The sequence below is a fragment of the Vibrio sp. RM-69-4 genome (assembly GCF_024743775.1).
Taxonomy (GTDB): domain Bacteria; phylum Pseudomonadota; class Gammaproteobacteria; order Enterobacterales; family Vibrionaceae; genus Vibrio; species Vibrio anguillarum.
Window position 1 is genome coordinate 1 of sequence record NZ_JAMQXI010000022.1, and the last position, 57,671, is coordinate 57,671.

Annotated in this window: 53 protein-coding genes (1 of these 53 running past the window's edge); 28 read left to right on the plus strand and 25 right to left on the minus strand. The window is 43.3% G+C overall.

What is annotated here, in order from left to right:
• Window positions 1-639 (minus strand): LysR family transcriptional regulator (locus tag NB504_RS02515; protein ID WP_258428197.1); only part of this gene is annotated, 639 nt, incomplete at its 3' end.
• A 90-nt stretch (window positions 640-729) separates the two neighbouring features.
• Here NB504_RS02515 and NB504_RS02520 point away from each other — a divergent pair.
• Window positions 730-1,656 (plus strand): DMT family transporter, encoded by a 927-nt coding sequence (locus tag NB504_RS02520; RefSeq protein WP_258428198.1) that lies wholly within the window; start codon window positions 730-732, stop codon window positions 1,654-1,656.
• An 11-nt stretch (window positions 1,657-1,667) separates the two neighbouring features.
• Here the strand turns inward: NB504_RS02520 and NB504_RS02525 are convergent, their stop codons facing one another.
• A complete protein-coding gene (locus NB504_RS02525; protein ID WP_094124469.1) occupies window positions 1,668-2,759 on the minus strand; it encodes a DUF3541 domain-containing protein in 1,092 nt (363 codons plus the stop codon).
• 328 nt (window positions 2,760-3,087) lie between these two features.
• Between NB504_RS02525 and NB504_RS02530 the strand changes: the two genes are divergently transcribed.
• The gene (locus NB504_RS02530; RefSeq protein WP_017045991.1) at window positions 3,088-4,464 is read left to right on the plus strand and encodes a diguanylate cyclase; all 1,377 of its coding nucleotides are present in this window, start codon (window positions 3,088-3,090) and stop codon (window positions 4,462-4,464) included.
• Between the two features lie 272 nt (window positions 4,465-4,736).
• Here the strand turns inward: NB504_RS02530 and NB504_RS02535 are convergent, their stop codons facing one another.
• Window positions 4,737-6,254: a DUF3612 domain-containing protein gene (locus tag NB504_RS02535; protein WP_017047432.1), complete on the minus strand. Its 1,518-nt coding sequence runs from the start codon at window positions 6,252-6,254 to the stop codon at window positions 4,737-4,739.
• A 161-nt stretch (window positions 6,255-6,415) separates the two neighbouring features.
• On the opposite strand from NB504_RS02535, the gene NB504_RS02540 reads away from it, so the two are divergent.
• Entirely contained in the window at window positions 6,416-6,994 is a 579-nt protein-coding gene (locus NB504_RS02540) for a malate synthase (protein ID WP_013868075.1), read from the plus strand.
• A 125-nt stretch (window positions 6,995-7,119) separates the two neighbouring features.
• On the opposite strand, the gene NB504_RS02545 is transcribed toward NB504_RS02540, so the two are convergent.
• Window positions 7,120-8,136, minus strand: coding sequence for a GGDEF domain-containing protein (locus NB504_RS02545; protein WP_017045993.1), 1,017 nt, complete (start codon window positions 8,134-8,136; stop codon window positions 7,120-7,122).
• A 232-nt stretch (window positions 8,137-8,368) separates the two neighbouring features.
• Here NB504_RS02545 and NB504_RS02550 point away from each other — a divergent pair, with 232 nt between their 5' ends.
• On the plus strand, window positions 8,369-8,746 hold the full coding sequence (locus tag NB504_RS02550) for an MmcQ/YjbR family DNA-binding protein (protein ID WP_017045994.1): 378 nt from the start codon (window positions 8,369-8,371) through the stop codon (window positions 8,744-8,746).
• Here NB504_RS02550 and NB504_RS02555 read toward each other — a convergent pair.
• Complete coding sequence (locus NB504_RS02555) at window positions 8,743-9,660, minus strand: chemotaxis protein (protein ID WP_019281245.1); 918 nt, start codon at window positions 9,658-9,660, stop codon at window positions 8,743-8,745. The two genes, NB504_RS02550 and NB504_RS02555, sit on opposite strands and share 4 nt — an antisense overlap.
• A gap of 185 nt (window positions 9,661-9,845) precedes the next feature.
• On the opposite strand from NB504_RS02555, the gene ppiC reads away from it, so the two are divergent.
• Together ppiC and NB504_RS02565 are read left to right on the plus strand one after the other, a co-directional pair.
• On the plus strand, window positions 9,846-10,124 hold the full coding sequence (gene ppiC / locus NB504_RS02560) for a peptidylprolyl isomerase PpiC (protein WP_064626450.1): 279 nt from the start codon (window positions 9,846-9,848) through the stop codon (window positions 10,122-10,124).
• A 375-nt stretch (window positions 10,125-10,499) separates the two neighbouring features.
• Complete coding sequence (locus NB504_RS02565) at window positions 10,500-11,171, plus strand: LuxR C-terminal-related transcriptional regulator (protein WP_013868071.1); 672 nt, start codon at window positions 10,500-10,502, stop codon at window positions 11,169-11,171.
• A gap of 70 nt (window positions 11,172-11,241) precedes the next feature.
• Here NB504_RS02565 and malK read toward each other — a convergent pair whose 3' ends face one another.
• On the minus strand, window positions 11,242-12,360 hold the full coding sequence (malK, locus tag NB504_RS02570; protein ID WP_017045996.1) for a maltose/maltodextrin ABC transporter ATP-binding protein MalK: 1,119 nt from the start codon (window positions 12,358-12,360) through the stop codon (window positions 11,242-11,244).
• Window positions 12,361-13,017: 657 nt separating this feature from the next.
• On the opposite strand from malK, the gene malE reads away from it, so the two are divergent.
• The 3 genes from malE to malG all read left to right on the plus strand — a co-directional run bounded on the left by malE (window position 13,018) and on the right by malG (window position 16,753).
• Entirely contained in the window at window positions 13,018-14,199 is a 1,182-nt protein-coding gene (malE, locus tag NB504_RS02575; RefSeq protein ID WP_026027705.1) for a maltose/maltodextrin ABC transporter substrate-binding protein MalE, read from the plus strand.
• A gap of 76 nt (window positions 14,200-14,275) precedes the next feature.
• Window positions 14,276-15,850 (plus strand): maltose ABC transporter permease MalF, encoded by a 1,575-nt coding sequence (gene malF, locus NB504_RS02580; RefSeq protein ID WP_258428199.1) that lies wholly within the window; start codon window positions 14,276-14,278, stop codon window positions 15,848-15,850.
• A gap of 12 nt (window positions 15,851-15,862) precedes the next feature.
• Window positions 15,863-16,753: a maltose ABC transporter permease MalG gene (gene malG / locus NB504_RS02585; protein WP_010317575.1), complete on the plus strand. Its 891-nt coding sequence runs from the start codon at window positions 15,863-15,865 to the stop codon at window positions 16,751-16,753.
• Window positions 16,754-17,072: 319 nt separating this feature from the next.
• On the opposite strand, the gene NB504_RS02590 is transcribed toward malG, so the two are convergent.
• Together NB504_RS02590 and NB504_RS02595 are read right to left on the minus strand one after the other, a co-directional pair.
• Complete coding sequence (locus NB504_RS02590) at window positions 17,073-17,318, minus strand: hypothetical protein (protein WP_017047197.1); 246 nt, start codon at window positions 17,316-17,318, stop codon at window positions 17,073-17,075.
• 93 nt (window positions 17,319-17,411) lie between these two features.
• Entirely contained in the window at window positions 17,412-17,897 is a 486-nt protein-coding gene (locus tag NB504_RS02595) for an acyl-CoA thioesterase (RefSeq protein WP_026027856.1), read from the minus strand.
• A 300-nt stretch (window positions 17,898-18,197) separates the two neighbouring features.
• On the opposite strand from NB504_RS02595, the gene NB504_RS02600 reads away from it, so the two are divergent.
• Complete coding sequence (locus tag NB504_RS02600; protein WP_013868065.1) at window positions 18,198-18,779, plus strand: acyl-homoserine-lactone synthase; 582 nt, start codon at window positions 18,198-18,200, stop codon at window positions 18,777-18,779.
• Between the two features lie 3 nt (window positions 18,780-18,782).
• Here the strand turns inward: NB504_RS02600 and NB504_RS02605 are convergent, their stop codons facing one another.
• From NB504_RS02605 to NB504_RS02620, 4 genes are all read right to left on the minus strand, one after another.
• Window positions 18,783-19,505 carry a LuxR family transcriptional regulator gene (locus NB504_RS02605; protein ID WP_258428200.1) on the minus strand — a complete coding sequence of 241 codons (723 nt, stop codon included), beginning with the start codon at window positions 19,503-19,505 and terminating at the stop codon, window positions 18,783-18,785.
• A 139-nt stretch (window positions 19,506-19,644) separates the two neighbouring features.
• On the minus strand, window positions 19,645-20,406 hold the full coding sequence (locus NB504_RS02610) for a DeoR/GlpR family transcriptional regulator (RefSeq protein ID WP_013868063.1): 762 nt from the start codon (window positions 20,404-20,406) through the stop codon (window positions 19,645-19,647).
• 196 nt (window positions 20,407-20,602) lie between these two features.
• Complete coding sequence (locus NB504_RS02615) at window positions 20,603-21,520, minus strand: GGDEF domain-containing protein (RefSeq protein ID WP_088729755.1); 918 nt, start codon at window positions 21,518-21,520, stop codon at window positions 20,603-20,605.
• Between the two features lie 129 nt (window positions 21,521-21,649).
• Entirely contained in the window at window positions 21,650-22,549 is a 900-nt protein-coding gene (locus NB504_RS02620; protein ID WP_088729754.1) for a DMT family transporter, read from the minus strand.
• A gap of 99 nt (window positions 22,550-22,648) precedes the next feature.
• Here NB504_RS02620 and NB504_RS02625 point away from each other — a divergent pair, with 99 nt between their 5' ends.
• Window positions 22,649-23,437, plus strand: a complete 789-nt coding sequence (locus tag NB504_RS02625; RefSeq protein ID WP_026028665.1) for a helix-turn-helix domain-containing protein — start codon at window positions 22,649-22,651, stop codon at window positions 23,435-23,437.
• 132 nt (window positions 23,438-23,569) lie between these two features.
• On the opposite strand, the gene NB504_RS02630 is transcribed toward NB504_RS02625, so the two are convergent.
• Complete coding sequence (locus NB504_RS02630) at window positions 23,570-24,481, minus strand: M14 family metallocarboxypeptidase (RefSeq protein ID WP_176429466.1); 912 nt, start codon at window positions 24,479-24,481, stop codon at window positions 23,570-23,572.
• Window positions 24,482-24,762: 281 nt separating this feature from the next.
• Here NB504_RS02630 and NB504_RS02635 point away from each other — a divergent pair, with 281 nt between their 5' ends.
• The 3 genes from NB504_RS02635 (at window position 24,763) to rlmC (ending at window position 28,382) form a co-directional block, all read left to right on the plus strand.
• Window positions 24,763-26,091 (plus strand): HD-GYP domain-containing protein, encoded by a 1,329-nt coding sequence (locus NB504_RS02635; RefSeq protein WP_094149319.1) that lies wholly within the window; start codon window positions 24,763-24,765, stop codon window positions 26,089-26,091.
• A gap of 142 nt (window positions 26,092-26,233) precedes the next feature.
• Window positions 26,234-27,145, plus strand: coding sequence for a DUF808 domain-containing protein (locus NB504_RS02640; protein WP_258428201.1), 912 nt, complete (start codon window positions 26,234-26,236; stop codon window positions 27,143-27,145).
• A gap of 88 nt (window positions 27,146-27,233) precedes the next feature.
• Complete coding sequence (gene rlmC, locus NB504_RS02645) at window positions 27,234-28,382, plus strand: 23S rRNA (uracil(747)-C(5))-methyltransferase RlmC (protein WP_170889381.1); 1,149 nt, start codon at window positions 27,234-27,236, stop codon at window positions 28,380-28,382.
• 73 nt (window positions 28,383-28,455) lie between these two features.
• On the opposite strand, the gene pyrC is transcribed toward rlmC, so the two are convergent.
• Window positions 28,456-29,484: a dihydroorotase gene (pyrC, locus tag NB504_RS02650; protein WP_170889382.1), complete on the minus strand. Its 1,029-nt coding sequence runs from the start codon at window positions 29,482-29,484 to the stop codon at window positions 28,456-28,458.
• A 208-nt stretch (window positions 29,485-29,692) separates the two neighbouring features.
• Here pyrC and NB504_RS02655 point away from each other — a divergent pair, with 208 nt between their 5' ends.
• The 4 genes from NB504_RS02655 (at window position 29,693) to NB504_RS02670 (ending at window position 35,826) form a co-directional block, all read left to right on the plus strand.
• Window positions 29,693-31,510, plus strand: a complete 1,818-nt coding sequence (locus NB504_RS02655) for a hybrid-cluster NAD(P)-dependent oxidoreductase (protein ID WP_258428202.1) — start codon at window positions 29,693-29,695, stop codon at window positions 31,508-31,510.
• A gap of 587 nt (window positions 31,511-32,097) precedes the next feature.
• A complete protein-coding gene (locus NB504_RS02660) occupies window positions 32,098-33,306 on the plus strand; it encodes a NupC/NupG family nucleoside CNT transporter (protein WP_013868046.1) in 1,209 nt (402 codons plus the stop codon).
• Between the two features lie 198 nt (window positions 33,307-33,504).
• A complete protein-coding gene (gene pepT / locus NB504_RS02665) occupies window positions 33,505-34,737 on the plus strand; it encodes a peptidase T (RefSeq protein WP_258428203.1) in 1,233 nt (410 codons plus the stop codon).
• A gap of 210 nt (window positions 34,738-34,947) precedes the next feature.
• On the plus strand, window positions 34,948-35,826 hold the full coding sequence (locus tag NB504_RS02670) for a mechanosensitive ion channel family protein (protein WP_170894879.1): 879 nt from the start codon (window positions 34,948-34,950) through the stop codon (window positions 35,824-35,826).
• A 93-nt stretch (window positions 35,827-35,919) separates the two neighbouring features.
• On the opposite strand, the gene norR is transcribed toward NB504_RS02670, so the two are convergent.
• The gene (norR, locus tag NB504_RS02675; protein WP_258428204.1) at window positions 35,920-37,506 is read right to left on the minus strand and encodes a nitric oxide reductase transcriptional regulator NorR; all 1,587 of its coding nucleotides are present in this window, start codon (window positions 37,504-37,506) and stop codon (window positions 35,920-35,922) included.
• A gap of 203 nt (window positions 37,507-37,709) precedes the next feature.
• Here norR and hmpA point away from each other — a divergent pair, with 203 nt between their 5' ends.
• Window positions 37,710-38,897, plus strand: coding sequence for an NO-inducible flavohemoprotein (gene hmpA / locus NB504_RS02680; protein WP_405054799.1), 1,188 nt, complete (start codon window positions 37,710-37,712; stop codon window positions 38,895-38,897).
• 191 nt (window positions 38,898-39,088) lie between these two features.
• Here hmpA and NB504_RS02685 read toward each other — a convergent pair whose 3' ends face one another.
• Together NB504_RS02685 and NB504_RS02690 are read right to left on the minus strand one after the other, a co-directional pair.
• Window positions 39,089-39,634: a YaeQ family protein gene (locus NB504_RS02685; protein WP_013868041.1), complete on the minus strand. Its 546-nt coding sequence runs from the start codon at window positions 39,632-39,634 to the stop codon at window positions 39,089-39,091.
• Between the two features lie 72 nt (window positions 39,635-39,706).
• The gene (locus NB504_RS02690; protein ID WP_010318975.1) at window positions 39,707-39,916 is read right to left on the minus strand and encodes a cold-shock protein; all 210 of its coding nucleotides are present in this window, start codon (window positions 39,914-39,916) and stop codon (window positions 39,707-39,709) included.
• 796 nt (window positions 39,917-40,712) lie between these two features.
• Between NB504_RS02690 and NB504_RS02695 the strand changes: the two genes are divergently transcribed.
• From NB504_RS02695 to NB504_RS02710, 4 genes are all read left to right on the plus strand, one after another.
• On the plus strand, window positions 40,713-41,075 hold the full coding sequence (locus NB504_RS02695; RefSeq protein ID WP_258428205.1) for an NADH:ubiquinone oxidoreductase: 363 nt from the start codon (window positions 40,713-40,715) through the stop codon (window positions 41,073-41,075).
• A gap of 209 nt (window positions 41,076-41,284) precedes the next feature.
• Entirely contained in the window at window positions 41,285-41,524 is a 240-nt protein-coding gene (locus NB504_RS02700; protein ID WP_017046015.1) for a hypothetical protein, read from the plus strand.
• 164 nt (window positions 41,525-41,688) lie between these two features.
• On the plus strand, window positions 41,689-42,693 hold the full coding sequence (locus NB504_RS02705; RefSeq protein WP_258428206.1) for a response regulator: 1,005 nt from the start codon (window positions 41,689-41,691) through the stop codon (window positions 42,691-42,693).
• A 2-nt stretch (window positions 42,694-42,695) separates the two neighbouring features.
• Entirely contained in the window at window positions 42,696-43,136 is a 441-nt protein-coding gene (locus NB504_RS02710; RefSeq protein WP_019281664.1) for a PAS domain-containing protein, read from the plus strand.
• A gap of 75 nt (window positions 43,137-43,211) precedes the next feature.
• Here the strand turns inward: NB504_RS02710 and NB504_RS02715 are convergent, their stop codons facing one another.
• The gene (locus NB504_RS02715) at window positions 43,212-44,213 is read right to left on the minus strand and encodes a 2-hydroxyacid dehydrogenase (protein WP_115340297.1); all 1,002 of its coding nucleotides are present in this window, start codon (window positions 44,211-44,213) and stop codon (window positions 43,212-43,214) included.
• A 566-nt stretch (window positions 44,214-44,779) separates the two neighbouring features.
• On the opposite strand from NB504_RS02715, the gene NB504_RS02720 reads away from it, so the two are divergent.
• The 4 genes from NB504_RS02720 to NB504_RS02735 all read left to right on the plus strand — a co-directional run bounded on the left by NB504_RS02720 (window position 44,780) and on the right by NB504_RS02735 (window position 49,466).
• Window positions 44,780-45,823 carry a GMP reductase gene (locus tag NB504_RS02720; protein ID WP_258428208.1) on the plus strand — a complete coding sequence of 348 codons (1,044 nt, stop codon included), beginning with the start codon at window positions 44,780-44,782 and terminating at the stop codon, window positions 45,821-45,823.
• Between the two features lie 148 nt (window positions 45,824-45,971).
• Window positions 45,972-46,661 carry a TnsA endonuclease N-terminal domain-containing protein gene (locus tag NB504_RS02725; RefSeq protein ID WP_258428209.1) on the plus strand — a complete coding sequence of 230 codons (690 nt, stop codon included), beginning with the start codon at window positions 45,972-45,974 and terminating at the stop codon, window positions 46,659-46,661.
• Window positions 46,654-48,465 (plus strand): DDE-type integrase/transposase/recombinase, encoded by a 1,812-nt coding sequence (locus tag NB504_RS02730; protein WP_258428210.1) that lies wholly within the window; start codon window positions 46,654-46,656, stop codon window positions 48,463-48,465. Before NB504_RS02725 ends, NB504_RS02730 begins: the two co-directional genes overlap by 8 nt.
• A gap of 11 nt (window positions 48,466-48,476) precedes the next feature.
• Complete coding sequence (locus NB504_RS02735; protein WP_258428211.1) at window positions 48,477-49,466, plus strand: TniB family NTP-binding protein; 990 nt, start codon at window positions 48,477-48,479, stop codon at window positions 49,464-49,466.
• 271 nt (window positions 49,467-49,737) lie between these two features.
• On the opposite strand, the gene tnpC is transcribed toward NB504_RS02735, so the two are convergent.
• From tnpC to NB504_RS02770, 7 genes are all read right to left on the minus strand, one after another.
• Window positions 49,738-51,267 (minus strand): IS66 family transposase, encoded by a 1,530-nt coding sequence (gene tnpC / locus NB504_RS02740; protein ID WP_258428212.1) that lies wholly within the window; start codon window positions 51,265-51,267, stop codon window positions 49,738-49,740.
• An 86-nt stretch (window positions 51,268-51,353) separates the two neighbouring features.
• The gene (tnpB, locus tag NB504_RS02745) at window positions 51,354-51,701 is read right to left on the minus strand and encodes an IS66 family insertion sequence element accessory protein TnpB (RefSeq protein ID WP_168524632.1); all 348 of its coding nucleotides are present in this window, start codon (window positions 51,699-51,701) and stop codon (window positions 51,354-51,356) included.
• The gene (tnpA, locus tag NB504_RS02750) at window positions 51,695-52,003 is read right to left on the minus strand and encodes an IS66 family insertion sequence element accessory protein TnpA (RefSeq protein ID WP_194575626.1); all 309 of its coding nucleotides are present in this window, start codon (window positions 52,001-52,003) and stop codon (window positions 51,695-51,697) included. The genes tnpB and tnpA overlap by 7 nt, the downstream gene beginning before the upstream one ends.
• A gap of 24 nt (window positions 52,004-52,027) precedes the next feature.
• Entirely contained in the window at window positions 52,028-52,663 is a 636-nt protein-coding gene (locus tag NB504_RS02755) for a type I-F CRISPR-associated protein Cas7f/Csy3 (RefSeq protein WP_258428213.1), read from the minus strand.
• On the minus strand, window positions 52,660-54,588 hold the full coding sequence (locus tag NB504_RS02760; RefSeq protein ID WP_258428214.1) for a type I-F CRISPR-associated protein Csy2: 1,929 nt from the start codon (window positions 54,586-54,588) through the stop codon (window positions 52,660-52,662). The genes NB504_RS02755 and NB504_RS02760 overlap by 4 nt, the downstream gene beginning before the upstream one ends.
• 4 nt (window positions 54,589-54,592) lie before the next feature.
• Window positions 54,593-55,786 (minus strand): TniQ family protein, encoded by a 1,194-nt coding sequence (locus NB504_RS02765; RefSeq protein ID WP_258428215.1) that lies wholly within the window; start codon window positions 55,784-55,786, stop codon window positions 54,593-54,595.
• A gap of 269 nt (window positions 55,787-56,055) precedes the next feature.
• Window positions 56,056-56,277, minus strand: a complete 222-nt coding sequence (locus NB504_RS02770; RefSeq protein ID WP_258428216.1) for a hypothetical protein — start codon at window positions 56,275-56,277, stop codon at window positions 56,056-56,058.
• 394 nt (window positions 56,278-56,671) lie between these two features.
• Here NB504_RS02770 and NB504_RS02775 point away from each other — a divergent pair, with 394 nt between their 5' ends.
• On the plus strand, window positions 56,672-57,671 hold the 5' portion of the coding sequence (locus tag NB504_RS02775) for a sigma-54-dependent Fis family transcriptional regulator (RefSeq protein WP_258428217.1). The gene runs 494 nt beyond the window's last position; only the first 1,000 of its 1,494 coding nucleotides appear in the window; it begins with the start codon at window positions 56,672-56,674; its stop codon lies beyond the right edge, outside the window.

The following is a 57,671-nucleotide window of genomic DNA, read 5'->3' on the forward strand; positions in this document are numbered from 1 at the left end:
ATCGCACCAAATTTGCCAGTCTTTTTTGCGGCGCTCGTTCACAGCGATAATCGCTGGGTGGCATTTAAGTATGGATGAAAGCGTCTGCTTATCACCTTGCTTTATGAGGTCAGATTTTATGAGTTCAGGGCTGCATACCAGCACCAATTCATCTTCGGCAAGTTTCTCACAATAGTAGTCTTGCCACTCATCTTGTTTACCATGAACAATCGCGATATCAACGTTCTCTGATGTTAGAGAAAAAGTGCCTGTTAAACTCGATATTCTCACGTCTATATGTGGCGCGTGCTCTTGAAAGCGGTTAACTCGTGGTATCCACCAGTGCAGCGCTAATGAGTTGACCATGTTGAGTGTCAGTCGGTTATGGCGCTCATCTCTCATAAGCACTTCAGTTGCTTCAACGATTTGCTCCAAAGCAGGCGCAATTCTCCGATAGTATTTTTGACCAGCATTATTGAGTACGACGTGACGCCCAACGCGATTGAATAGCGGCTGGTTTAGCTGGTTCTCTAATGCTTTTATTGATTGACTGATGGCTGAATGACTAACATTAAGGTGCTTTGCTGCATCTGTCATGCTGCCTGTTTCTGCTACGGCAATAAATGAGGAGAGTGACTTGAGCGGAGGTAGTTTTCGCATTGGTAAGTTTCTCTTACAGGTTTGGTTAATATTACTCGTTATTTTTCCTTTCGTCATTGTTCTATGATGGCTGTACTAGAGGAGAGTTGTATGAACCCACGAATTTTGGCTCCATTATTTATGTTGTCCTCCACATTTAGCTTGTCATTGACAGGGCTACTGTCTAAGTTTCTTGCACATGAGATACCGCTACAAAGTCTCAGTTTTCTCCGATTTTTACTCCCCGCGCTCATATTGTTGGGAGTAATGAGCTTAACTCATTTCCGTTTTCCTCCCAAAGGTATGAAACGGGCTCTGTGGGTTCGCTCAGTATGTATTGCAGGCTGTCAGCTCTGTTTTATTTACTCACTTCAGCATCTTTCTTTGGTGGAAAGTGTTGTATTGTTTAGCACTGGTCCACTGTTTATTCCTTTGTTAGAAAAATTAATATTTGGTGTAGTGATGAAAGCAGGCACGGTTGTGAGCTTGGCCATTACATTTATCGGGGTGTTACTGCTGGCTGGCGATGTTTCGGGCATCCATTTACGGATGGAGTTATTGGTCGGTTTACTTGCGGGAGCGCTGAATGCGGGATCGCAGTTAAGCTTATATCGAGCGACGAAAAGTAATATGCGATCTATTGATATCAATGCTTGGACGTTTGTGTGTGCATCAATCTTATTACTACCTTTGTTATTTCTTCCTACCTCGGACGCGAATGTACTTCAACAAACCTGGGGCAGCTTGCAGCAGTTAGCTGTGGTTATTGCCTTGAGCGGAGTCTCTATATTAGTCATCAACACTCAAATTTTTCGAGCCAAAGCCTACCGTCTGGCACACTCTGGCTCGCAGCTCGCTCCGTTAATTTTTACCAATTTGCTTTTTACCGCTTTATGGCAACAGTTGTTTTTTAATGTGCAGTACTTGCCAACACAAATGGTAGGATTGGGCTTGATTGTGATGGCAACTTTTACCGGAATTCTTATCCCGAAGCTATTTAAATCCTCAGTATCGTCAAACCAGCTTAAATCAGCTTAACCCGCTTATTGCTACTGTCTGATGAGCCCATAAGGCAGGCTAGAAAATACCTTAGGATTATTTTTCACTGTGGGCGCTTGGTTGGTTTTCTGCCAGTCAAGTAACATAATGGCAAGTACATTGCGGTGCTCTCCGTCGGCAAGGTCAAACACACCTGAGGTAGAGGGGATCATCCCTTTCTTTTTATCAATCGCTTGTTGAATTGCGAGACGAGTTTTTTCTACAACAGGATCTTTTTCTAAACCTGCGAGTAGAAAAGTGATCCCAACTTCAGCAACCACATCTTCCTTCGCTCTTAGCAAAATGGTATCGATATTATTGCGAAAGTAGTCGAAGATCCATTGATGCTGCTGCTCTTTAATGGGATTTTGATAGTATTCCGAATCGGCAAAAATAATGTGTGTCATGCCATACAGTTTATTGCCATATTGTTGCGCGGAGAGTGCTTTATCAGCAGAATCTGGGTATGTTTTCCTAAAGCTATCAATGAATGGTTGTACGACATCTTGTTCACCTAACTGGCGTAACCAATAGACTTGGTTAGCAAGTTGTGCGGCCCACGCTTTAATCATTTCTTCATCAGTGGCGTACTTAGTAAAATCATAACGGCGGATCACTTGGCGCAAAAGCTGATCTTCTTTATGTTTCAAACCATATTCGTTGGCACGGGCCATAGAGCCTAATAGGTCGACGCCTAAGTAGAGGTATTCTGGCATATGTTTAGTGGCGATATAGCGTAATTGGCTGCGTTCATCTTCGTCATCGAGGTATCCAGCCAAACGTTGCTCAGAGTAGAGAAAAACCTGTTCAGCAGTTGAAACTTCTGCGGAAAATTGATTAAGTCGGCTTGCTACGCGAGCAAGATCACTCCACACCGCTGCTGAATATTTAGGATCTAGAGTTTGGCGATACATCCGTAACCCATAGTGCCCCTCTTTGAATGCCGGCAATGTGAAAAGTTGCTCTTCATAGGTTTGACGAATAAGCTCCGCAGATTCAGAAAAAGTGTTATTCGTTGTTGACGCCGGCTCTGCATAGCCAGAGGCAGGCAACCACAATGTAATAGCTAATCCCAGAAATAGGCCACTCTTTTTTAATAACATGATGAAAACACACCTCTAAGCTAATATTCATAATAACATTAGCATTTAATGGATTTATTATTGTTGGTGATGTGTCAAGTGTGCGTAAAATGACCGCTTTGAGCCGTCGTTAGGATAATGCGTTTAGCTGATTGTGCTTTTTACGCTATGCAAATTGATGAATTAAAATATTGCTATGTTAGCAAAAAGCTACGAGTTCATTTGGTTATATCAACAAATTTGTAATTAATTTGGGTATTCCCCCATTAATTACGTTAATCTTAAGTAAGAAGCACTATTCTAAATAGAGCAAGTAAAACCATACACATGTAGTGATCGCTACAGGCTAGTGAGGGAGAGTTGCATGAGACATATCTCAGGCAAACAGTGGTCTGTCAATTTGCTTCTCGTTGCCTTCATCATTTTTTGTGGAGGGTTGATCGAAATTATCAATTTCAATCAACGAAGTTTTATCCGAGATAATCTTCAAACCAGAGCAAAGGAAGAGCTTTCGATTATTCGAGCTCAGTTAGAAGCTGCCATTTTGTCTGACATCTATGTAGCAAATGGGTTAACCAGTTTAATTGCGATTAACGCCCATTCTCAGTTCGAAGATTGGGAAAAGATTGCGGCTAATATTTTACATGAAGGTAGACATTTGCGCGTGATTGGGCTTGCGCCTGATGATGTGATTCGTTACACCTATCCATTGAGCGGAAATCACAAAACGATAGGCTTAGATTACCGTACCGTTCCCAAACAATGGGCCACGATCTTAAAAGCAAGGGAGATCCAAGAGATCTTCATTGCAGGCCCTGTGAACCTAGTTCAAGGTGGGCGAGGCCTTGTTGCTCGGATTCCTATATTTACTGACCCTCCTGATAACCAACAATATTGGGGAGTATGCAGTGTCGTGATCGATTTAGATTCGTTATTACTTTCCACTGGCGTTGAACGTTTTACTCACCGCTTTAATTTGGCGATACGTGGGGTAGACAGTACTGGTTCGGAAGGCGAGGTATTTTTTGGTGAACAAGAGGTGTTCACAAAAGCTTTTGCAAAACAAAGTGTTCATTTTCCCTATGGCGGCTGGGAAATTGCTGTTGCGCAGAAAAGCGATGTTTTAGGTCAAGTGCCTTGGTATCAGGTTCACATTGTACGGCTGTTAGGTTATCCGATCTTAATCTTGTTGGTTGCGGCGTTTATTACGATATATCGCTTGTACTCTATTGCTAATGAAAGAGCACTTCATGATGAATTAACTCAGCTTCCTAACCGTCGGTACTTCATGTATACGCTTGATCGATATTTTGAGCAGGCTATAAAAATGGACCAATCGGCTGGTTTTGTCATCCTCAACATTGATATTGATAAGTTCAAATCGATCAATGACACCTATGGGCATGCGGCGGGTGACAAGGTGTTGATTGCTTGTGCGGAGCGAGTGAAAAGCGTATTGCGTTCTTCGGATTTAGTTGCACGTATTGGCGGTGATGAGTTTCTGGTTTTGCTGTCTCGAGTATCGGACAACGATGATATTGAGCGGATCAGTCTCAAAATAAAAAGTGCGTTGTGTAATGCGCCAGTCATTTATGAGCAGCACTTAATTAACCTACATGTCAGTGTAGGCGCAGCCGCATTTAGCCCAGAATTTGATAATGTGGATGCGATGTTGAAACTGGCTGATGAGCGGATGTATCAAGAAAAGAGGCAGCAGTACTACTAAATTATTTATTCAGATTTGCATTTTGAAATTTAATTGCAAAATGCAAATTTATTATGCGACACGTTGTAATGAAACCGCTCATAAAGTAGACAGATAAGGTGTTTTTTGGCAGTTTTAAAGTTGGCATGCATCCTGCTATATAGTAAGTGACCCTTCTAAGCCGAGGGTCACCTAGCCAACTGACGTTGTTAGTGAACCTTATTTTTGTTCACACTTATTAATAGCCAATCATACTTTTTGTGATTGGCTTTTTTTATTTTTACGCTCTGCAACTAGCCAGCACATTTCTCATAGCAGCTTGGTTTTCTTGGACAGACAGCACCGCGTGAGCAGATTAAGCGCGCATTATTTTCAATTCCGCGTTCAATCCAATTAATATTAAGAATTTTAGCAATAGTCGTGAGATCTTTTTTAATATGTCTTGGAATAAGAGAGCTTCCGCCGTTGCTGACGCATAACGCTTTGAGCTCCTCAGCAATTGAGTGAGCATCCCCACCTTGTGCATTGATGGCTGGATTCAAATCTATTCCTGCGCATAGCACTCGATTATTGCCTGCTGGATCGATCATATTGACGGATTCACAGCAATATATTCTCGGCTCATCACCTACATTCAAAATCGAAATTTGCGCAGAGCTGCCACTTTGCGGCTCTGAAAGACGTCTAAACACGGCCCAATGCTGGCAAGGGTCATTCACTTTACGCATATTCCCCCACGGTAGAGGGATCCCATTGCCACGATAAACCGCTTTTAATTTGCCTTCACCATAAGCATCGAAATAGTGCCAATGCGGATAGGGTGACACGACCGTCATGCGCCTCATCGCAACAGAAGGAGAAACCCCTGCTTTCAAATGTACATCGATTTCGTAGCCGCTGCGATCAAGAAGTTGTCGATAAGGCACTTTGGGGCACAGCAGTGCGCCAGCAAAAAAACTCGATTCAAAATCTCGCCATGCCTGAAGGATATCTTGGGAATTTAATTCACAGGTGGCGGTGGCATCAGGCGTTTCTTCCCAACTGTTTGTGTGGCCAACCGTTAAGACACTTTTTAGTCCCTCTTTGCTGTGCAGAATATTGTGGCCAATATACACCGCGAGGTCGTACTTTAGGCGAGTTGGGTACTCACGTAGAATTTCATTGAGGTAGATCGTGCATGGTGGTTCAAAAAAAGAGGTAATAAGTTGTTTGGCGCTAACACCAAGCTCATCAACAACATCTTGCGGGGTTCTTGTGACCCAGCGGATAACCAAACCAAGGCTTTTGGCGATGTCGATAAGATCTTCAACAGCTAAGTTTAAGCGTTTTAAACCCACTTCTTCTGCTGCTCGCTCAAGATCTGGGAAGTGGTTTTGTAAACTCTCTTGGTGAGCACGGATCAATAGATGAGCAAACTGTTTGCCAGTGATCCCGGTTTGGGAAAGCATCTCTGGGATTGCGATTTGTAAAATATCATTTGAGAATAAAAAGCTAGGTTCAAGAGCCATACCGCTGATCCCACCTCTGTTACCCTTGTCAGGAGTAATATCCGTTTGACCTGGTTCATCATCTAAAAACCAAGCGGGATCTTTTTGGAAAACTTGGGCAATGACCTCCAACATATCAACACTAGGCACCCGTTTTCCACGCTCAATCATCGAAAGGTATGAAACGGAGGGGGCGTATTCTGGGTTGATACGAATACAGCGTGCCGATAAGTCTTCCATCGTTAGGTGATTACGCTTTCTTAAGTTTCTGACTTTTGTCCCTAAGAAATGTGACTGACGAACTAAGCTTTTTGATAAGGCCATTTTGTAAAATTCACACTGTAAAATTTTTGTTGTGAAATTGTAGTAAAAAATTGGTTAATCTACCAAGTAAGCAAGGTCACAAATTTGCACAAAGGTTAAACGCAAGTTTGGAATAATTGCTCTAGAACACAAAATGTTGAGTTACCTATAAGGAAAAGACGATGAATATGCTGACATTCGATAAAACAGAAATCCAAAAACTAGATAAACCCTTTATCGCTGAAGCCGTCTTCGCCGTCGAGACTATCAGTGCTAATCAACAAAATGAAAAGCAGAGTAGAGCGAAGCAACTACTCGATAGATTGTTCCCTTTGGCGACGGGCTCTCATCAAGATGTGACCAGTTATGTGATCGATTACCGCCATGTGTTGGCTTATTTCAAGGATGGGCGTCATAGTGGTTTGAAGCACCCCAAACATTTTGTTGCCTTCAATGGTGAAAAGGAGTCACCATGTTCGATCTTGTTCCGTGATGGAAGTGGTAGCCATGTTGAAGTGATGTTAGGCTGCACTAAAGGGACTGGGCGCGTTGAACTGATAGAGATTAATGATATTCAGTTAGAAACGTGTACCACATTTACCCAATCGGTGGAAGAAATGCCCAGCGCCGCAATGCGCCACTGGGTAAGCCTAGTCAAAGGTGATGAAAAGGGTAAGCCTCAAGCTTGTAGTGAAGATAAGGAGTACACCGCAAAAGATGGTGAAGACTATTACTTAAACTACAGTTTTAACCTTGCTTAGGTTATAGATGCGTATTGGGATTAAATGGGGCGTTGTGCCCCTTTTACTTTTCTATCCATAAATTGAGGTTTATGGAACTTGTGATTGCTTTTCAGCTACCCATAAGCCATAAGAGGTTGAAGCGATTAAAGCGGCATAACACGGTTGCGGCCTAATTGTTTTGCTTCATAGAGCAGTTTATCGGTTCTTTCTATCAAAGACTCGGACGTATCACCTAGTTGTAATTCTGTCACACCAAAAGAGGCGGTAATATTACCAACTTGGTTTCCTGAACGGCGATCCTTCACGCTCATTTTTTCTATCGAACGGCGCAGTGATTCTGCAAACTGTCTGGCAATGCGCAGTGTTTTATTTGGAACAATTAAAACGAACTCTTCACCGCCAAATCGGTAGGCGGTAATACCATCTCGACAGCTACTCTGAAGCTTTTTAGCGATGCCTTTGATGACGGTGTCACCAAATAGGTGGCCATAATTGTCATTAAAAGATTTGAAGTGATCGATATCTAATAAGATCAGGCTTATTGGTTGCTGCGCGCTTATTAGGGTAAAGAGATCATCATTGAACGAACGGCGGTTATATAAACCGGACAATCCATCGAATAAAGCCTCTTTTTGCACCTCGGCAAGCTGCTCTTTCAGTCGATGAATTTCTTTACTGGCACTATTAAGTTGACCATTTAGAAACTGAGTTGAATGGCGAATATCTCGCGATTCAGTGACCAATTGGCGAACCACTTTCATCACCTCTTCGATCGATAAATCATCGTTTTCGACTCGTTCTAATTCACTAAAACTTTTATCAATCACTCTGGCAAATTCGCTGGTATCGGTTAGGGTATCTGACATTGAACTTGCGACTTCATTGACTAACACTTCAATGTTGTTGCGTAGCGTGCTTAAACTGGTTTCAGAGCGCGATGCGACATAGCTGTTATAGAGTTGAGAGCTTGCCGCGGGAGGACAAAGGCCAAAGTTTTCCAATACAGAATCGAGTTCTCGATTGAGTTGAGGTATGGCGTTGTCAACATAGGTATACCAAAGTGCATAGTTAGCAGGTGTCGCCGCCACATGATTTTTCATCATCAACGGTACTGCTTTTTTTAAATTGGCTGTAGATCTCTTAAAGTCGTCGCTGGTCATTATCGTAAAATTAATAGACAGTCACAGATATTCATACCGCTAAGATTAGCGGATATCCCAAAGTTATGCGCTAAAAAAATGCAACTAAAGTTTGAAGTTGAATTTTTATTTACGGTGAACAATCGATTCTTGATGTAGATCAAACACAACAGACAGACATAGTAGGGGGTTTTTTATATATTGAATCGTTGAATGATTAAAATAAGTTGGTTACTGAATCAAGGAGTAATAGATGGAGATGTATGATATTGAATCGTTTTTGGATATTTTACCTCAGGTAGAAAGTAGCTATCCGTTTGGTCCTGACGCGTTGGTTTTCAAAATTCGCGGTAAAATGTTTGCCTATACTTCTCAGTCGAGAGAAGAGCCGTTTGTGACATTGAAGTGCACTCCAGAAGATGGTGAAGTTCTGACCAGTGCCTTTTCCGCTATTCGTCCTGGTTATCATATGAATAAAAGACACTGGATCTCCGTTAAGTTAAACGGAGATGTTGACCAGATGATGTTAGAGGAATTATGTGAACGCTCTTATCAGCTTGTAGTAAGTAAACTGAAAAAATCAGATAGAGAAGCGCTTCAGGCTCTGTTTGTGCAAGCAAAGCTTGATTAAGCGGTATCCTTACGTTGTTCCAGTTTTTTTGCGCCACGCAGCATCGCTTCTATCAATTCTGTCGCGTTAAATTTTTCCAAAGCTTCGTGGGCTCCGACTTGGTGAGCTCTATCCAAACAGATCTCACTGGAAAGCGAGGTGTGAAGAATACAATAAGCATGGCTCAGCATTGGATCATTTTGAACCTCAAAGGCCAGTTCATATCCATCAAGGCCCGGCATTTCAATATCACTGACCAGCAAATCGATCGCACGTTGATGTTGAGCGTCTTGACGCATCAGCTCAATGGCATCAAGTCCATTTTTACAGATTTGGTAAGGGATGTTGATACTGTCTAAGGCATCTGACAATTGTTTACGTGCAATAGATGAATCATCCACCAGTAAAATACGCAATGCTTTTAATCGCTCACGTTCAATATCAGTCAGCATCGGGATCTTAGTTGATTCATACTGTGGATAAATTTTTGAAAGTAATAATTCGACGTCAAGTAACTGCACAATCTGTTTTTGATAGCGGGTTATGCCAGTGATAAAAACGTCTTTTCCCGCCACTGCAGGTGAAGACTCGATTGTTCGCCAGTCACACTCGATGATTTTCTCAATGCTACGTACCATAAACGCAACTACAGTTCGCAGGCAGTCCGTCACGATTAAGTAGCATTGTTTATATTCGCTAGGTTGAATTGCTCTAAAGCCAATGGCGGCAGCCATATCAATGACAGGTACCGTCAAGTTACGGATAGTCACCGTTCCGATCACATGGTGATGAGAATATGGGATTTGTGTCATTGGCATGTAAGGGACAATCTCTCGTACTTTCAGAGTCCCGATAGCAAAAAGCTGTTTCTGAGTGTTCAATGTGAACATCAACATGCCTTGGGATTGGTTTGCCTTACTGGGGGTTTTAGCCATAACACCTTACTCAACGTTGTTTCTTATGCTTAATACTAAACGATCTCTTACTGACGGCAATGCGTTAAATGCAAATAAACAGTATAACCGTATGTTTATTGATCTTTTGCACTCTCACATTGGGGTTGGACTCTTGAAAAGCATCCGTTACACTATTTGCAGTAGCAAATTTATTGAGAAAAATGATGGCAAGAACGGCAGCGGCTCTTCACATTTTAGTGAAGCATAAAGAACAAGCTGAAGATATTATCGCTCAGTTAAAAAAAGGAGCGAAATTTCAAGCATTAGCCAGAAAATATTCTACCTGCCCTTCGGGTAAAAAAGGGGGCGATCTGGGTGAGTTTCGTCAGGGGCAGATGGTACCTCAATTTGATAAAATCTGTTTCACTGGAGAGGTACTGACACCCCATTTGGTGAAAACCAAGTTTGGTTGGCATGTTGTAAAAGTTCTATATCGGACCTAGCCTCAATAGGGTGCTTTTCTCATCGATGTTGATTTTTAAAGTAATAGTCAATGAGCAGTGAGTGCCACGCTTTTTCTTAACACCAGAAGTGCGTGGTGCTTTTCATTCGTTAGGAATGACACTCGATTCTTTATCTTTTTTATTCCATTACCTTTTATAGAATGGCCTACTACACCCAAACTACTTCAAGTAGTAAGGTATATAAATAAAACAGTCATTTGTTCTCATAAATAAGAAAGCACAATAACTTCATGAATTAAATGGATTTATTCATTAGGTTTTTTATTAAAATGAGAGCGGGTTATTTTGAGATATTGACTTATAGTCGCTTAACGTTAGTTTTATCAAGTGAGCGGTATGATCTAGGAGTTTAAAATGAGTGAAGAAAAAAAAATTAACGTTCGATTGCTTTCTGATGTTTGTATGCAGTCTCGCTTACTTAAAGATTCGCTAGAGTCAAAGTTGCCGATTAGTATTGATATCTCTCCGCTTTGCGATACGTGGATGAATGATAACAGTCTATCATCCTATAAAATTCAATTGGTTATCATCGACTATTCTCGCGTTGATGAAAATAATTTTGCTGATTACTCAGCATTTAAACGCTTATCCTGCCCTGATGCAAAAGAAGTGCTTATTAATTGCCCGCTAGATATTGAACCTAAAATGCTCTTTAAATGGCAGAATCTTGTGGGTGTATTTTATACCAATGATCAGCTTGAATCTTTAGTTAAGGGCATGGAAAAAGTGCTTGATGATGAAATGTGGTTTAATCGAAAATTGGCTCAGGAATATATACAGCATTATCGTGCAGGTAATTCATCTATTACCTCTCAAGCTTATGCTAAATTAACGAAAAGAGAGCAGCAAATAATTAAGCTACTTGGCTGTGGTGCATCTAATATGCAAATTGCAGATGAGTTGTTTGTAAGTGAAAATACAGTAAAAACACATTTACATAATGTATTTAAAAAGATAAATGCTAAAAATAGACTTCAGGCATTATTATGGGCAAAAGATAATATTGGTATTGAAGAGTTTAATTAAATTTTATTTATTTTTAAATAAGACAGCCCCTTTGATAGGGGCTGTCTTATTTTCTTAACTGAATTTCTTTTTATTCGGCTTCGATGCCTTTTTCTTTGTAAAGGCGGCGGCATGCACGTCCATCGCTGTGGAAGAGGTGGCAGCGATGCCCAGGAATACCAATTGTCAATGTATCACCTGTTTCAACGCCCAAAGTATCAGGCTGGCGGTAAATTACATCAGAATCAGAGCCTTTCAAGTTCATGTAGACTTGTGTCTCATTGCCGAGTTTCTCAACCATCATCACTTTGCCTTCAATTTTCGCGTCACCATCTTCAGCGCTCAGCAAGTGCTCTGGACGCACACCTAATGACATACGCTCGCCGCGAGTGATCGTGGTGCCATCGACCAAAATCCAAAATGAGGTTCCATTAGAGAGTTGAACTTTCACACGTTCGGCTTCGACATCTTCGATGAATACGCTCATGAAGTTCATTTTAGGAGAACCGATGAAGCCTGCGACGAAACGATTTTCTGGGTAATGATACAACTCAAGTGGTTTGCCTACTTGTGATACGAAACCAGCATCCAAGACCACGATTTTGTCAGCCATTGTCATTGCTTCGACTTGGTCATGGGTAACGTAAATCATAGTGCAGCCCAATTTGCGTTGCAGTTTGGTTATCTCTGAACGCATCTGTACGCGCAGCGCTGCATCTAGGTTAGACAGCGGCTCATCAAGCAAAAATACATTCGGTTGTGAGACTAAAGTACGCCCAATCGCGACACGCTGACGTTGGCCACCTGAAAGAGACTTAGGTTGACGTTCAAGCAAATGGCTGAGCTGGAGAATATCGGCGGCGTGCTCAACACGTTGCTCGATCTCCTTTTTATCGGCTTTGGCCAACTTTAGGCCAAAAGACATGTTGTCGAAAAGATTAAGGTGCGGGTAGAGCGCATAGGATTGAAATACCATGCCGACGCCACGTTTAGAAGGTTCAACATCATTCATTCGCTTATCGCCAATAAACAAGTCACCCGAGGTGATATCTTCTAGGCCTGCTATGCAACGCAGTAGGGTGGATTTCCCACAACCTGATGGACCGACAAAGACGACAAATTCGCCTTCTTGAATTTCTAAGTCGACATTTTTAGAAATTAATACATCACCGTATGCTTTACATACATTTTTTAACGTGACACTCGCCATAGAGCTCGTCCTCGATCAATATTTTTTATAAATCACTGCCCATCATTATATGAGTTTTCTTGCAGGCAATGACAGCAGGAATTGGGTAAGGTGGTTAATAATGTAAGAAAAAGGGTGATGTCTTCAAATTAAGGGAGTTTGAAGAAAGCATCACCCATCCATGCCAATGATTTAGTTCACTTCCCCTGCACATTGAGCGTCTCCCCCGTTATAAAATCAATTACCACGAACGCTCATTTATGACAGCAAACCAATCTAGCGATGTAAGCCAGTAAACGACGAGTTACTGGAAAAGGCTCTTACTATCCACTCTGGGATGACTGTATTTTGTGTGATGTGTGTGTTTGATACATCCTCCTAATTGAGTTTTTTATAGGGGGGAGTAGCGATGGATGCGATGGAGGAGGGGTTTAAGGGCTGAGTTAGATCCAGTTCAAATAATTAATGGCTGTTAAGTGGAAGCATGTCACAAAAAGGTATTTTTTTGTGATTGAGCTCTCTAACCTTGAGCGATGATGATCACGAAAATAGTCCATAATATCGAGGGCGTAGGGCGTAGGAGGATGAGTCAAGTTAGGTTTTCTCTGATTATATATGACGAAATACGGCGAAACCTGTTGGTGAGCCCTACAACACAAAAATAAAAAGGATATGAACATGAAAAACGCCCTAAGCACAGTCGCGCTAAGTACTCTAGTTGCTCTTGGTTCGTTTGGTGCACATGCTGCTATTGAAGAAGGACAACTCACCATTTGGATTAATGGTGATAAAGGCTATAACGGTTTGGCTGAAGTGGGTAAGAAATTTGAGGCGGACACGGGTATCAAAGTGACCGTGGCTCACCCTGACGCACTTCAAGATAAATTCCCACAAACCGCAGCAACGGGTGATGGACCTGATATTGTGTTCTGGGCTCATGACCGTTTTGGTGGTTATGCAGAAGCTGGCTTGCTGGCTGAAATTAAACCTTCAAAAGCGATTCAAGAGGGTATCGTGGATTTTGCCTGGGATGCGGTGAAATACAACGGTAAAATCATCGGCTACCCAGTCGCGGTAGAATCCTTGTCTCTCATCTATAACAAAGATCTTGTGCCAAACCCACCGAAAAGCTGGGAAGAAGTGGAAGCGTTGAACGCCAAACTTAAGAAAGAGGGCAAAACGGCCATCATGTGGAACTTGAAAGAACCGTATTTCACATGGCCTCTTATGGCGGCTGATGGCGGTTACGCATTCAAATACACGATTGATGGTTATGATGTGAAAGATGCGGGTATCGCGAATAAAGGCGTAAAAGACGCGATGAACTTCGTGAAAGGCTTAGTGGACAAAGGCGTGATCTCTCCGGATATGGACTACTCTGTTTCTGAAGCTGCGTTTAACCAAGGTAAAACGGCAATGACGATCAACGGTCCGTGGGCTTGGGGCAACATTGAAAAATCAGGCATTAACTACGGTGTGACGACATTACCGAAATTTAACGGGCAATCTTCCAAGCCGTTCGTGGGCGTATTGACGGCTGGTATCAGCACCGCTTCTCCAAATAAAGATCTCGCGATTGAGTTTATCGAAAACTACTTACTCACCAATGATGGTCTGCGCATGGTCAATAATGACAAACCTCTTGGCGCGGTGGCTCTTAACTCTTTCCAACGTGAGCTTGATGCAGATACACGCATCGCCGCGACAATGGATAACGCAATGAATGGCGAAATTATGCCGAACATCCCTCAGATGAATGCATTTTGGGGCAGCGCGAAAAGTGCAATTATCAATATTGTAGATGGCCGCCAAACTGTCGATGCCGCACTGGCTGATGCAGAAAAACAAATGACTAAATAATTCGGTTTTGGTCCAGCCCTTAAGGAGAGGGTAACCTCTCCTTCATTTTACGTTTATATCGCTAGCAGGTTCTTCTATGCAGTCAATTCAAGGTACAGATGTTTTGTCAGCACCCGAAACGGCACTTCCTTCCAGTAAAAATGTGCTCATTAAATGGGCATTATTAGGTACGGTTGGTATCGTTAACGGTTACGCCACTATTCTTATGTATTCTCGCGGTGAGCTCGCCTTTGCGCTGCTTACTCTCATTCTTACCGCTCTGGCCCTTTATATTTTCGGCAGTAAACATACTTACGCACACCGCTATATTTATCCGGGTATCGCGGGAATGATCTTATTCATCCTCTTTCCTTTGGCCTACACCGTTGGTCTGGCTTTTACTAACTACAGTGCTAAAAACCAACTCTCTTTAGAACGTGCACAAACCGTGCTGTTGGATCGAACTTATCAGGGCGGGGAAAGTTATCCTTTCACTCTATACAAAACGGAAAGTGGTTATCGAATTGCAATCGAAGATGGAGAGCAGACGCTCGCTACCGACGTGTTTTCCTTAAATGGCTTATCGGTGACCGATATGGACCTTCAACCTATTGAGGGTATTGAGGGCACCAAAGAGCCGATTAAAACCATTATTAATCACCGTGCTACGTTGAGCTCAATTGATCTGCATTTCCCTAGTGGTGAAGATGTACGCATGAGTGGCTTGCGCAAGTTTGCCGCCGTATCGCCGCTTTACACCATGCAAGATGATGGCGAAACGCTGGTCAATAATCAAACAGGCGAAATACTACGGCCGAATATGGATGTTGGCTTTTATCAACCAGTGGACGAAAGTGGTCAATTTATCGGTGCGACAGTATCGCCTGGTTTTGTGGTGAAAATTGGCACACATAACTTTGAGCGTGTATGGAAAGATGACGGTATTAAAGAGCCTTTCATCAATATCTTTATCTGGACGGTCGTTTTCTCTACCTTAACCGTGATTTTTACTCTCATGATTGGTTTGGTGCTAGCCAGTGTCGTGCAATGGGAAGAGCTTAAAGGTCGCGCCGTTTACCGAGTGCTATTAATCCTGCCTTATGCTGTTCCTGCCTTTATTTCTATTTTGATCTTCAAAGGCTTGTTCAACCAAAGCTTTGGTGAGATCAATATGGTGCTCAACAGTATTTTTGGCATTAGTCCTAGCTGGTTCTCAGACCCCTTTCTCGCTAAAAGTATGGTGCTGATCGTCAATACTTGGCTTGGTTTTCCTTACATGATGATTTTGTGTATGGGTCTTTTGAAAGCGATTCCAGAGGATTTATATGAAGCATCGGCGATTGATGGTGCAGGTTTTTTACACAACTTCACCCGCATCACATTGCCGCTCATGATCAAACCAATGACTCCGTTACTTATTGCGAGCTTTGCGTTTAACTTTAACAACTTTGTGATGATTCAACTTCTGACACAAGGTGGCCCGAATATGATTGGTACTTCAGAGCCAGCCGGCTACACCGATTTACTCGTAAGCTATACCTATCGTATTGCGTTTGAAGGAGCTGGTGGTCAAGACTTCGGTTTGGCTAGTGCCATCGCAACCTTGATCTTCTTACTGGTTGGTGGGTTAGCACTACTCAACTTACGTTTTACGAAGCTGTCACAGAATTAAGGAGTAATCGTTATGGCGATGGTACAAGGTCAATCTCTCAAATATCGCTTATGGGCGACTCATGTTGCTCTGTGGGCATTTTTATCGCTGATCATTTTTCCACTATTGATGGTCATTGCGATTTCATTTCGTGAAGGGAACTTTGCCACGGGCAGTTTGATCCCAGATAACCCATCTCTAGAACACTGGAAATTGGCATTAGGTTTTGCTGTCACTAATGCTGATGGCTCTGTTACACCGCCGCCATTTCCGGTTCTGACTTGGTTATGGAATTCAGTGAAAGTAGCAGGCATTACTTCAGTGCTCATTGTGGCCCTATCGACAACGTCTGCTTATGCCTTTGCGCGCATGCGTTTTAAAGGTAAAGACACCATCCTAAAAGCGATGATGATTTTTCAAATGTTCCCAGCGGTACTGGCACTGGTTGCGATGTATGCACTGTTTGACAAATTAGGTCAATACATCCCATTTCTTGGCTTAAATACGCATGGTGGTTTAATTTTCTCCTACCTAGGTGGTATCGCACTGCACGTATGGACGATCAAAGGCTATTTTGAAACGATAGATAACTCATTAGAAGAAGCAGCTGCTTTAGATGGAGCTACACCATGGCAAGCCTTTAGACTGGTGCTGCTACCACTCTCTGTGCCGATTCTTGCGGTTGTGTTTATTCTCTCGTTTATTGGGGTGGTTGGTGAAGTACCAGTGGCATCTTTGCTACTTTCTGATGTAAACTCATATACATTAGCGGTGGGTATGCAGCAGTATCTTTATCCTCAGAACTATTTGTGGGGAGATTTTGCAGCAGCAGCAGTGTTGTCTGCTTTACCTATCACTGTCGTATTTTTGCTTGCACAGCGCTGGTTAGTCGGAGGACTTACGGCCGGTGGTGTGAAAGGATAATAACGATAGGGCGACCGTGAGGTCGCCCATATTGTATTAGCTTAACGTATTTGGTTTGGCCGCCGATCAGTTAAGTAATATGCAAATCTGGCGTTACGCATAGCTGGCTGTTAGCTTTATTCCTTACTATCCAACAAACTAACAGTTTTTGTAACCAAGACCCGAGCATTGCTTGGGTTTTTTTATACCTGTACTAAAGGGTGCTATTGGTAACGCGCATGCAGTATATGATGAATTGAATGTCTCAAAAGTGAAATGGTGTTTGGATGCGACCCACATCTGAAATCTTTGTGTAACGTCGTAAAGGAAGGCTAAAAAATTAGAACTCACGGCTAGAAGGGGCGCAGCCTAAGTATTGCAAAAGGACATATAAGCTCTCTTGCTGCAGCGCAACGCGGCGAAACAAATCGGCGAAGGTGTCATCTCCGCCAAAGCAGGCACGGATATAGTGGTTAATTTCTTGGGGTTGGTAACCTTCAACGTAAAGCGTTCGGACCCAGTGATACTCAATTGACTTTGGATCGACTAACGTCGATTCGCTCAAGGTAATCTCTCTGAGAGTCAAAGTCTTTTCCTATCATCGATGCAAAATTTCAGAGGGCTCGATTTAAGCAGATAAAGATGAAGAAAAAATGACAACTGAGCGTATCATGGGTGGTTATTTTAAGTACTTAACGTGAGCTTCCATCTCTTCTCCTATCTCTTTACGCATGTTCATTAAGCGTATCGCTGATTGGCGTAGGGCAATATCTTCTGCTGTTTGCGGCACCCATTCGGGTATAGGGGTGGGCTTGCCTTGCCCATCGACAGCCACCATGATGACAATACAATGGGTAGTCAGCTGGTTTTTCAACTCTTTTGGATCGCTCGCTTGCACATCAATGGCAATATGCATTGAGCTCGTTCCCGTATAAATGACTTTTGCGCTGACTTCAACGAGGTTCCCTACGTGGATAGGAGCGACAAAGCGGATCCCTCCCGCATAAGCGGTGATGCAATATTTACCACTCCAGCCTGCAGAGCACGCATAGGCCGCTAGATCTATCCATTTCATGACAGCGCCACCGTGGACTTTACCACCGAAATTCACATCACCGGGCTCTGCTAAAAAACGCAAAGTTATTGCACGTTGGCCACTACTCATTGGGGAATCCTTGTTTTTTATTAACGGAATCATAAATAACAAAGCGTTAACCAAACTGCAATATTATTTTGAATGCAGCAGATATAAAAAATCCTCTTAGTTGCCTAAGAGGATTTTTAAAGCCGAGCGGTACGAGTTATTTACTTTATGTTGTACCTTATTGAGCCAACTGAGCGTTAGTTATTCAGTTGCGTTAATAATAGTTTAAACAGTATTTCGACGTAACTGTTCGATCGAACAGGTTCTATCTCTGATGAGATTGTTTAGCGTGATTTCTCCAATAACCTAAGGAGAAGTCACATGACTATTTCAATTTATTCACATACCTTTCAAAGTGTCCCTCAAGCTGATTATGTGTCATTGCTGAAGTTACGCTATAAAGTTTTTTCGCAACGCTTGCAGTGGGAGCTAAAAACAAATCGAGGAATGGAGACTGATGAGTACGACGTTCCAGAAGCACACTATTTGTATGCCAAAGAGGAACAGGGTCATTTAGTGGGGTGTTGGCGAATTTTGCCAACGACGTCGCGTTATATGCTTAAAGATACTTTTTCGGAATTACTCGGTGTGCAGCAAGCACCCAAAGCAAAGGAGATTTATGAGCTGAGTCGTTTTGCGGTCGATAAAGATCATTCGGCGCAATTGGGCGGCGTGAGTAATGTTACGCTGCAGATGTTTCAGTCGCTGTATCATCACGCCCAGCAATATCACATCAATGCCTATGTAACGGTCACATCGGCCAGTGTGGAAAAATTGATTAAGCGGATGGGGATCCCATGCGAAAGACTCGGTGATAAAAAAGTGCATCTTTTGGGAAGTACACGTTCTGTCGCTTTGCATATTCCAATGAATGAAGCATATCGTGCAAGTGTCAATGCATAAGCCTTATAAATAGGGATTGATATAGCCACCTAAAATAGCTTTAGTGATCGCTTGGTAGCGATTCGTCGCGCCAAGCTTTTTACAAGCATTACTGAAATGGAACTTCACGGTACGTTCTGACGTATTAATAATCGTGGCAATTTCCCAAGCGCTTTTGCCTTCGGCCGCCCAAGCTAAGCATTGTACTTCACGTGCGGTGAGCACCGCTCTCGGTTTTGCGTCTTTATGGTAACGGGTGATGTTGCCAATATTATGAGCCAGTAACGGTACAATGAGCTGTGAGGTATGGATACTTTGTTGATTCAAATCGTAAGACTTGGTATCTGAGGTTGCAAAACTTACCATGCCAAATTCCCCCCTAAGCCCATGGATTGGAATGCTAAATCCCGCTTTGAGTCCATTGCAACGCGCCTCTTCGAAAATGACTCGTCCATCATCATTGACCCGCTTAGCGTCATCCCAGTGAATGGGCAAAAAATTGGTAATACTGTATTTGACAATTGGATCGATATGCATGAAGCCTGATTCATCATATTGCTGTCGCCAGCAATTGGGGTAATTGTCCGTGACAAGCGTTTCACTGGTTTTTAACGTGGGTTGAAAAGAGAGGCCAAAGAGGAAAAATTCATGATCAATTAAGTTATTGAGCCTATTGAGTACATTTTCCAAATCATCGTGGCTAGTGATTTGTTGGTTCTCTTGGATCAGTCTCAGAATTTTGTACATAAGCCGAAAGTTCTAAATTGCGTCGTACTATATTGGCACTTATATCAAAAAAAACCGTAACAGTACGAGCAAATAATGAAATAGTTTATCTATTTGGCGGGAAAATCTAGTTCAAATGTCGGTTTTGGCCTCAATCTATCTATACCACCTGAATGGTTACTTCATTTTCACGAGCGAATGCATCAATTTCTTCTGGTGGTTGAGCATTGGTAATGATCAAATCTACGTCGGCAATTGTGCCTAGCTTAACCATGGCATTACGTCCGAATTTACTGTGGTCGACACCGAGATAAACACAGCGACTATTTTCGATGATCGCCCGTTTGACTCTCACTTCGTGATAATCGAAATCTAAAAGTGAGCCATCATAGTCAATGCCGCTAATCCCTAAAATACCGAAATCGAGACGAAATTGTGAAATGAAATCCAAAGTGGCTTCACCCGTCACGCCACCGTCTTTATTACGCACTTCACCGCCCGCTAAGATGACATTGAAATCCGGTTTGGCCATTAAAATCGTCGCCACGTTAATGTTGTTGGTGACAATGCGCAGATTTTCGTGATTGAGCATTAATGCCCGAGCGATAGCTTCAGGTGTCGTACCTATGTCGATAAAGAGCGTTGCGCCATCGGGAATGTGTTTGACTAGCTCGGCAGCCACTTTCTCTTTTTCTTGCTGATAAGTTACTTGGCGAGTGTGGTAAGAGGAGTTTTCAGAACTAGACGCGATGGTAGCGCCGCCGTGATTGCGTCGTAACTTATTGGCATCTGCAAGTTCGTTGAGATCTCGGCGGATGGTTTGTGGGCTGACATTGAATCGCTCGACTAAATCATCGGTACTCACAAATCCGTGTGTTTGAACTAATTCGATAATTTCTTGATGGCGTTTAACTGCTTTCACCTTAAATATCCTTATTCATTGAAGCTTAAATAGGTCAATACCTTGAATGCTTACTGTGCGTAAGGCACTACGACTTTGTGAGTGTACGGTTTAATCGACCAAATTCAATCATTAGTGAATGGGATACGCGAGAATTTGCTCGTTTTAAGTGATAATTCACATTAAACGAACATTATAGGCTCTTTATGGAACATAGTTATGTTTCTTGGAATGTGGCACATTGATTCCGTCCAGCGAGCTTGGCTTTATAAAGTGCTTTGTCTGAGCGGCGATAAATTTCGAAAAAATCGGCATCGTTGCTCACAATTTCAGAGATACCGCAACTGATACTAAAGTGTGCGCCGTTGTCAAAAAATGCGTATGCATAAAATTCTTTACGTAAACGATCTGCCATTTGAAAGGCCTCATGCGCATTGGCCTTATGCAGAACAATCAGAAACTCTTCACCACCAATTCTGCCGCAGGCGTCGCCATGGCGTGTGTGCTTTCTCGCCATCTCTGCTAACTGCCAAATCACATCATCTCCTCGCTGGTGGCCATAGGTGTCGTTTACTAACTTGAAGTTGTCGATATCAATGGCAATACAACTTATCGGATAATGATCACGCTGAGCCAACGTAAATTCATTGCATGCTTCCCGCCACAGCTTGCGGCGATTGTAGAGCTGCGTTAAGTCATCGGTATTGGCCAGAGTGTGAAGCTGTTCTCGTAATTCGACAATATCGGTAATCTCAGTAGACACACCGATAAGGCCAATCACTTCACCGGTTTGTGTACTTAGAATCGGTTTCTTTATTGCGCGGTAGACGCGTACTTTGGCATCAAATTTTGCTTGCGCACGTTCTTCACTGGTGAAGGGCTGCTTGGTATCAAATACCATTTTATCGCTGTGTAAAATATCGGCGAGTAGGTCATCTTGAAAAAAATCGTGATCAGTTTTGCCTTTGAGTTCTTCCAAAGTTGTGCCGAACAGTTTTAGTGTTAGCTGATTTGCATACAGATACTCACCTTGACGGTTTTTTACGAACACGTATGAACCGAGCTCGTTTAAAACAAGCTCATGCAAGGCAAACAAATTATTGCTATACACATCTTCTATGTTATCAAGAATCATTATCTGGCCACCAAATTTGCTAGGTTGCCTAACTGATCTGACGTAAAGGATCCCTCAATACATTTCATTTTTGTTTATTTTTATTCTTCTTCCATAAACATAGCTCGAATCGATGCTATATGCTCAATTTTATGGTTGTATTACGCCCTCGATAGCTGTTGTACGGCTTTTTGTCAGTTTTATTTGGGATAAAATAACCCCGGAAATTACCATCGTTCCACCTAAAAGATGGTAGTTTTGCACTGTTTCACCTAACAGGGTTGTGGCAAGCGAAACCGCCACTACAGGTAACAAATTCATAAACATCGCACTAGAGTCTGCACCAATTAAATCGATCGCTTTTACCCACATCCACGGAGCCAACAAGGATGCAGCGACGGAAGCGTAAGCGATTAGGGGCAGTGAGCCTTCCGTGGGTAGGAGATGTTCACTGGTCAACCATAATGGTGTCAGCATTAAGACAGCAAACAACCCTTGCATATAAATAAGCGTCCAATTGCTTAGCGGCATTTTCCACCGTTTAAGTAACACACAATAAAGTGCGTAAACGGTTGCAGCCACCACCATTAATGCATCGCCATGTGTAATATCTTGATGCAAGAAGAAGCTCATATCGCCTTGACCTAGCATAAAAGCAAGCCCTGCGAGAGAGAGGACTCCTCCGACAACACTCAAAGCTGAAATGCGCTTATGGAGCAGAGGAACGCTGATGAACACACTGAGCAGTGGTACCAGCGAAGTGATCAACGACATATTTGATGCAGTAGTCGTTAGCCCTGCGTAATAGCCAAGAGACTGATTCAGTACCATGCCTAACATGGCTAAAAAAGCCAGTTTAGTTAAATGGGGCTTGATGATTACCCACTGGCGGATCACGGTGGGTAAGCAAAAGGGGGTTAGCAACAGCATCGCGACAAACCAGCGATAAAAACTCATCGCACTTGGTTCAATGGTTTCTGCGGCGAGCTTGTTGATGATAGAGTTACCACCCCAAATTAGAACCGTGAATAGTGGAAGAAGATATACCATGTGAGCCTCGTCGCAAATTGTGCTGTGAAGTATAGTGTGGCAGGTCTCTATAATTATATATATCTCCAAAACGACATTGCGAGCGATAGGAAGACAAGTTTGAAAAAAGCGCCCAGAAATCTTCACCCTTCACTATCGATTGACAGTGCGCCATCGGATGTCTTTATGAATTTCGATGCGTTTTTGTCAAACACAGAAACGCGAACTCATAGCCATCCATGGGGACAAGTGCAGCTAATTTCCGGCGGGATTTTGGAAATGGAAGCGCAAGAAACGCGATTTCTCGCACCGCCTCACCTAGCGATTTGGGTTCCTGCGGGGGTGAAACACTGCAGCTATAATCGTAAGCCAATTGAATATTGTTCGCTCAATATTGATCGGGCTCTCACCCATGGTTTTCCCAAGCACACCAGTTTGATAAAAGTGACGCCCATCGTTTCTGCCATCATTGAGGATTTTCGATCGCGTGAAATCAGTGTGGCTCAAAACGCGCAAGATAAACGTTTAGTTCAAGTATTGCTCGATCAATTGGCAACGCAAGAAACGCAGCATCATTTTTTGCCTTCCACTAATCACAAATATTTAGCCCCGATTTTAGCGGCGGTAGAAGAAAACCCGACCGATGATACGACATTGGCTTTGTGGGCTGAAAAAGTACATACCACAGAGCGAACATTAGCGCGGCATTGCCAAACGGAACTAGGGATGAGTTTTACCGAATGGCGATTAAGAGTACGCTATCTCTATTCCATGGATTTACTGCGCACAGGGCATTCAGTGAAAGAGGTAGCATTAACTCTTGGCTACAACCAAGCCAGTCCTTTTATTACCATGTTTAAAAAATACTCCGGCCAAACGCCGGAACAGTATAAAAATCGCTTGTTATAATATTGCTTAAGCGTATGTAGGCACTTCATCCTGATCAAACTATAAAGAAGTGCCTTAGACTTAATTTGGTAATTTTTTACAACGTCTATTACTCATGAATCCATGACATAGGGTGTTTGGTGTTTTATCGTTTTAGCGGCACACGTAGTCCAAAGCGCCAACAATGGCAGCCACTTGTGCGTCATTACACTCTTGCGCTGTGACTTTTGGGCTATCTGGGTACACTTCGGTGGTGGTGCCGAAGTAGCAATTTGTGATGCCACCGCATAACCCTAACGCTTTCATGGGGTAGTTGATCACCCCTTCTTGAGTGATGGGAGAGCCGATGATCTCGCCTTTACTGTCGGCTGGTGCAATGTGCGTGACTTTGCGTACCGATTCAATAATGGCTGCTTGGAATTCTGGCTGCGGATTTTCCGTATCGCCGACAGTATAAAACCCATCGGGAATTGTATCGGCTTCATATCCAATGCCATCGCGCGCTGCTAGTGCAGGGCGAAACTCGCTTTCATCACTGTCTGTAGTTTCATGTAAATCAATATGCACCAACACGTCACCTAAGCTTGCGACCCAGCGCATTAAGCTTGCCGACTCTTCGGCTGGGCTATTGGCGTAAAATGAGCGATTAGGGTCAAGCGCTGATGGGTTCCAACGATTGATCGTTTCATAGCCCCAAGGGCTTACGCACGGGGCAACGGCAATGTTGAAATGAGATTGATACTGCTGTGCTTGAGTCGCTAAAAACTGCAACGCGCCGTGCACTCCGCTGGTTTCGTAACCGTGTACGCCACCTGTGATCAACACCGTTGGTTTGTCAGGGTTCCATGAGCGACTTTTTAAGGCAAATAATGGGTAGCGATCTTTGTCTATTGATAGTGCACCGTATTGCTCTACCTCAAAATCCGTTGCCAAAGCGTTAATCTTCGGCACGACTTCTTGCTGATATTCTCGTTTAATCGTCGTTTGCGCGAGCCACGCTTCGCGTTCTGCTGCTTGCCAAGGTGTGCCTGGCGTACCGATAGGATAAGTATAAACAGAGTACATGAGGGTTCCTTTCTGACTAGTTGCCCACAGAGTAAGAGGTGTGAGTGTCAAGAGCAATCAAAAATACCAAGCTGGATTTACCACAGCCCGTTAACAGGGTTCATTACCTCAACCTGTTTTTGGGGCAATGCAGGTTTGTTAGAGCAAGGAAATAGTCCAACTCTGGCCTGATAACTGAGGTAAATCATTGGCTAAACCGAACGGTCACATCTAAACTGCAACCAGACCAATGCAATTGAGTGAGAACACGATTGGAGAATAGTTTCCCCCTTTCTGAACTAATGATTTCGCTAACGACCGCCTTAGACATGACGGAAGGCCAACCACCGGAGCACTGCATTCGTTGTTGCTGGGTTGGTATGCATATTGGCATGCAATTAGAGCTCGATCAGGCTGAGCTGCATGATCTGTTTTTTACCTTGCTATTGAAAGATGCGGGCTGCAGTAGCAACGCCGCGCGAATTTGCGAGTTGTATGCCACTGATGATCTCGCTTTCAAACGGCGTTATAAAACCGTCGGAACCAGTCTATCGAGTGTGATTAACTTTATCGTCAAAAATACCGGTTCAGAGCAGAGCTGGGCAGAACGTATTTTAACTACCATCGACATTTTGAAAAATGGTAATGATTATGCACAAGAGCTTATTCAAACTCGTTGTACTCGTGGGGCTGATGTGGCGCGAGAGTTGCGATTTAGCGAAGTCGTCGCGCAGGGGATCCACTCACTGGATGAACATTGGAATGGTCAAGGGCGTCCTCAACAGCTAAAAGGTGAAGCCATCCCCCTTTTCTCGCGGATTGCGTTATTAGCTCAAGTGTTTGACGTTTTTCAAATGGAACATGATTTGGACGAAGCAATACGCGAGGTTACAGAGCGTAGTGGTGTATGGTTTGACCCACAATTGGTTGAGATTATTGAGCAGTTGGTGGATAACCCGCACTTTGTGGCTAGCCTCAAAGCCCCTGATATCAGCCAACGAGTGATGCATTTACCACCGGCACAAGCGCATCAGCCTTTGGATGAAGCGTATTTAGACTGTATCGTCACGGCATTTGGCAAGATTGTTGATGCAAAAAGCCCCTATACCGCAGGGCACAGTGAACGAGTGGCTGTGTATACTGATTTAATCGCACGACAATTAGCCATTTCGGAAACTGATCGATCTTGGTTGAGACGCGCGGCATTACTGCACGACATTGGTAAGTTAGGGGTCAGTAATGCCATTTTAGATAAACCCGGTAAGTTAGACGATATGGAGTGGAAAGCCGTTCAGGCGCATGCCGCGTTTACTGAACAAATCTTGCGGAAATTATCGCCCTTTAAGACGTTGGCACGTATGGCAGGGGCGCATCATGAGAAACTCGATGGTACTGGCTATCCGCGTGGTGTAAACGGTGATGAGATCAGCGTGATGACTCGAATCATCACGACGGCCGATATTTTTGATGCTCTCAGCGCGGAACGTCCTTATCGCTCCGCGATGCCAATTGATAAAGCACTTTTGATCATGCAAGAGAATCTACATACTGCCATTGATCCTGACTGCTTCGCCGCGTTACAGAGCGCTCTGGCTCAATTGCCAGCCGAATATACTCAGTCACTGAGCTAGTGTTCTTTACTGCTTTACTGCTTTGCTACTTGAAGCGTCAGCACTGTTGGTGGGATTCTTATCGCTGTGTTTCCCTTCATCAGCGCTTGGTGTTACATTTTGTCACGCTTTGAATAATGAAAATGAATAAGAGAGAATTTGCATGGCAGGCGCGAGCTTACTTACCCTTCTTGATGATATTGCAACCGTGCTCGATGATGTGGCGTTGATGTCAAAAATGGCCGCGAAAAAAACGGCAGGCGTATTGGGGGATGACTTGGCGCTCAATGCTCAGCAGGTGTCTGGTGTTGCCGCTGAACGAGAGATCCCAGTGGTGTGGGCAGTGGCTAAAGGCTCATTTCGCAACAAATTAATTTTGGTTCCCGCTGCCTTGCTGATGAGCTCATTAGCCCCTTGGTTGATAATGCCGCTCTTGTTAGTCGGTGGACTTTTTCTCTGCTTTGAAGGGGCAGAAAAAATCTTAGAAAAAGTGTTTCATACCAGCCATCACAGCACCGCTGACGCGGATGAGCGCATGCTCACTGACGTATCGATTGATGACTATGAAAAACGTAAAGTCGCTGGGGCGATTCGGACCGATTTTATTTTATCGGCCGAGATCATCGTGATTGCGTTGGGGACAGTGCAAGGCCATAGCATAGTGACACAAATTTTGGTGGTGAGTTTGATTGCAGTGGTCATGACCATCGGCGTTTATGGTTTGGTGGCAGGCATTGTGAAATTGGACGATTTAGGTTTCTACCTAGAGCGCACTTCAGATGGCGCAGGGCTGCGTGCTCGCTTTGGTAAAGGGTTGATCAGTTTCGCGCCTAAGCTCATGAAAGCATTAACTGTAGTGGGTACCGCCGCGATGTTTTTAGTAGGCGGTGGCATTGTGGTGCACAACGTCCCTTTTATTCACCACGTGCTTGAACCTGTGATTGCAGCCGTTGCTGAACTCTCTTTATTAACAGTAGTGATGCCAACCTTGTTTAATGGTTTCGTTGGCTTACTCGCCGGGCTGGCTGTGGTTGCAGTGTGGGGGATGGTGAGTAAATTGAAACCGTCCCATTAATTTTTTTTATGGTGATGATAATCATATTGAATGGTGATTTACCCGCAGACGAATAGACTAGCGCTTTTCGTTTTTGGCAGTTCCCATTATGCAGTGTGCGTTTTTTGATCAACAGCTGTGCCGTTCTTGTACTCATTGCGCGGTTTCTTATTCAGAGCAGGTGAAGCGCAAAGATTTGGCACTAAAAGCGCTGTTTTCAACGCAGATGCCACAGCAGTGGCTAGAACCTGTCATAAGTGAAGAGACGGGTTTTCGTAACAAAGCGAAAATGGTGGCTCTTGGCGCGGCTCATGCACCGATCTTGGGTGTTGAATCCATGGTTGATGGGCAATCAACGCCCGTGTCGTTAGTGCAATGTGCTCTCTACCCACAAGAGACACAAGCGCTATTAACTTATCTACAAGATTGGATCCGTAGCTCGGGTATTCCTCCCTATAATAAAGCGAAGAAGAAAGGCGAACTCAAATACATATTGCTCACACGCAGCGAATATTCAGGTGAGTTTATGCTGCGTTTCGTACTGAGAAGCCGCGAAGCTTTAGGCCGAGTTGAGCAAAACCTCGCGCGGCTTCAGGCGCAGTTTCCAACCATTCGCGTCGTCTCAGTTAACCTTCAACCCATCCACATGGCGCGCCTGGAAGGTGAAGAAGAGATTTTTTTAACCGAGTGTGAGTATTTGATTGAGCAGTTTAATCAGGTACCTATGGTTATCCGCCCGAAAAGTTTTTTCCAAACCAACCCGCATGTAGCGAAGCAGTTGTACGCGGCGGCGCGTGATTGGGTGAGAGAGATAAACCCAAGTCATATGTGGGATCTGTTTTGTGGCGTGGGCGGTTTTGCCCTACATTGTGCCAGCTCAACCACGGCAGTCACAGGAATTGAAATTGAACCAGAAGCGATTGCCAGTGCTAAACGCTCTGCCAAGACGATGGGCATTACCAATTTAGACTTTGCTGCGCTGGATTCTGCCCAATTCTCACAGGCTCAATCAATCGCGCCTGAGCTGGTGCTAGTCAACCCTCCGCGTCGTGGTTTAGGAGCTGAATTAGTTGAGCGATTGGTGGCTTTATCACCCAAACACATCATTTACTCAAGCTGTAACCCGCAAACGCTAATCACTGATATGCAAGGTATGTTGGGCTACTTACCCAAAAAACTGCAATGGTTTGATATGTTTCCACATACCGATCATAGCGAAGTGATGGTGCTGTTAGAGCGTCAGCCTAAGCTGAGATAAGCGCTGTGTGGTGCAAAAATGATAATGATAAAGAGAGGGAAGCCGCGGCTTCCCTTTTTGATGCATTAATGAGCTATTTTACTGCCCACGCGACCGTTTCACCGGCGCGGATCGGCACCACAATATCTGAGCCAAATGGCATACTTTCAGCAACTGGCCACTCTTCTTTGACCAAAGTAACGGTGTCGTTATTACGGGGTAGGCCGTAAAAATCAGGGCCATTGTGACTGGCAAACGCTTCAAGGTTGCCAATTTTACCAACTTGCTCAAACACCTCTGCGTATAACTCTAAGGCTGCGTGCGCTGTGTACGATCCAGCGCAGCCGCAAGCGGCTTCTTTTTTGCCTTTGGCATGAGGCGCAGAATCAGTACCCAAGAAAAATTTCTTATTGCCCGATGTCGCTGCCTGAATCAGCGCAAGCTGGTGGGTGTTGCGCTTAAGGATTGGCAAACAGTAAAAATGAGGGCGAATACCACCAGCAAGCATGTGATTGCGGTTATAAAGTAGATGATGCGCCGTGATCGTTGCCGCTACATTCTGGTTCGCATTTTGTACAAACTCGGCAGCATCGGCGGTGGTGATGTGTTCTAACACTATTTTCAGATTTGGGAAATCATTAACAATAGGAGCAAGCACTGTATCGAGGAAGGCTTTTTCTCGGTCAAAAATATCCACATCGTGAGCGGTTACTTCGCCATGAATCAGCAGCAGCATGCCAACGTCTTGCATCGCTTCTAATACTGGGTAAATATTTTGAGCGCAGGTTACGCCAGAATCTGAATTGGTGGTCGCCCCAGCCGGATAAAGTTTGGCTGCCACGACAGCGCCAGAAGCTTTGGCTTTGCGGATCTCATCAGGTGTCGTGTTATCGGTGAGATAAAGCGCCATGAGTGGCTTGAAAGAATCACGTGGTTTTTGCGCCATGATGCGCTTTTGGTACGCTAATGCTAATTCTGTGGTGGTGATCGGCGGGACCGTATTGGGCATGATCAGTGCGCGGCCGTTGTAGCGACTGATGTCTCGTACTGTATCGGCCAACACATCACCATCACGTAAGTGAACATGCCAGTCGTCTGGACGAGTAATCGTTAATGTTTTCATTGGTTGCTCCCACCGGAAAATAAATTGATTGGAGCTTAAACGGGCTTCGCTTTTAATGTGCGCGCAATCGCTTACGTTTAAGCGACAGGATGATAGAGGAAACAGGGGTGAATTTCATCCTTTTATTTTCCATAGGGTTAGCCAGCTTTGGCGATTTCCATTATCATCGCGTTATAAAAATACCTTCAAAAAAGCATAAGGATAGGCCATGTCGTCAGCTCAACTCTCACAAATTAACGTTTACCCAGTCAAATCGATAGGTGGCCTCTCGCAGTCCACCGCTTGGGTTGAAAAACAGGGGCTGGCTTTTGATCGGCGCTTTATGATCGCGTTAGCTGATGGTTCAATGGTCACTGCACGTAAGTATCCAAATATGGTTAAGGTGAATTCAATACTGGTTGCGGATGGTTTGATCTTCACGGCGGCGAACCAATCTCCATTAAAACTGCGTTATGCAGATTTCAAAATGCAACCTTCCCCAGCGCAAGTGTGGGATGACAACTTTACCGCTTACACCACAACCGATGAAGCGGATGATTGGTTTAGCCAAGTGTTAGGCCAGCGTGTTGAGTTGCTGTTTACCGGAGAGCAATCAAACCGAATGCGTGAAAAAGTGGGTCACAATGTTAGTTTTGCTGATGGCTATCCAGTGCTGGTCATCAGCCAAGCTTCACTTGATGAACTTAATCGCCGCAGCCCTGAAGTGCACAGCATGGATCAATTTCGTACCAATCTAGTGGTACGAACCGATGAGCCTTTCGCTGAAGACAGCTGGAAGCGGATCCGAATTGGTGAGGTAGAATTTGAAGCGGTAAAACCTTGCGAACGCTGTATTCTCACTACTGTTGATGTGAATAAAGGGGCTTTTCGTCCAACCAAAGAGCCGCTAAGAACCTTGTCACAATTTCGCGCTAACGAAAGAGGTGGGGTGTTTTTTGGGCAAAATTTAGTCGCAAAAAATGAGGGGATGATTCGAGTTGGCGACAGCGTTGAGGTGCTTGAGTACAAAGAGAAAGAGTTTTATCGAGATTTGGGCATGAGTCACCATGTGATGACCTGTGTTGAGCGTGAAGCGATTGCGCGTGATTTTGTCACGTTCTGGCTAGAGCCGAAAAAGGGTGAAATGCCAAATTATCAACCTGGGCAGCACCTACCAATCGAAGTTGTGATCGATGGCGAGAACGTGGCGCGCCGCTACACTTTGTCATCTAGCCCATCGCGCCCGGGTCGGTTAGCGATTTCAGTCAAACGTATTGATGGCGGTAGAGTTTCTAACTGGTTGCTTGATCACTTGCAGGTAGGAAGTACATTGACCACACAATCACCGGATGGCTCGTTTCATCTGTCGACTCAGCACCAACAACCGTTGTTACTGTTGTCGGCTGGAAGTGGCGTGACGCCTATGTTATCGATGTTGCGCTATCTTGCCGATAATCAACAAATTCAAGATGTGGTCTTTTATCATCAATGCCGCAGCGTTGAGGATATTCCTTGCCGTGTTGAACTTGAAGCGCTTAAGCAGCGGCATCCGGGGTTGAAAGTCTTCATTTCTCTGACTCAAGCTTCAGTAGATTGGTTTGGCCTGAAAGGCCGGCTCTCTTTATCTCACCTTAAGCAAATCCAACATGTGACTGCTCGCCAAGTGTTTGTGTGTGGGCCTGATGGTTTTATGCAGAAAGCAAAAAGCTTATTGTTGAAAAAAGGGCTTGCGGAAGAATCTTACCACCAAGAAGCATTTGGTGTGGCGCACACCGTCGCAGCTGAGCTGAAAACGTTACAACTGAGCGTCAATGGCCATGTATTTGAGGGTAATAACCAAACGACCTTATTAGATCAAGCCGAAGCCGCTGGCATTGCGATTGCCAACAGTTGCCGAGCAGGGTTTTGTGGCGCGTGCAAGGTGACTGTGCAGTCGGGCAAAGTGCATCAACCTGACGTGCCAGCACTGCCTGAGCATGAACGTCATCTTGGTTTCGCTTTAGCGTGTTGTTGTATTCCTGAAACCGATATTGAGGTTGTAAACTAGTTTTCGCCTCACGCTGTTGCACTACAGTGACTTTGTCCAATAAAAATGCCTCTTGGGTCAGTGTTGACCGCAAGAGGCGTGACGTTGCTAGTGATTTTTATTCGAAACCGTTTCAGTCTCTTCAAAGTGACTCTCTTAAAGCTAGTTGGCAAAGTGCAGAAATACCAATTATTCGTTTTTATATAGTTAAATTAGTTTAAATTTGTGATGAAAATTCCATATTTTTTTTGTTTGTTTTCCATCCAATCTTGCCTGTGTTTGATGTTTTTTTAGAATAACTGTCGAATAAATGAGCGCTTGAACGTTTGCGTAAAAATATGTGATGAAACTCTCATTTTGTTCGCTATACTTTCCGCCCGGTTATGAGCCGGTGCTCAACCCATACAAGCCGTCACACGGAAATGTGAATGACCCCAAGGACTGGACCAGCTAAGTTCCTCTGCTTGTATAAGGTGATCTTAGATGAACAATATGTTCGCATACCCCTCTTTTTGTCACGCTTTTGTTGTACAAAAGGACAATGATTCCTCCTTTGCCAAGTTTTTTGGTTCTACCCTTATTTCCAAATTTCAAACTAGGTAAATACAATGAATATTCTTTTTGGCCTCGTCGGCATTTTAGCGCTGATCGCTTGCGCCTACCTGCTCTCTGAAAATCGATCTTTCATCAATTGGAAAACCGTATCACGTGCTTTATTGCTGCAAGTTGGTTTTGCCGCGCTGGTGCTCTACTTCCCATGGGGACAAAGCGCACTAGCCAGCATCAGCGGCGGTGTGTCGAGTTTGCTGGGTTTCGCCGATGCAGGAATCCGCTTTCTATTCGGTGATTTAGCCGATTCCGGATTTATTTTTGCTGTTCGTGTTCTGCCTATCATCATTTTCTTCAGCGCTCTTATCTCTGCCCTTTATTACCTTGGTATCATGCAAAAAGTCATCGAGTTTATCGGTGGTGGTATTCAAAAATTTTTAGGTACGAGCAAAGCAGAATCTCTGGTTGCTACGGGTAACATTTTCCTTTCACAAGGTGAATCACCACTGCTTGTGCGTCCCTTTTTGTCGCGCATGACACGTTCAGAACTGTTTGCTGTCATGGCCGGAGGCATGGCCTCTGTCGCAGGTAGCGTGTTGGGTGGCTATGCCGGTCTAGGTGTTGAGCTTAAATACCTTATTGCAGCCAGTTTTATGGCGGCACCCGGCAGTTTGATGATGGCAAAAATCATCGTACCAGAGCGCGATGTTCCACTTGATCAAACCAATATTGAGATGGATAAAGCGCAAGAAAGTAATGTGATTGACGCACTGGCGAGCGGGGCGATGAATGGCATGAAAGTGGCGGTGGCCGTCGGTACAATGCTGGTTGCATTTGTGAGCGTGATTGCGATGGTTAACACTGGGCTTGAAAGTTTCGGTGAGTTATTGGGTTTGAACGGCATTACCTTACAACTGCTGTTCGGTTATCTATTTTCACCACTGGCTTGGCTGATTGGTGTACCAAGCCATGAAGTCTTGATGGCGGGCTCTTACATTGGGCAAAAAGTGGTTATGAACGAATTTGTGGCTTTCATTGATTTTGTTGACCACAAAGCGCTGTTATCGGAACACACCCAAGTTATTATTACTTTTGCTCTGTGCGGCTTTGCCAATATTGGTTCTATCGCGATCCAATTAGGCTCTATCGGGGTTATCGCTCCTGAACGCCGTGCAGAAGTCGCGAATTTAGGTATTAAAGCGGTGATTGCAGGTACGCTAGCTAACTTAATGAGTGCATGTCTAGCGGGCATTTTCATTCTGCTTTAAACGCCCTGTTTGCTTCTCTCAATGCTCACTGCGGTGGGCATTTTTGATCCCTTTTTTGAATGATTGACACCTCAGTAATTGCTGAAAAGCTGATTTATAGCAAATTCCGTTTCTGATGAGCGCGTAGTATAGCTTGCAATTAACTGCGTATCCCAACATAGGCGATACGCTGACATGCTAACTTATTGAGTGCTTGCTATGGAAAATCTTGTTGAACGCTTTTTGCGTTATGTCTCTTTTGATACTCAATCTCACCCTGCCAGCCGCCGTTGCCCGAGTTCCGTAGGGCAAATGACGTTTGCCCATACACTGCATGAAGAATTAATCGCATTAGGCTTAACCGATGCTACGGTTGATGAACACGGCTATGTTATGGCGAAGTTGCAATCGAATGTTGATTACCCTGTTCCTGCGATTGGTTTTATTGCACATATGGATACCGCGCCAGACGCGTCAGGCAAACACGTTAAGCCGCAAATTGTGGAGAATTATCAAGGCGGAGACATTGCTTTAGGTAAAGGGGATGAGGTGCTGTCACCTGTTCAATACCCGGATTTGCATCAACTGCATGGTTACAATCTGATCACGACTGACGGCACCACACTGCTTGGTGCCGATAATAAGGCAGGCATCGCTGAAATTATGACGGCCATTGAGAGGTTAATTGCCGACCCAAGCATCGCACATGGTGATATTTGTATCGGTTTCACTCCCGATGAAGAGATCGGCCGGGGCGCGGACTTATTTGATGTGGAGAAGTTTGGCGCACAGTGGGCTTATACCATTGATGGTGGCCCGGTGGGTGAGTTGGAGTATGAGAATTTCAATGCGGCGAGCGCCGATGTTATTTGCTATGGCGTGAATGTTCACCCTGGGACCGCGAAAGATAAAATGGTGAATGCCATCAACATCGCCGCACAATTTCAGCTTATGATGCCAGCCGATCAAACCCCAGAGACCACGCAGGGCTATCAAGGCTTTTACCATTTAAAATCCGCAGAGATGAGTGTGGCTCGCTCAACCTTGGGTTACATTATTAGAGACTTTGAACGAGAAGGCTTGGAAGCTCGTAAAGCGTTTATGCAGCAGCAAGTGGACCAGTTAAATGCCCGTCTTGAGAAAGGACGAGTTGAGTTGGTTGTGACGGACAGCTATTTCAATATGAAAGAGATGGTCGAGCCTCATCCACAAGTCATTGAACTGGCTAAACAAGCCATGATTGCTTGTGATGTTGAACCGCTGATCAAACCTATTCGAGGTGGTACGGATGGTGCGAGGCTCTCATTCATGGGCCTGCCATGCCCTAATATTTTCACTGGCGGTTATAATTTTCATGGTATTCATGAGTTCATTACCATTGAAGGGATGGAACAAGCGGTAAACGTGATTGTAAAACTGGCTGAAAAGACAGCGTTGGCGAATCAACACTGATAACAAACCTTTCCTTTCGCCAATCTCAAAGGGAGTTTCTCTTCCAAAGCTATGACAGGGCGCATAATAATTGCGCCTTATGCCGACGTTAACTATTCACTCAGTTACAATACCTTTCTAAAATTTCTAACACGATCTCAATCTGCTGCTCTCTAGTGGCTTAGATGTGTTGCTGCTCATTATGCATAAAAATAAAAGAAGGGGATTGATATGGAGAAAGTGGTCGCGGTGTGGGACTTTCTTATCACTCATAAATTGGTGTTTAGTATTTTAATCATAACGTTGATTATTTTGACGCGGCGAGTTGTGCTTTCTCAAATTCGTGGCGATGTCGCACTGATTACCGAAAAGCAGCGTAAATGGATGTCACGCACCAAGAATGGCACCTTTGCGTTTACTTTGGTCATCCTCTTCGTATTGTGGCAATCGGAGATCAACGAATTTGCACTGTCAGTGACTGCGATAGCGGTCGCCATTGTAGTCGCATCAAAAGAGATCATCTTGTGTTTTACGGGTTCAATTCAGCGAGCGAGCTCTCGCTCATTTCGTATCGGGGATTGGATTGAAGTCGGAAAACTGAGCGGTGAAGTGATCGAACACAACTTGATGGCAACCGTGATCCAAGAAATCGACTTGAATCATGGTCAATACCACTACACTGGAAAAACCGCGACCTTGCCAAACAGTATGTTCTTCTCGTTTCCGGTAAAAAACCTTAATTTTATGAAGCGTTATGTGTTTCATAACTTTTCGATAGTAGTGCCTGAATTTGTAAATTTGTATCCTTTATTACCGATTATGCATGAAAAGATTGAGAGCCACTTTGCCCACTTTATTGATGTTGCAAGGCGCTATAACAGCATGATTGAAAAACATGCGGGTGTAGATTTACCCAGTGCTGAGCCGCACATTCAGATCAGCAGCGCAGCCGCAGGAGAACAGATCGTGCATTTCATGATTTTTTGCCCAACAGAGCGGGCCAACCATTTAGAGCAACTGATCCGCCAAGACTTTATGCAAGCATATGAAAACGCATTTCCACGCGCTTTAGTTGCAACAGAAGTGCTGCCGAGTAAAGTGGGTAGCTAACCGCCGAATAATGAGCGCTCACACAGTATGGTGAGCGTCTTACCTGCAATTACTGTTTGGGTGAGAAAAGATATATTAGTGATGAAAGTGAGATTAACGCTCAATTGCGTGTGTTTTTTTCACCGAAATCCCTAAGCGTTTTGAAAGCCGAGTGAGATTCGCGCGATCCACTTGCAATAATCTTCCCGCTTTTGCCCAATTGAAATCGGATTGGGTCAATGCTTCACTGATCAATTTACGCTGATATTCATCCGTTGCTTCTCGCAGCCCACGTTGCCACACCTTCGCTGTGGTTTCTGTGTCGCTCAACGTACTTTGCGTGTTAACCAGAGGTAGGCTGAAATCTAACTCGCCTATGTCGTAGCTGTTGACGGTGATCAACGCTTGTAAGCCTTGTCTGGCTCGTGCTTTCAGCGCTGCGCGGTTGATCACGTGTTCTAATTCGCGAACATTACCGGGCCATGAGTAGTTGAGTAACCCAGCCAGTGCGTTGGGATCGATTTTGAGCTGTGTGATACCGAGCTTGCGACGCGCTTGCTCTAAAAAATAACCTGCCAACAAGGTAACGTCACCATTTCGCTCTCTTAGCGGAGGGATATGAACAGGGTATACGCTGAGTCGATGGTAAAGATCGGCTCGGAATCTTCCCGCTTCCACCTCTTGCTTTAAATCTCGATTTGTCGCTGCCAATATCCGTACATCAATAGTTTGGACATGATCTTGTCCTACGGGCTGAATTTCATTGTTCTGCAATGCACGTAAAATCTTGCTTTGGGCAGCCAGTGGCAGTTCACCGATTTCATCGAGAAATAAGGTTCCACCGTCGGCTAATGCAAACTTGCCTAAGCGATGCCGTTCTGCTCCAGTAAAGGCTCCTTTGACATGCCCAAATAGTTCACTTTCGACCAAGTTTTCTGGAATTGCGGCGCAGTTGACATAAATAAGAGGTTGGCGTTTACGCGCTGATAGTTGGTGCAGTGTTCGTGCGACCAGCTCTTTACCGACACCCGTTTCACCATGGATTAAAATGTTGAAATTAGAAGGGGCGACCACTTCCAAATCGGCTTTCATGGCCAGCATCGACGTACTTGAACCGATGATCTCTCCACCTTCTCTGTCCCATGCTTCTTCATTCAGCTCTTCTAAGCGTTGCTGTGATTGTTTGGCTTGTGCTTCAAGTTGAGAAAAGGTCAGTGCCATTTTCAAGGTAGAGGCCGCGATTGCCGACAACGCTTCTAGGCTGCGTTTGGGAATATGCTCAAACATGTTGGGATTAAGGCTATCAAGCGTCAAGATACCGAGTAGTTTGTCACCAAACAAAAGGGGCAGGCCCATACAAGAGTGCATGGGAAGGTCGCCATCATGATCCATTAATAAACCATCGAAAGGATCGGGTAGTGATGAATTCGCATCGAAAATAACCGGCCCATCAGCGTGGCAAATCTCACGAAAGCGGGGATGTTCATCAATTAAAAAGCGTCGGCCTAAGGTATCGCGAGTCAAGCCTTGCATCGCAAGGGGGATTAACAAATCACCTTGGCGTGAAAGCAGCATCACACAGTCGCATTGAATGGTTTTACGAATCGCATCAAGCAGGCGATTGAATCTATCTTGATCGTTCAAACCACTTGCGAGTCCTATGGTCATTTCAATCAAGGTAGAGATGGAAAAATCTTGCATGGTAAGCACTCAGGTGATGTTTTTGGATATTGTAGTGTCATAATGACATTTTTTGAAGTGTTATTTTGACCTGATCATTTAATGATTTTTTATTTTTTATTTAAAAATCAATAGATTAACGTTGGTACGCTTTGTGCTATACAAGCTTCAGTATCAGAGCGAATCTAATTCGCCATTTATAAAATCTGAGGAGAAAGCTCAATATGCTCAATAATCAACACATCGCCATTGTCAAAAGTACCATTCCTTTACTTGAATCTGCCGGACCAGCGCTTACGGCTCATTTCTATCAGAGAATGTTTACTCACAATCCTGAGCTAAAAGATATTTTTAATATGACCCATCAACATACTGGCCGTCAGGGCGTTGCACTGTTTGAGGCGATTGCCGCGTATGCGAAAAATATTGAAAATCTCGCCGCATTAACCAGTGCAGTGGAACGTATTGCCCAAAAGCACACCAGCTTTAACATTCAGCCAGAGCACTATCAAATCGTCGGTCATCACCTTATTGAAACGTTGCGAGAGCTTGCTGTCGATGCCTTTACTCCTGACGTTGAAGCAGCATGGACGGCGGCTTATCTCTTTTTAGCGCAAGTCTTTATTGATAGAGAAGGGGAGTTGTATTTACAGCGTAAGCAGGCGATCGGTGGTTGGGAGAATGCGCGTGAGTTTGTGTTGCAAGATAAAGTGAAAGAGTCTGAATTCGTCACTAGCTTTATCTTTGAGCCTGCTGATGGCAAAGCAGTATTAGATTATCAGGTTGGTCAGTATATTGGGATTGAACTTAAGCCGGAAGGTGCGTCATACAGTGAAATTCGTCAATATTCCTTGTCACAAAAACCCAATGGAAAAAACTACCGCATTTCTGTGAAGCGTGAAGGCGTGGATACTGGACATCCTGGGACAGTCTCTAACTATTTACATGATTACGTTGAAAAAGGCAGTCGAGTGAAACTTTATGCGCCAGCGGGTGATTTTTTCTATGTTGAGAAGCTCGCTCCCGTTGTACTTATCTCTGCAGGTGTCGGGGCAACACCAATGCAAGCCATACTTCAACAGCTTGCGTCAGTAGGAAAAAAAGAGGTGACGTATCTGCATGCTTGCAACAATTTATCACAACACTCCTTTATTGATGAAACCGCGACATTAATGGCGGTGCATCCATCATGGCAGCAAGTGGTCTGGTATCTGGAAAGTGAGCAAACACCAGCCAAGCAAGGTTCTATGATCTTGCATGAAGTTTGCGAGCAACTGCCGCTAACACAGGGGGATTTTTATATCTGTGGCCCCGTTGGTTTTATGCAGTTCATTGTTGAACAGCTTGAATTGCTTGGCGTAGCAAGAGAGCGTATCCATTACGAAGTCTTTGGTCCACACGCCTATTTATAAAGTATAAAGCGCTATCTCAATCTAGGCTCTTTTAAGGGCCTATACCCTTCCCATTTAAAGCTGCAGCGGTGTTGGTTACGTTCGCTTACCCCAATCACATAGTTTATCTATGCTCATGGGGATGAGCTCACTTGCCGTCTACCTGCAACTTCAAGTTGTTTGGGTATAGATACTGAAAAGTGGGCTGGGAATTAATGCTCACTTTTTATTTGTAGTGCTTGCCAAGTAATTTCATCGGAATGGCTATCGCTATCAATAAAGATAGAAGAGCCACTAATCATCACTGAAATATCCATACCTCGGTTCAAGGAAGTAGAGAGTTTTTCAATCGCTGCAGCATCAAAGCGAAATAGATCGACATTGAGGTGAGAGAACTTTCCCTTGTTCTGCTCCCACCAAACCTGTGATTTCGTGTTAAAGCTGTAGACTTTCACCTGTTTTGCAAGCCGTGTGGCTTTTTTAATGCGATCAGCATCGGGTTCTCCGACTTCAATCCAGAGCTGAATTTGGTCATCTAATGATTTTAGCCAGAGATCAGGTTCTTCAATGGAAGAAAGTCCTCTAGTAAATGTTAGCTCGGGTGAAGCATTAAGACAAAACGCTAAAATGCGCGCCATCATTCGTTCGTTGCTTTCTGAAGGATGCTGAGCAATGGTGAGATTTAAAGAGTCATAATGATCGCGATTAGTATCCGTCAGCGCAATACGGAACTTATAGATTGTCGGTTTAAGAGCCATTGGAAGAATGCCAAGAGGTAAAAACGAAAATAGCCAGCAAATTGCTGGCTATTAGAATACTTAGTAAAAAAATTATACTAGGCGGATGTTTTCAGCTTGAGGGCCTTTTTGACCTTGAGCTACTTCAAACTCTACCTTTTGACCTTCAGCAAGAGTGCGGAAACCGTCACCTTTAATTTGGCTGAAGTGTGCGAATACGTCTGGACCGTTTTCTTGTTGAATGAAACCGAAACCTTTAGTTTCGTTGAACCATTTTACTGTACCAGTAACTGTGTTAGCCATTTTTATACCCAAAATCAAAAAAAATTTTACAGCCGAATACGGCGCGGATAGCGTGGAAAAGTAGATTGCTATTGCGTACGACACGACGGGGGAGTTACAAGTAATCCAACGAGACGTATGTGTATACAAAGAACTGCTTTCTAGCTAGTGCAAAGTCTAGTTCAAACTTTTATCTTGTCAATCATAACTCGATAAAACTCGAAAAACTTTCTTAAAATTGTTAGGTTTTATGCTCTATGTTGCATTTTCTTATGATGAGGCTTGAAATTAACATTAATATTCTATTACCCATTGACATAGTTGAAGTTTTAGCCAGAGTTAGTGGTCAGATGAGTTCGATGGTTGAAGCCGTTTATTACTGGCCAACGTTCATTGAGTGAGGAGAAGGGTTAGGTTTACTTTCCTATTTAATGGCTCTCTTTTTTGGCTGAATGATTCTCCTCAAAACTGAGGCAATTTTTCCCTATCAAATAGCATCTTTAAGTTGTTTTGGCGACAACTCGGAACGTTGCGCTGTACACATCACAAATTTGTACTTTCAATGAAATATTTACTCGGTTAAATATTTGTTACAAATAGTTCCATTTTGAAGTGTTTTTTTGGGTAATGCCGTGTCCCATCTAATTTTCGGGTTTTCTGTTTTTAACCACTGATTAACAATTATTTTATTCTAAGCCAATAAGGAAAAGTTGCTTATTTTTTGAACTTGAAATTCTTATTTAATGGAGGAAAATGTATGTAAACTGAGTTTTCGAAAATGAATGGATACTTTCTCATAAAAAGAGAGGTTTACAACATGAAACTAATACTGATTTTAATGGCGTCTGTCTCGGCGGGTGTGGCCTCTGCTGATCACTTTCATTCATTTTTGCTTGGACTTTACATCGCGTCACTCGCAGTAGGCAGTTGTTACTGGTTTGCTTTTCGAAGTACTAAAGTGCCGGAGTTTGCCCTTTTTCTTCTCATCTGTGGGCTTCTTGCTAAATTGACAGTGACCATTATCGGTGTTGCGTGGGGGATATCGGCGCAATTGATCACATCGCCTTTTATCTTTGCTTTGTCGTATCTCTTCTTCTCTATTGTCGTGACATACATCTGGTTCAGTTATCGAGATAAATTAACATCTGCAATCTCTAAAACAACGGCGCATCACGCGTAGCGCACTTAATACATAGCGTCTTTATGCGTAACTTACGCGTAAGATGGTTAATGTGATAGTGAACTAAATTATTTCTGTTAATGCAAAAGGGCTTCCTCACTGGGCCCTTTTGGTGCTTTTGCACTTTAGACTTTTGTCCAAGAGTGGCACTCATCTTTTCGATATACACTGTTGGCAATGATTATTTATCTCCTGAACAAGGAAGTACTATGGGCATCGGATTATTTTGGGCAGAGAAAGTTATCTTAATACTGGGCATCATTTTTATTCTGACGAGTATTGTGCGGTATGGTAAACGTAGCCATGACTGGAAAGGTGTCATCACGATGTTTTATCGTCGCATTCCCATGTCAATTGAGGAATATAAGTGGTACCGCTTGGGAGTGGCATTCATTGTTACCGCTATTGTGTTGCGGATTGCTGTACTGACCTTCTGGCCCTCACTATGAGGTTGAAATGAGCGAACATTGCTGTTTGCTAACCGATGTTTCGCTTGAGTGTGTAGCCTTTTATAATCCCTAAAACTTTTTAATTAATTTTTTGCGCAACTCGCATCTACGCGAGGTTTAGGTATACACTCTATTTATCGAATTAATAAATAGAAGGTGATTACATGTCTTTCCCCGTACTCATCTGTGATGACTCTGCACTGGCTCGGAAGCAGATGGCTCGTTCACTTCCCGCCTCTCTAAACGCCGATATTACTTTCGCAGTCCATGGTTTAGATGGCATCAAAAATCTTGAAGAGCATGATTTTAAATTAATGTTCCTCGATTTAACTATGCCTGAACTGGACGGCTACGGGACGCTAGAAGAGATGCAACGCAGAGGGATGACAACGCCTGTTGTTGTTGTTTCTGGTGATATACAGCCGAAAGCGAAAGAGCGAGTATTGGCGTTAGGGGCGCGTGCTTTTATTCAAAAGCCGATTGATAAGGACGTGTTAAATAGCGTACTACGAGAGTTAGTCGAACCGCCAACACAGCCTCGTATCGTTACGCCTATCTCTATTGAACTACCTATCTTAAAACGTCGTGACATCTATATGGAAGTTGCGAACGTTTCGATTGGTCGAGCGGCAGATGCTCTGGCGCGACACTTTGATGTATTTGTTCATTTACCGCTACCAAACGTCAATATTTTTGAAGTGAGTGAGCTACATATGGCACTTCGTGACTTGGCGGAAAATGATCAAGTTTCTGGTGTATGTCAAGGCTTTAGCGGTGAAGGCATTGCAGGTGAAGCACTAGTGCTTTTGAGTGATTCCAGTGTTTCTGACCTGAAAAAATTAATGAAAGTGCCAGCAGACAGTGAAGAGCTTGAAGAATTAGAACTGTTAATGGATGTATCAAACATATTAGTTGGTTCCTTTCTGAATGGATTAGGCGAGCAATCGGAGGTGCGTTTTTTTCAAAGCTCTCCAGTATTGCTTGGGCAACACATCTCCATTGACTCTGTGATCAATTCAACCGCTGGATCATTTAAAAAAACGATGACGTTTGAAGTGAGCTACAACATTGATCAAACAACGATCCGCTGTGACTTGCTCTTTATGTTTGTCGATGAGTCTCTTCCGTTGCTAGACAATAAATTATCGTACTTGATGGAGGATTTTTAACGATGAATCTCCCTGCAGAATTTGAACAGTTCCACTGGATGGTGGATATGGTGCAGAATGTCGATATGGGGCTTGTCGTGATTAATCGTGACTATGAAGTACAAGTCTGGAATGGATTCATGACACACCACAGTGGTATTCAAGGGCACGATGCGATTGGTAAAACCATTTTTGAACTGTTTCCTGAAATCCCCCAAGAGTGGTTTAAGCTCAAAACTAAACCTGTGTATGACTTAGGCTGTCGTAGTTTTATTACTTGGCAGCAGCGCCCATATCTCTTCAAATGTCGTAATGTTCGCCCTGTCACTCAGCAAGCCGATTATATGTACCAAAGCATTACTTTAAACCCGATGCGAACCACGACGGGTAAAATTAACTCATTGTTTTTATCAATACAGGATGCCACATCTGAAGCGTTAGCCTCTTTACAAATACGTTCATAGAATCAGGATGTTAATGATTTCGAAGCCTCCTTTTGGTGTTTCATCAAGGAGGCTTCATGTTAGTGATGGGTTCAATTAATCAAGCGTTACAAGCTCATTCCCGCAACGTTGATTGTTTGCAAAGGCATGAATGTTATCCAAAGTTGTCTGAGCGATATTGTGTAGCGCATCTTCAGTCAAAAAGGCTTGATGTCCCGTAAATAGTACATTGTGGCAAGCCGATAGGCGTCTGAATACATCATCGACAATCACATCATTCGACTTATCTTGGAAGAAAAGATCCTTTTCATTGTCGTAAACATCTAAACCAAGAGCGCCGATACGACCTTGTTTCAGTGCTTCAATTGCTGCAACTGAATCGAGTAATTCACCTCGGCTGGTGTTTACAATCATCACGCCATCTTTCATTTGGGAAAATGCGTGGCTGTTGAGTAAATGGTAGTTCTCTGGCGACATTGGGCAGTGAAGCGTAATCACATCACTTTGTTGGTAGATTTCCTCAAGGCTGCAGTAAGTTGCACCGAGTTCAATCGCCAGAGGGTTCTGATAAGGGTCGAAGCACAGTACCTTCATTCCCAACCCTTTCAAAATACGCATTGTGGCAATACCAATTTTTCCTGTGCCAACAACTCCCGCGGTTTTACCGAAGAAGTTAAACCCGACCAACCCCTCTAATGAGAAGTTAGCGTCTCGGGTACGCTGATATGCCTTGTGAAAGCGGCGGTTCAAACACATCATCATTCCTACTGTGTGCTCTGCCACCGATTCTGGTGAATATGCGGGCACTCTCACCACTTGAATGCCCAGCTCTTTTGCGGCATCAAGATCAACTTTATCAAACCCTGCGCAGCGCATTGCGATAAGCCGCGTACCATTTTCATATAATTGGCTTAGTACAGGGCGGCTTAAGTCATCATTTACAAAAGCGCACACCACACGGCATCCTTGGGCCATTTTGGCTGTGGCTGGGGTGAGTCGAAAATCGTGAAAGTGTAACGAGAAGAGTGTCTCATCATTAATTTTCGAAAAAGAGCTCGCGTCGTAAGATTTTGCGCTAAAAAATGCAATGTTGATCATATTATCTTCCTAATCAGACTTATAGTTTTCACCTATAAATACGCTTAATGTCACAGAAAATAAACCACAAAATAACTATGTCTTTGGGATGGTAGGAGTTGCGGGGTGATGTCACTAAAATCGAAAACGGATGGATTAATGATAAAAATTCACCACAATCTGTAAAAGTCGCCGATAGAAATGTCTGAGTCACTTCTTTTATGAGTGTGATTTTCATCACATTTTCGGCGCAATACTGAACGAGGTAACGTTTGCTTATTGTATGAAAGATTTTGCTAAAATGATGGGTTTTTTAATAACGTATTGAAAAATAAAAATTTACACGATGAGTATTTGAGAGAGATAAACTTGAGAAGTGTCGGATATGAAAGTTTCGAGATAGTACCACAAAAAAAATGCAAATATCAGACTTGCCGATAAGAAATCCGGGCCTATAATGCTGAAAACCGGAGCGTCTGCCAACGCTCCGGTTTTTTTGTGTCCAAAATGTACTGACGTCTGCCAACGAAGGTACTACGCACTCTGCAAAAGAGACACAAATGGTCAATTAATCAAGGAATTACATAATGCGTATCGAACAAGAACTTAAGTTAGGTTTTAAAGATGTCCTGTTTCGCCCTAAGCGTTCAACACTAAAAAGCCGTTCTCAAGTAAATTTAACCCGCGATTTTACATTCAAGCATAGTGGGCGTCAATGGTCCGGCGTGCCTGTTATTGCGGCGAATATGGACTCGGTAGGCAGTTTTGCTATGGCAAAATCACTTGCTGAACATGAGGTAATGACAGCGGTTCATAAACATTACTCAGTAGCTGATTGGGCTGAGTTTGTTAAAAACGCCGATGCATCAACACTTAAGCATGTGATGGTTTCAACTGGCACATCTGATGCTGATTTTCAAAAAACCAAAGATATCATGGCGCTTAGTGACGATCTGATTTTCATTTGTGTTGATATTGCTAACGGCTACTCTGAGCACTTGGTCGATTACGTACAACGCGTGCGTGCGCAATTTCCAGATAAAGTGATCTCAGCTGGTAATGTTGTCACCGGAGACATGTGCGAAGAGCTCATTCTAGCGGGTGCGGATATCGTAAAAGTTGGTATCGGCCCGGGCTCGGTTTGTACCACTCGCGTGAAAACAGGTGTTGGTTATCCTCAGCTTTCAGCCATTATTGAATGTGCCGATGCGGCGCATGGATTAGGCGGGTGTATCATTGGTGATGGCGGCTGCACATGCGCAGGTGACGTTTCTAAAGCCTTTGGTGGTGGCGCTGATTTTGTCATGCTTGGTGGCATGCTAGCAGGCCATGAAGAGTCTGGCGGCGAAGTGTTTGAAAAAGAGGGCGTGAGCTACATGAAGTTCTACGGCATGTCGTCACAGTCTGCAATGGCGAAGCACTCTGGCGGCGTTGCAAAATACCGCGCAGCGGAAGGCAAAACTGTATTGCTACCTTTCCGTGGCAGCGTTCACGACACCATCTCTGATATTCTTGGTGGTGTGCGTTCAACTTGTACTTATGTCGGTGCAGCTAAGTTAAAAGAGCTCACAAAGCGCACCACATTTATCCGTGTTCAAGAGCAAGAAAATAACCTGTTTGGCCGCGAGTAAACTGAGAAATTTGGTTGTATCTGTTGAAACAACCATAAAGTGATATTTACAACCATATATTGATATTTGGTGCAACCATAACTTGATATTGCCTCTTCATAGTCTAGACTTATGTAAGTTTACGACAAAATCGTGAAGAGGCAATATTATGTCTGCTCTACCTTCTCCTTCTACTGCCACCCTGATTGCACTTGAAAGTGCATTTGTTACTCCTGCTCGAAACTTAACTAAGTCGCGTGGGAAAAACATACACCGTTACGTCAGTGCTAAGATGGGAAAAAGAGTTACAGTAGAATCTTTTTTAGAATGTGCTGCTTGTTATCATTTTGATTTTGAGCCCAGCATAGTGCGCTTTTGTTCTCAGCCGATAAGATTTTCATACTGTCTTAATGGTAAGATCCATACTTATGTTCCAGACTTTCTAGTTCAATTTGATACCGGTGAATTTAAGTTGTACGAAGTAAAGTCCGATATGGAAAGCTCAAAAGAGGAATTTCAATGTGAATGGGAAGCAAAAGTTCAAGGTGCGTTTGAGTCAGGTTTGGAGCTAGAGCTGTTTACAGAGGAAGAAATACTGCATGAGGTCATATTTAGTAACCTTAAGCTTTTGCATCGATATGCTTCAAGAGATAACTTGAATCACTTTCATCAAACTCTCCTTGCCACCTTTAAATTGAATGGTACCCAAACCGCAAAGAGTTTAGGACACCACCTTGGCCTAAATGGAAGAAAAATATTACCGTCCCTGTGTGATTTGCTCTCACGAAACTTACTCCAAACAAGCTTAGAGACGCCTCTGTCACTCGAGTCTGAATTTGAATTGGGTTGTTATGCCTAATAAATCATTTTCGAGTTTTCATCGGAAGTCAGCATTTCAGCAAGAAAAACTTGAGCCGAATGATAGGGTTGTTGATGACAACGATGTCGACGAAGCAACATATCAAGATATATCCGCATTTCCTGATAATATAGCCACTCAGATTACTTTTCGTCTAAGTATCCTTCGTTATTTAGCAAGTAAGTGCGAACGAATCATTCCAAAGACTATCGAACCGCATCGAGTCGGACTACAACGTTTACACGACAGGAAGATTCCAAGTGCGATATCAATATACCGGTGGTGGTTAGTTTTCAGAGCGTCTGGTTGTAACCCAGTTAGCTTAGCTCCCAAGAATAAAAATAAGGGTAACAGTAAAGCCAAAGTACCAACATTCGTTGATGCTCTGATGGAACAAGCTGTAGACAGAGTTATCTCTGGGAGAAAAGTGCGTATAAGAAGTGCCTACAGGCGCGTGCGAAGGAAATTACGTCAGCATAATCTGAACAATGGAACGAAGTACAAATACCCAACTTATGAATCCCTTCGGAAACGGGTTAAAAAGAAGACTCCTTTCGAATTACTGGCTGCGAAGAAGGGCGAGCGAGTCGCGAAAAGAGAGTTCCGTCGGATGGGAAAAAAGATATTGACTTCTTACGTCCTTGAAAGGGTTGAAATAGATCATACGGTAGTGGATCTCTTTGCTGTACATGAAGAACATCGCGTGCCATTGGGCCGACCTTGGCTTACTCAATTAGTTGATTGTTACAGCAAAGCAGTTATTGGTTTTTACCTGGGGTTTGAACCACCTAGCTACGTGTCAGTGTCACTCGCACTTAAAAATGCAATACTGCGGAAAGATGATCTTTTGAGTCCGTTTGACTCAGTAGAAAATGAATGGCTATGTTACGGTATCCCTGACTTACTCGTAACTGATAATGGCAAAGAGTTTTTGTCGAAAGCTTTTGATAAAGCATGTGAATCAATGTTGATCAATGTACATCAAAACAGAGTCGAAACGCCCGACAATAAACCGCATGTCGAACGTAACTACGGTACTATCAATACTTCTCTGCTCGACGATTTACCAGGGAAAGCTTTTAGCCAACACCTTCAGAGAGAAGGTTACGATTCAGTCGGTGAAGCCACTCTTACACTAGATGAAATTAAAGAAATTTACTTGATTTGGTTGGTAGATATATATCATACAAAACCTAATCAGAGAGGTACCAACTGTCCGAATGTCGCATGGAAAAGAGGGTGTGAAGAATGGGAGCCTGAAGAGTTTACTGGAACTAAAGATGAGTTGGATTTTAAATTCGCTATTGTTGATCACAAACAACTAACCAAAGCTGGTGTAACTGTTTATAAAGAACTGACATACAGTAGTGAACGTTTAGCTGAGTATAGGGGTAAGAAAGGAAATCATAAAATTCAGTTCAAATATAATCCGGAGTGTATGGCGGTCATTTGGGTGCTAGATGAAGATCTAAACGAGTACTTCACGGTTAGTGCGATAGACTACGAATATGCAAGTAGAGTGTCTCTTTGGCAACATAAATTCAATATGAAGTATCAAGCAGAATTAAATTCAGCAGAATATGACGAAGACAAGGAAATTGATGCAGAGATAAGAATTGAAGAAATCGCTGACCGTTCAATTGTTAAGACTAAGAAAATCAGTGCCCGGAGGCGTGGTGCTAGACATCAAGAGAATAGCACAAGAGCAAAGTCCATCAGCGATGCCAAGCCTGTCCCATCCCAGAAACATGAAGAAGAAATTGTAATTTTTGATAATGAAGATTGGGATATTGATTATGTTTGAGAAATCATTAGATGAATGAAACCCGAGAAGCACGCATCTCAAAAGCAAAAAGAGCATTTGTATCCACGCCGAGTGTTACGAAAATCTTATACTACATGGATAGATGTAGAGATTTATCAGACTTCGATTCTGAGCCTACTTGCATGATGGTCTATGGTGCTTCGGGTGTCGGTAAAACGACCATTATCAAAAAATATTTAAATCAAAACAGGCGAGATTCTGAAGTTGGGGGCGATATAATTCCAGTCTTGCATATAGAGCTGCCGGACAATGCGAAACCGGTGGATGCTGCCAGGGAGTTGCTGGTTGAAATGGGGGATCCGCTAGCGCTTTATGAAACAGATTTAGCTAGATTGACGAAAAAACTGATTGATTTAATCCCGGTCGTTGGCGTGAAGTTGATTATTATCGACGAGTTCCAGCATTTAGTCGAAGAAAGGTCAAATCGGGTTCTCACGCAAGTAGGTAATTGGCTAAAAAGGATACTCAACAAAACGAAATGTCCAATCGTTCTTTTCGGCATGCCATATTCAAAGGTTGTACTACAAGCTAATTCGCAACTTCATGGACGATTTTCCATTCAGTTCGAACTGCGACCTTTCAGTTATCAAGGAGGTAAAGGTGTATTCAAAACCTTTTTGGAGTACCTTGATAAAGCTTTACCTTTTGAAAAACAGGCTGGATTAGCTAACGAAAGTTTGCAGAAAAAATTGTATGCATTCTCTCAAGGAAACATGCGCTCATTGAGGAATCTCATTTATCAAGCATCTATTGAAGCAATTGATAACCAGCATGCGGCGATCACCGAAGAAGATTTTGTTTTTGCATCGAAGTTGACCTCGGGTGATAAACCTATTACTTGGAAAAATCCTTTTGATGAGGGTGTGAAGGTAACGGAAGATATGTTGCGGCCGCCACCAAAGGGTATTGGGTGGGAGGACTATTATCGTAACGTTAAACCCAAAAACCAAAGACGCAAGGGTGGTAATATGTTTGAATAAGGTAAATAAATATATCCTGTTGGTTGGTGGGGAACGGTGGGTAACTACAAATTTATAAACTGGAAAACGCCTCTATAACTCGTTCTCTAAAATGCCCAAAGTAAACGAGTTAAACGACGTATCGTTTTCTTCTACGGCCAGTTCACCAGAACCATCTGACCAGACTAAACTTCCCCGAATTTTTGATGTGACCAAAGATGGCATTTCGCCGGCCCTCACCGATGATGGCGATTGCTGTTCGTTAGTAAACGCTCAATTAACCAGTGAGGCCTTATTCAGCCTCACGGATTTCTACATTCCATGGCATAAGATCAGTCAGATCATCACTTGAAGAGCGCTTCGGTAATTCCCTGAACAGGTGCACGAAGTAGAAGTACGGATTGATATCGTTAGCACGACAAGTCATGACCAGGCTATAGAGGTTTGCACTGGCCTTTGCTCCGCTAACTGAAGTTGAGAACATCCAATTTTTGCGCCCAGTCGTAAACGGACGCACATCTCTTTCAGTCACGTTATTATCGATGCTGATATTTCCGTCTGCCAGATAGGTAAGGAGTTTTGGCCACTGGTTTATCGTATAGTTGATAGCAACCCCGAGCTTTCCCTTCGGTAATTGTGTTTCTTTGATTCCGACCAGCCATTTGTGGAACTCATCAAGAACGGGGCTGGATTTTTGTTGCCTAATCTGCTGTCGTATTTCTGGACTTAGCCCTCTGACTTCCCGTTCAATGCCGTAGAGTTTTCCAATATAGTTCAACGCTTTCTCTACACGGCCCACTTTCTTTGTTGGTTGGGCTTTTTGAGCATCGGTGAACTTACGTCTCACATGTGCCATGCAACCCGCTTGTGTTACTGTTTTCAGTGTGTCATAGGCAGGATATCCATCTGACAGTAGATACCCTGAGTAGTCACCCAAGAAGGTTTTTACACAATTTGCACTTCGACTCGGTTGGTAATCGTAGATGACTACGGGAGTCGTATGGAACTCGCCACTTCGGTAGACCCACATGTAGGATTGACTCTGAGCTGTCTTGCCTGACTCCGATAGCACCTGTACCGTGGTTTCATCTGCGCAGATAAGGCTTTCTGATAACAGACGGGCTTTCATCTGGTCGATAATGACTTCAACTTTACTCCCTAACTGAACGCACCAGTTTGCCAAAGTACCTCGGCTGATATCGATATCACCGCGTTTGAGGATATCAACCTGTCTGTATAGCGGTAATGCATCCACATATTTTGCTGTAACGATGGCGGCGAAGGTTTCTGGGCTGCCGATACTTTTGGGGATCATGCTAGCGGGTTTTGGAGCTGTCACTATCTTACTACTGATTTCGGTATGCTCGCACTGGCGGCAAGCATATTTGGTTCGTTCATGACGGAGCACACTGATTTTCTGAGGGATGATCTTCAGCTCTTCCGAAGTCTCAACGCCACACTTATGCAGTTCATGACCGCAACATTCGCAGTGTGGCGCATTCAGCGTATGCACCTGAACTTCCCGCTCTAACTCTTCGGGTAAAGGCTTACGTCCTTTTTTATGATGGGCCGGCTCTGGCTTGTTCAGCGCATTTTGCTGCTCTGCTTCGTTAAAGGTACCTTTAGCCACCTTTTCACTTTGGGAAGAGAACCGTTTGGATTTACTGAGATTGAGTTGCTCAAGTAGAAGTTCCACCCGTGTTTTAAGCTCAGCCATTTCTTCTTGCTGAGCCTGTAGCAGTTTATCCTTAGCCAGGTTGGCTTCCTGAAGCGCTAACAGCATCGCTTTCAGTTGTTCTACATCATCAGGAAGGTCATTCATTTGTCAGGCTCTTGGTCAAGATTATGCTGTTAGTCTGACAGGGGAAAAGGATCGTTCAAGCCCTTTATATCGATCATGGTTTTAGCTCACACTTCAAGACCATATAAGGGCTGGTGAGCCTTAGGATGCTCCAGATTAAGCCCTGATAATAGCCACTGAAGTTGCTGTCTGGAAATAGCTACGTGACCCGATTTATTTGGTTTCGGCCATTTAAAGCGGCCTTTCTCCAGTCGGCGGTAATAAAGCCAGAAGCCATTGGTATCCCAAAAGAGAATTTTGATTTTATCTCGTCCACGGTTGCAGAAGATAAACCAGGCTTCACTGAACGGATCCATGTCCAGTACATCAGCAACAATCAGTGACAGGCCATCAATGGACTTACGCATATCGGTAATACCAGAGACCAGATAAATACCCGAATTTGGTGTTAACACATCAGCGCCTGTAACCAGTTCTGGATTTGGTGTGCTGGCATTTCAGCGGGCAACTCAGCCGTTATTCCTGTTGGTAGTGAGAGCACTACCGATTGAATATTGCTTTTTATTTTCGGTTTATCTTCGATCACAACAGGATGGACAAGCTGACGTTGACCCCCGCCGTAAAGTTTTTTACGCCAGTAATAAAAAGTATGTTCCGTCAATTGATTTGCTTTGCAGAACGCGACAATGGATAACTCACTTTGGCTCTGCTGTTCAATGATTTCAGCCCAGAACTGAGGTTTATTAGATGGGTTCATGGTGACTCCTTAGTTATGGAATCACTATGCCGAGCATGCGGAAATATTAGTAGGTGGGGTTAAATCGACGCTTACTTTTACTTGTTCAATCAGCTTGTTCCAGTTGAGTAAGTCGTTGGTCGATCTATCGCCTTTGAGATATTTGCGTATATCATCAATGATAATTGGCTCTCCTTCCCAAGGCCATGGCCGAATTTCTATGGAGACACAATAACTTCGTTTAGTGTTGTGCCAAAGCCAGGTGCCTCGTGCAATATTAGTGAGGTACTTGATTATTAGTTCTTCTAACCCTACGCGTCGGTTATATAGGTTAACAAATTCTCGAAGTGTCTTTTTTACGTTGGCCTCTGAACATTTATAAGGCTTGAGTAATTCAGAAGAAAAGGAAACGGAGAAACAACACTCTATTGATTTCGCTCCATATGGCACAGAACAATAGTCCAACTCATGAATATTGCCGTCGACCAGCGTATTCATTTTTAAGTTATTTCGTACGTCGCCAGAACCATCATAGCCAACGTGTGAACCTTCGTTAAGGCCAAGGATTGTGCGACTGTAACAAGGCAGTGGCTCTTTGTTTCCATCTGGCCAAATGACTAAAAAGGCAACATCTGAAGGGGAAATTGAGCGTTCATAGGCTAGATGGATAGGAAGCTTCACTTGATACTCCTTGGTAGTAAGCAGACGCCAAATGGTTGGATTTGATAACGCCAAAATAGATCATCTAAATTGGTCGATTTTGTTACGGTTCTAGGCTTAACAAATCCCAAGATATTTTCGACAAGGGCATGAGGGTAGTCTCGTAGCGAACTAGGTTTTGTTGTGGGTGGTTCTAAATACTGGTATCCCATCACTGTCAACCATAAATTATTGTGATTGGTAGCTATATCGACTATTGAATCAGTTGATATTAAAGACAAGTCAGGTTCAAACGACAGCCAACTACCAAGTGGATTTTTTATTGCCTGTATTGCGGGTAATGGCTTGGGAAACGCTCCTATTTCTTGAATGCCATCAATGGACAATCGGATTGTGCCCCTCGCAAAGCGTTTTGGAAGTAATGCCACCATTTTTTCAGCGGGTATAGTTTTTGATTCTGATGTTTTGATAATTAGACTGATACAACTATCGAATTGATAATCATCATAGATAGCAGGAGGTGCTATTTTTTCTTGTTCATCTTTGCGTACTTTTGCCTTTTTAATCGGCTCTTTGGTTAACCCTCGTTTTTCCAAGTGATAGTCATGGATGCATATGGCAAAACTATCAATGGTAAAACTCGTCAGTGCAAGCTGCATATTCCGTTCGAACGCATGGATAAATCCATAAAGCGACATCATTGAAAATAGTCCTACACTAACCGATGAACTTATGGCAGAACCTCCAGAGATTCTGAGTTCAGGGATCAAAAGGTACTGACTATTCGTTGTCGGTTTTCTATCTTCTTTGTAAGCGTTATCTTCTCTAGGACTTTCTATAAGTTGTATGAATAACCGAGTCAACTTAGGTTGGTAAGCGTATCTTTTTATAATACGTTTGGAAGCTATGTCGTTATTAAGTTGTTCCGCTAACTCAGCCGGAGACAGGGCTTCTGTATTTGTGCGAGAGCTTAACCAGCGATTCACCATAGAACGAATGGAAGATTTTACTATCGCCATATTACGTGGCTTTTCATTGTGGGTAACTAGCCATTGTTCCGATCTTAGGAACTGCTCTATTGATAGAATAGCTTCTTTGGTGAGCCAATTTGGTTGTTCTGAAATGTAGTGGTGTCGTTTATCTTTGATGTACGGTTTCGTTTCAATCAGGCGAAATCGTCCTCCACAACTGGCTGCAAGAAGCCCCATATTGGTTGCTCGGTCAAAGCCTATAAGAGCCGTTTGCCGATAATGCTGTTCTAGCGATTGATAAACACAACTTTGCATAGCTTGAGATGCGACGGGAGAGAAAGACAGATAATTATCCTGACCATCCGGAAAAGAAACTTGGCTGAGGTAATTACCAGTTAAATCAACATCAATGAGTTCGCCGGGGATTTGAGAAAGCAGCTTTGCTGCCAGTTTTTTATTTTTCTCATAACACCCAAGTTTTTTGATTGTACTCCAAAGTGGGTGTTCACTATCCGTTAATGCTCTGGCTAAACAGCATGGTTGTCCAGCCCATAAAAATTCAGAGGTAAAAAACAGACAGCGATTGATATCAGAGGGATCCTTTGAGTAAGTCCATCCTACGTTAGGCAGTTTGCTCGACGTGATGAAATAAGCCGGAAGGTTATCAGGTGCTACTGTTCGAATTGTGCCTGTAGAACGAATATCAGGAAATTTAACATTATGGCTGTGACGGTATTGGGCTGGTTTTAAGACTGCAGCCCACCATTTGTGATCCCTCAGTTTTTCTTTACAACGCTCTTTATAGAGAAGATTTTTGTTGGATATCCCTTTCTCTGTCAGATTGACTAAGATAGTCAATGCCGTCATCGGATTGTTAGTGATATCAATCAGTGGGGATAATGGACGAAATGACCGTTTAGTTGAAGATACTAATTCTTCATATTTAGTAGTTGCCAATAGCTCATCTAAAGTCATTTTATCACCATCGTGAGGTATAAAATGAACGGTTGAATTCATCTGTCTGAAATTCAGCTAACCAAAGGCAGAAGACGTCACCAAAATGAAAAATGCAGTTTGTTAGACTCATCGGTTCATAACGTTTCCTGTTTTGTATGGGAATCAACAATCCTTGTTCTGACATAGACGCTACTTCTTCAGTACTGCAGCCTAAAATTAGAGAAACCTCAAAGGCGCTTAGTCTTAGGTTTGCAATCAATCCATTGTTTTCCCACAAATGATTTTCTAGATAATGGAAAAGCTCCCTCAGTATCAAGTTGTATTGTAGATTTCGACCTGGCAAGTTTATTGAGCTAAAAAGTATTTCCCCTAGTAAGTCTTTAAGTCTCCATTGGTTGGGTGCTACCAGTGAGTAGGTCTGATTGTAACTAAGAGTTTCGTGAATTAGGTTATGAAAGGAATCGGGCCAATTTCCCCAAAAAATAGTGAAGCTCTCTGTTTCCAGTTCTTTTGATTTTTTATTGTTCATCCACCAATGAACTAGCCCCCAACGATAATTTACGGGAGCTGCTGGTAACCATTTTATGGTTTCACCTGCTAGCCAGTGAGAAATGTCGGATGACCTATCAGTTGGCTTTTCTAATAAATGATTTAGTGTCGCTCCACATGAGCAGCAAACTAGTTGTAAACCGCTTACTCGGTAGTCGTAAGGTTCGCCACATTGACAGTTATAGGTTAGAGCAAGGTCGTGAATATGGCAGTAGTCATAACCTTCAAAATGCCATAAATAGCTGGCGTATCCATTTTCCTGAAGGCAAACGGGGCATACCGGGATGATATTGGTCCTTAGTAAAGATCGAGGGAAAACCTCGCAACCACGGATAAGTGCTGTTACTGATGGGGAATATTTAAGTGGTGAACGATTAATGGTTAACTTCAGTAAATCAACGGGCTCAGTAAATGTTAATTGACTTATCTGATGGAGAGCATGACTTCTAGCAGCTGAGCTATGTTTTGATGAATATGGGTTTATTCGACGGATATCAGTGGGGAATGAGGAAAATTTCTCAGAATCCCCATCGCACAAATAGTGTTTAAGTGCAGACAAAAAACGATCAACATCTTGGTAACCATTTCTGTTTGCGATTCGGATTAAATAGCTCTCAAGACTTTCATCTTCGAATGGCTTTGGTCGTTGCAGTAACATCGTCTTCATCAATATCCCACTCACTTGCATTAAGCTCAGCTAAAGCTCTTTGAGTTGAATGTTGATACTTAACTCTTGATTAAATTAATGCGAATAGTTTTACGTCACTTTGTGGTTTTGATCAAAATAATGTTTTAAAACATGATGTTACTGCGATTTCAATATTTAGCGTTGATCATGTTTAGAGAATTTTGGGGATTAACTACCGATCTCGCGAACTTCTCAGAGTTAGGGGGATTAAGAAGAGGGAAGGAAATATTGCCCTCCCACGATACAAATTAGCTAATTTTTATATCACCGCGGCGAACTAGCATACAGAATCTTGCATAGTCCTGACTGTATACAAATACTCGGTGCGGGACACTAGCGCCAGCCATAAACTTATCAAATGCAGTAAGAGTTTTTGTAGGTAGACTAGAGGGATCTACGACTTTAAAAGGCACGTTTGCCATACTGAACTCTTCCAAGTTTGGCAAAAGCTCGTCAAATTCATTTTTCATACAGTACACCGAATGGTAGTTAGGTTCGGCCAGATTCTATTGATTATGGCTCAAATGGCAAGGAGCTGATTAACTTAGTTCATTTTTACACGATTTGGAAAATTACATGAATCATGTAATTCTTAAAATCGTGTAATTTTGGTGAGTTTGTAATAGGTGATGCTGTCGCAGGTTAAACGTATTTTCCAAAGAAGACGATGGCAACATTACTCATCTGACTAGGTAAACAGACCTCGACAACATCATGCAGTATAAGCCTGCTTTTTTAGATACAGTTTGTATTAAATTTTAAAATTTTTAGGGTAATATCGTTCATTGTTTCATATACATGGTATTGTGTAGTGCACGGAATTTATGTTCGGTGAATCAATATGTTGAAATAGAAAAGGTAAACATGAAAAGTCGACGTGTACTAGTTAGCTGGATTGGCGATACGGATTTGAAATCAACAGGTCATGACCCCAAAAAAAATGAACCTATTGGTCCAATTGCTTCTACATTGGAAACTGAAGCGTTTGACGCTGCTGAGTTTATTTATAATTACCCTGATGAGCGTGTATTGCCATATCTTGATTGGCTAAAGAGCCAAACAGATGTTCCTGTTAATGCCAAATTTGCCAACCTATCATCACCAATAAATTTCAGCGAAATTTATCTTCAAGCAAGTAAACACCTTTCTTCGTTTGATGTTAATAACGATCATTTGTCCATCCTACTCAGTCCTGGCACTCCTGCAATGCAGGCTGTTTGGATACTACTGGGCAAGACTCGTTATGCCTGTGACTTTTATCAGTCTTCCATTCAGCAAGGCGTTCAAAAGATAGAGATTCCTTTTGAATTGTCGGCAGAATACATTCCCGCTGCGAAAACGCTAGCCAGCGATAAAATTGGACAATTAGCACAAACTAGCACACCAATAGATGCTGCATTTGACAATATCATTACTCGTAATCCACGGATGATGAAGCTTAAAGCTCAAGCCCAGGTCATTGCAGAGCATGATGTGCCTGTGCTTATCTATGGTGAAACAGGAACCGGTAAGGAATTATTTGCCAGAGCTATCCATAACGCGAGCAGTCGAGATAAACAACCTTTCGTGGCTTTAAACTGTGGAGCTATTCCTCCGGAATTAGTGGATTCCGTACTATTCGGTCATAAAAAGGGCGCATTTACAGGGGCAACAGCTGATAAACCTGGCGTATTTGAACAGGCGAATGGTGGTTCTCTATTTTTAGATGAATTTGGAGAGCTGGAAACGAATGTTCAAGTTCGTCTATTACGCGTGTTACAGGAGGGCTCGTTTACTCCTGTTGGTGGAACTAAAGAGCAGAAGGTCGATGTTCGATTGATTACTGCGACTCACCGAAACTTAATGGAAGCCGTCTCTAATGGAA

Excerpts from the sequence above, each read along its gene's own strand:
- NB504_RS02520 (WP_258428198.1), top strand. The coding sequence starts at position 730 with ATGAACCCACGAATTTTGGCTCCATTATTTATGTTGTCCTCCACATTT.
- NB504_RS02525 (WP_094124469.1), bottom strand. The coding sequence starts at position 2,759 with ATGTTATTAAAAAAGAGTGGCCTATTTCTGGGATTAGCTATTACATTG.
- NB504_RS02535 (WP_017047432.1), bottom strand. The coding sequence starts at position 6,254 with ATGGCCTTATCAAAAAGCTTAGTTCGTCAGTCACATTTCTTAGGGACA.
- NB504_RS02540 (WP_013868075.1), top strand. The coding sequence starts at position 6,416 with ATGAATATGCTGACATTCGATAAAACAGAAATCCAAAAACTAGATAAA.
- NB504_RS02545 (WP_017045993.1), bottom strand. The coding sequence starts at position 8,136 with ATGACCAGCGACGACTTTAAGAGATCTACAGCCAATTTAAAAAAAGCA.
- NB504_RS02550 (WP_017045994.1), top strand. The coding sequence starts at position 8,369 with ATGGAGATGTATGATATTGAATCGTTTTTGGATATTTTACCTCAGGTA.
- NB504_RS02555 (WP_019281245.1), bottom strand. The coding sequence starts at position 9,660 with ATGGCTAAAACCCCCAGTAAGGCAAACCAATCCCAAGGCATGTTGATG.
- ppiC (WP_064626450.1), top strand. The coding sequence starts at position 9,846 with ATGGCAAGAACGGCAGCGGCTCTTCACATTTTAGTGAAGCATAAAGAA.
- NB504_RS02565 (WP_013868071.1), top strand. The coding sequence starts at position 10,500 with ATGAGTGAAGAAAAAAAAATTAACGTTCGATTGCTTTCTGATGTTTGT.
- malK (WP_017045996.1), bottom strand. The coding sequence starts at position 12,360 with ATGGCGAGTGTCACGTTAAAAAATGTATGTAAAGCATACGGTGATGTA.
- malE (WP_026027705.1), top strand. The coding sequence starts at position 13,018 with ATGAAAAACGCCCTAAGCACAGTCGCGCTAAGTACTCTAGTTGCTCTT.
- malF (WP_258428199.1), top strand. The coding sequence starts at position 14,276 with ATGCAGTCAATTCAAGGTACAGATGTTTTGTCAGCACCCGAAACGGCA.
- malG (WP_010317575.1), top strand. The coding sequence starts at position 15,863 with ATGGCGATGGTACAAGGTCAATCTCTCAAATATCGCTTATGGGCGACT.
- NB504_RS02595 (WP_026027856.1), bottom strand. The coding sequence starts at position 17,897 with ATGAGTAGTGGCCAACGTGCAATAACTTTGCGTTTTTTAGCAGAGCCC.
- NB504_RS02600 (WP_013868065.1), top strand. The coding sequence starts at position 18,198 with ATGACTATTTCAATTTATTCACATACCTTTCAAAGTGTCCCTCAAGCT.
- NB504_RS02605 (WP_258428200.1), bottom strand. The coding sequence starts at position 19,505 with ATGTACAAAATTCTGAGACTGATCCAAGAGAACCAACAAATCACTAGC.
- NB504_RS02615 (WP_088729755.1), bottom strand. The coding sequence starts at position 21,520 with ATGATTCTTGATAACATAGAAGATGTGTATAGCAATAATTTGTTTGCC.
- NB504_RS02620 (WP_088729754.1), bottom strand. The coding sequence starts at position 22,549 with ATGGTATATCTTCTTCCACTATTCACGGTTCTAATTTGGGGTGGTAAC.
- NB504_RS02630 (WP_176429466.1), bottom strand. The coding sequence starts at position 24,481 with ATGTACTCTGTTTATACTTATCCTATCGGTACGCCAGGCACACCTTGG.
- NB504_RS02635 (WP_094149319.1), top strand. The coding sequence starts at position 24,763 with ATGATTTCGCTAACGACCGCCTTAGACATGACGGAAGGCCAACCACCG.
- NB504_RS02640 (WP_258428201.1), top strand. The coding sequence starts at position 26,234 with ATGGCAGGCGCGAGCTTACTTACCCTTCTTGATGATATTGCAACCGTG.
- rlmC (WP_170889381.1), top strand. The coding sequence starts at position 27,234 with ATGCAGTGTGCGTTTTTTGATCAACAGCTGTGCCGTTCTTGTACTCAT.
- pyrC (WP_170889382.1), bottom strand. The coding sequence starts at position 29,484 with ATGAAAACATTAACGATTACTCGTCCAGACGACTGGCATGTTCACTTA.
- NB504_RS02655 (WP_258428202.1), top strand. The coding sequence starts at position 29,693 with ATGTCGTCAGCTCAACTCTCACAAATTAACGTTTACCCAGTCAAATCG.
- NB504_RS02660 (WP_013868046.1), top strand. The coding sequence starts at position 32,098 with ATGAATATTCTTTTTGGCCTCGTCGGCATTTTAGCGCTGATCGCTTGC.
- pepT (WP_258428203.1), top strand. The coding sequence starts at position 33,505 with ATGGAAAATCTTGTTGAACGCTTTTTGCGTTATGTCTCTTTTGATACT.
- NB504_RS02670 (WP_170894879.1), top strand. The coding sequence starts at position 34,948 with ATGGAGAAAGTGGTCGCGGTGTGGGACTTTCTTATCACTCATAAATTG.
- norR (WP_258428204.1), bottom strand. The coding sequence starts at position 37,506 with ATGCAAGATTTTTCCATCTCTACCTTGATTGAAATGACCATAGGACTC.
- hmpA (WP_405054799.1), top strand. The coding sequence starts at position 37,710 with ATGCTCAATAATCAACACATCGCCATTGTCAAAAGTACCATTCCTTTA.
- NB504_RS02685 (WP_013868041.1), bottom strand. The coding sequence starts at position 39,634 with ATGGCTCTTAAACCGACAATCTATAAGTTCCGTATTGCGCTGACGGAT.
- NB504_RS02690 (WP_010318975.1), bottom strand. The coding sequence starts at position 39,916 with ATGGCTAACACAGTTACTGGTACAGTAAAATGGTTCAACGAAACTAAA.
- NB504_RS02695 (WP_258428205.1), top strand. The coding sequence starts at position 40,713 with ATGAAACTAATACTGATTTTAATGGCGTCTGTCTCGGCGGGTGTGGCC.
- NB504_RS02700 (WP_017046015.1), top strand. The coding sequence starts at position 41,285 with ATGGGCATCGGATTATTTTGGGCAGAGAAAGTTATCTTAATACTGGGC.
- NB504_RS02705 (WP_258428206.1), top strand. The coding sequence starts at position 41,689 with ATGTCTTTCCCCGTACTCATCTGTGATGACTCTGCACTGGCTCGGAAG.
- NB504_RS02710 (WP_019281664.1), top strand. The coding sequence starts at position 42,696 with ATGAATCTCCCTGCAGAATTTGAACAGTTCCACTGGATGGTGGATATG.
- NB504_RS02715 (WP_115340297.1), bottom strand. The coding sequence starts at position 44,213 with ATGATCAACATTGCATTTTTTAGCGCAAAATCTTACGACGCGAGCTCT.
- NB504_RS02720 (WP_258428208.1), top strand. The coding sequence starts at position 44,780 with ATGCGTATCGAACAAGAACTTAAGTTAGGTTTTAAAGATGTCCTGTTT.
- NB504_RS02725 (WP_258428209.1), top strand. The coding sequence starts at position 45,972 with ATGTCTGCTCTACCTTCTCCTTCTACTGCCACCCTGATTGCACTTGAA.
- NB504_RS02730 (WP_258428210.1), top strand. The coding sequence starts at position 46,654 with ATGCCTAATAAATCATTTTCGAGTTTTCATCGGAAGTCAGCATTTCAG.
- NB504_RS02735 (WP_258428211.1), top strand. The coding sequence starts at position 48,477 with ATGAATGAAACCCGAGAAGCACGCATCTCAAAAGCAAAAAGAGCATTT.
- tnpC (WP_258428212.1), bottom strand. The coding sequence starts at position 51,267 with ATGAATGACCTTCCTGATGATGTAGAACAACTGAAAGCGATGCTGTTA.
- tnpA (WP_194575626.1), bottom strand. The coding sequence starts at position 52,003 with ATGAACCCATCTAATAAACCTCAGTTCTGGGCTGAAATCATTGAACAG.
- NB504_RS02760 (WP_258428214.1), bottom strand. The coding sequence starts at position 54,588 with ATGACTTTAGATGAGCTATTGGCAACTACTAAATATGAAGAATTAGTA.
- NB504_RS02765 (WP_258428215.1), bottom strand. The coding sequence starts at position 55,786 with ATGAAGACGATGTTACTGCAACGACCAAAGCCATTCGAAGATGAAAGT.
- NB504_RS02770 (WP_258428216.1), bottom strand. The coding sequence starts at position 56,277 with ATGAAAAATGAATTTGACGAGCTTTTGCCAAACTTGGAAGAGTTCAGT.